Annotated in this window: 44 protein-coding genes, 1 tRNA gene and 2 pseudogenes (1 of these 47 running past the window's edge); 27 read left to right on the forward strand and 20 right to left on the reverse strand. The window is 66.1% G+C overall.

All coding sequences use genetic code 11. From position 1 onward, the window contains the following. The 3 genes and pseudogenes from Q9Q95_RS09615 to Q9Q95_RS09625 all read right to left on the reverse strand — a co-directional run. A pseudogene (locus Q9Q95_RS09615) lies at positions 1-1,172 on the reverse strand (hypothetical protein); the annotation flags it as partial. 169 nt (positions 1,173-1,341) lie between these two features. Continuing rightward, positions 1,342-1,725, reverse strand: a complete 384-nt coding sequence (locus Q9Q95_RS09620) for a response regulator transcription factor (RefSeq protein WP_306096392.1) — start codon at positions 1,723-1,725, stop codon at positions 1,342-1,344. Between the two features lies 1 nt (position 1,726). Next, the gene (locus tag Q9Q95_RS09625) at positions 1,727-2,098 is read right to left on the reverse strand and encodes a response regulator transcription factor (protein WP_306096394.1); all 372 of its coding nucleotides are present in this window, start codon (positions 2,096-2,098) and stop codon (positions 1,727-1,729) included. Between the two features lie 168 nt (positions 2,099-2,266). Here Q9Q95_RS09625 and Q9Q95_RS09630 point away from each other — a divergent pair, with 168 nt between their 5' ends. Continuing rightward, on the forward strand, positions 2,267-4,819 hold the full coding sequence (locus tag Q9Q95_RS09630; protein WP_306096397.1) for an ATP-binding protein: 2,553 nt from the start codon (positions 2,267-2,269) through the stop codon (positions 4,817-4,819). Positions 4,820-5,118: 299 nt separating this feature from the next. On the opposite strand, the gene Q9Q95_RS09635 is transcribed toward Q9Q95_RS09630, so the two are convergent. The 5 genes from Q9Q95_RS09635 to Q9Q95_RS09655 form a co-directional block, all read right to left on the reverse strand. Further along, entirely contained in the window at positions 5,119-6,657 is a 1,539-nt protein-coding gene (locus Q9Q95_RS09635; protein ID WP_306096398.1) for a M6 family metalloprotease domain-containing protein, read from the reverse strand. Positions 6,658-6,686: 29 nt separating this feature from the next. Then, positions 6,687-7,250: a hypothetical protein gene (locus tag Q9Q95_RS09640; protein WP_306096400.1), complete on the reverse strand. Its 564-nt coding sequence runs from the start codon at positions 7,248-7,250 to the stop codon at positions 6,687-6,689. Between the two features lie 22 nt (positions 7,251-7,272). After that, positions 7,273-8,577 carry a hypothetical protein gene (locus tag Q9Q95_RS09645; RefSeq protein WP_306096401.1) on the reverse strand — a complete coding sequence of 435 codons (1,305 nt, stop codon included), beginning with the start codon at positions 8,575-8,577 and terminating at the stop codon, positions 7,273-7,275. Further along, positions 8,574-8,909 (reverse strand): hypothetical protein, encoded by a 336-nt coding sequence (locus Q9Q95_RS09650; protein WP_306096403.1) that lies wholly within the window; start codon positions 8,907-8,909, stop codon positions 8,574-8,576. Before Q9Q95_RS09650 ends, Q9Q95_RS09645 begins: the two co-directional genes overlap by 4 nt. Positions 8,910-9,079: 170 nt before the next feature. Next, positions 9,080-12,850 carry a hypothetical protein gene (locus tag Q9Q95_RS09655; RefSeq protein ID WP_306096405.1) on the reverse strand — a complete coding sequence of 1,257 codons (3,771 nt, stop codon included), beginning with the start codon at positions 12,848-12,850 and terminating at the stop codon, positions 9,080-9,082. A gap of 250 nt (positions 12,851-13,100) precedes the next feature. Here Q9Q95_RS09655 and uvrA point away from each other — a divergent pair, with 250 nt between their 5' ends. The 10 genes from uvrA (at position 13,101) to Q9Q95_RS09705 (ending at position 25,841) form a co-directional block, all read left to right on the forward strand. Beyond that, the gene (gene uvrA, locus Q9Q95_RS09660) at positions 13,101-16,127 is read left to right on the forward strand and encodes an excinuclease ABC subunit UvrA (RefSeq protein WP_306096407.1); all 3,027 of its coding nucleotides are present in this window, start codon (positions 13,101-13,103) and stop codon (positions 16,125-16,127) included. An 84-nt stretch (positions 16,128-16,211) separates the two neighbouring features. After that, positions 16,212-17,825 (forward strand): DUF262 domain-containing protein, encoded by a 1,614-nt coding sequence (locus tag Q9Q95_RS09665; RefSeq protein WP_306096408.1) that lies wholly within the window; start codon positions 16,212-16,214, stop codon positions 17,823-17,825. Between the two features lie 362 nt (positions 17,826-18,187). Further along, positions 18,188-18,358, forward strand: coding sequence for a stability determinant (locus Q9Q95_RS09670; RefSeq protein ID WP_306096410.1), 171 nt, complete (start codon positions 18,188-18,190; stop codon positions 18,356-18,358). Further along, positions 18,355-18,564 carry a type II toxin-antitoxin system RelE/ParE family toxin gene (locus Q9Q95_RS09675; RefSeq protein ID WP_371876729.1) on the forward strand — a complete coding sequence of 70 codons (210 nt, stop codon included), beginning with the start codon at positions 18,355-18,357 and terminating at the stop codon, positions 18,562-18,564. Before Q9Q95_RS09670 ends, Q9Q95_RS09675 begins: the two co-directional genes overlap by 4 nt. A gap of 379 nt (positions 18,565-18,943) precedes the next feature. Continuing rightward, positions 18,944-20,518, forward strand: coding sequence for a DUF3597 domain-containing protein (locus tag Q9Q95_RS21210; RefSeq protein WP_371876730.1), 1,575 nt, complete (start codon positions 18,944-18,946; stop codon positions 20,516-20,518). A gap of 376 nt (positions 20,519-20,894) precedes the next feature. Continuing rightward, positions 20,895-21,047 carry a hypothetical protein gene (locus tag Q9Q95_RS09685; RefSeq protein ID WP_171982484.1) on the forward strand — a complete coding sequence of 51 codons (153 nt, stop codon included), beginning with the start codon at positions 20,895-20,897 and terminating at the stop codon, positions 21,045-21,047. A 311-nt stretch (positions 21,048-21,358) separates the two neighbouring features. After that, positions 21,359-21,529, forward strand: a complete 171-nt coding sequence (locus Q9Q95_RS09690) for a hypothetical protein (RefSeq protein WP_306096411.1) — start codon at positions 21,359-21,361, stop codon at positions 21,527-21,529. 144 nt (positions 21,530-21,673) lie between these two features. Continuing rightward, positions 21,674-23,542 carry a TonB-dependent siderophore receptor gene (locus tag Q9Q95_RS09695; RefSeq protein ID WP_306096414.1) on the forward strand — a complete coding sequence of 623 codons (1,869 nt, stop codon included), beginning with the start codon at positions 21,674-21,676 and terminating at the stop codon, positions 23,540-23,542. After that, complete coding sequence (locus Q9Q95_RS09700; protein WP_306096415.1) at positions 23,542-24,096, forward strand: YfiR family protein; 555 nt, start codon at positions 23,542-23,544, stop codon at positions 24,094-24,096. Before Q9Q95_RS09695 ends, Q9Q95_RS09700 begins: the two co-directional genes overlap by 1 nt. Continuing rightward, positions 24,096-25,841, forward strand: a complete 1,746-nt coding sequence (locus Q9Q95_RS09705; RefSeq protein WP_306096417.1) for a response regulator — start codon at positions 24,096-24,098, stop codon at positions 25,839-25,841. The genes Q9Q95_RS09700 and Q9Q95_RS09705 overlap by 1 nt, the downstream gene beginning before the upstream one ends. Here Q9Q95_RS09705 and Q9Q95_RS09710 read toward each other — a convergent pair. The 3 genes from Q9Q95_RS09710 to cpdR form a co-directional block, all read right to left on the reverse strand. Further along, a complete protein-coding gene (locus tag Q9Q95_RS09710; protein ID WP_306096419.1) occupies positions 25,828-26,763 on the reverse strand; it encodes a class I SAM-dependent methyltransferase in 936 nt (311 codons plus the stop codon). The two genes, Q9Q95_RS09705 and Q9Q95_RS09710, sit on opposite strands and share 14 nt — an antisense overlap. 60 nt (positions 26,764-26,823) lie before the next feature. Continuing rightward, positions 26,824-26,898, reverse strand: a tRNA-Val gene (locus Q9Q95_RS09715). Between the two features lie 59 nt (positions 26,899-26,957). After that, positions 26,958-27,332, reverse strand: a complete 375-nt coding sequence (gene cpdR / locus Q9Q95_RS09720; RefSeq protein WP_077509890.1) for a cell cycle two-component system response regulator CpdR — start codon at positions 27,330-27,332, stop codon at positions 26,958-26,960. A gap of 113 nt (positions 27,333-27,445) precedes the next feature. Between cpdR and Q9Q95_RS09725 the strand changes: the two genes are divergently transcribed. Together Q9Q95_RS09725 and Q9Q95_RS09730 are read left to right on the forward strand one after the other, a co-directional pair. Then, positions 27,446-28,291 carry an N-formylglutamate amidohydrolase gene (locus Q9Q95_RS09725; RefSeq protein WP_306096424.1) on the forward strand — a complete coding sequence of 282 codons (846 nt, stop codon included), beginning with the start codon at positions 27,446-27,448 and terminating at the stop codon, positions 28,289-28,291. A 538-nt stretch (positions 28,292-28,829) separates the two neighbouring features. After that, on the forward strand, positions 28,830-33,713 hold the full coding sequence (locus Q9Q95_RS09730) for an Ig-like domain-containing protein (RefSeq protein ID WP_306096426.1): 4,884 nt from the start codon (positions 28,830-28,832) through the stop codon (positions 33,711-33,713). A 48-nt stretch (positions 33,714-33,761) separates the two neighbouring features. On the opposite strand, the gene hutC is transcribed toward Q9Q95_RS09730, so the two are convergent. Together hutC and Q9Q95_RS09740 are read right to left on the reverse strand one after the other, a co-directional pair. Further along, on the reverse strand, positions 33,762-34,493 hold the full coding sequence (hutC, locus tag Q9Q95_RS09735; RefSeq protein ID WP_306096428.1) for a histidine utilization repressor: 732 nt from the start codon (positions 34,491-34,493) through the stop codon (positions 33,762-33,764). Beyond that, positions 34,490-35,848, reverse strand: coding sequence for a formimidoylglutamate deiminase (locus Q9Q95_RS09740; RefSeq protein ID WP_306096430.1), 1,359 nt, complete (start codon positions 35,846-35,848; stop codon positions 34,490-34,492). Before Q9Q95_RS09740 ends, hutC begins: the two co-directional genes overlap by 4 nt. 94 nt (positions 35,849-35,942) lie before the next feature. Between Q9Q95_RS09740 and hutI the strand changes: the two genes are divergently transcribed. The 5 genes from hutI to Q9Q95_RS09765 are packed head-to-tail and all read left to right on the forward strand — an operon-like array spanning position 35,943 to position 42,072. After that, positions 35,943-37,151 (forward strand): imidazolonepropionase, encoded by a 1,209-nt coding sequence (hutI, locus tag Q9Q95_RS09745; RefSeq protein ID WP_306096432.1) that lies wholly within the window; start codon positions 35,943-35,945, stop codon positions 37,149-37,151. Beyond that, positions 37,148-38,686 carry a histidine ammonia-lyase gene (gene hutH, locus Q9Q95_RS09750; RefSeq protein WP_306096434.1) on the forward strand — a complete coding sequence of 513 codons (1,539 nt, stop codon included), beginning with the start codon at positions 37,148-37,150 and terminating at the stop codon, positions 38,684-38,686. Before hutI ends, hutH begins: the two co-directional genes overlap by 4 nt. Continuing rightward, positions 38,679-39,494, forward strand: a complete 816-nt coding sequence (hutG, locus tag Q9Q95_RS09755) for an N-formylglutamate deformylase (RefSeq protein WP_306096435.1) — start codon at positions 38,679-38,681, stop codon at positions 39,492-39,494. The genes hutH and hutG overlap by 8 nt, the downstream gene beginning before the upstream one ends. After that, on the forward strand, positions 39,491-41,161 hold the full coding sequence (gene hutU / locus Q9Q95_RS09760) for a urocanate hydratase (protein ID WP_306096437.1): 1,671 nt from the start codon (positions 39,491-39,493) through the stop codon (positions 41,159-41,161). Before hutG ends, hutU begins: the two co-directional genes overlap by 4 nt. A gap of 11 nt (positions 41,162-41,172) precedes the next feature. Then, the gene (locus Q9Q95_RS09765) at positions 41,173-42,072 is read left to right on the forward strand and encodes a DUF4253 domain-containing protein (RefSeq protein ID WP_306096439.1); all 900 of its coding nucleotides are present in this window, start codon (positions 41,173-41,175) and stop codon (positions 42,070-42,072) included. Here the strand turns inward: Q9Q95_RS09765 and Q9Q95_RS09770 are convergent. Beyond that, positions 42,043-42,372: pseudogene (locus Q9Q95_RS09770) on the reverse strand (helix-turn-helix domain-containing protein); the annotation flags it as partial. The gene Q9Q95_RS09765 and the pseudogene Q9Q95_RS09770 overlap by 30 nt on opposite strands. 311 nt (positions 42,373-42,683) lie before the next feature. On the opposite strand from Q9Q95_RS09770, the gene Q9Q95_RS09775 reads away from it, so the two are divergent. The 5 genes from Q9Q95_RS09775 (at position 42,684) to Q9Q95_RS09795 (ending at position 49,284) form a co-directional block, all read left to right on the forward strand. Beyond that, the gene (locus Q9Q95_RS09775) at positions 42,684-44,138 is read left to right on the forward strand and encodes an MFS transporter (protein WP_306096441.1); all 1,455 of its coding nucleotides are present in this window, start codon (positions 42,684-42,686) and stop codon (positions 44,136-44,138) included. A 77-nt stretch (positions 44,139-44,215) separates the two neighbouring features. Continuing rightward, positions 44,216-46,447: a hypothetical protein gene (locus Q9Q95_RS09780; RefSeq protein ID WP_306096443.1), complete on the forward strand. Its 2,232-nt coding sequence runs from the start codon at positions 44,216-44,218 to the stop codon at positions 46,445-46,447. A gap of 2 nt (positions 46,448-46,449) precedes the next feature. Further along, positions 46,450-47,166 (forward strand): SDR family oxidoreductase, encoded by a 717-nt coding sequence (locus Q9Q95_RS09785; RefSeq protein WP_306096445.1) that lies wholly within the window; start codon positions 46,450-46,452, stop codon positions 47,164-47,166. Positions 47,167-47,191: 25 nt separating this feature from the next. Continuing rightward, entirely contained in the window at positions 47,192-48,247 is a 1,056-nt protein-coding gene (locus tag Q9Q95_RS09790) for a zinc-binding dehydrogenase (protein ID WP_306096447.1), read from the forward strand. Then, positions 48,244-49,284, forward strand: coding sequence for a lactonase family protein (locus Q9Q95_RS09795; RefSeq protein ID WP_306096449.1), 1,041 nt, complete (start codon positions 48,244-48,246; stop codon positions 49,282-49,284). Before Q9Q95_RS09790 ends, Q9Q95_RS09795 begins: the two co-directional genes overlap by 4 nt. 193 nt (positions 49,285-49,477) lie before the next feature. Here Q9Q95_RS09795 and Q9Q95_RS09800 read toward each other — a convergent pair whose 3' ends face one another. From Q9Q95_RS09800 to Q9Q95_RS09825, 6 genes are all read right to left on the reverse strand, one after another. Next, a complete protein-coding gene (locus Q9Q95_RS09800) occupies positions 49,478-50,386 on the reverse strand; it encodes a manganese catalase family protein (RefSeq protein WP_306096451.1) in 909 nt (302 codons plus the stop codon). 535 nt (positions 50,387-50,921) lie between these two features. Beyond that, a complete protein-coding gene (locus Q9Q95_RS09805) occupies positions 50,922-51,299 on the reverse strand; it encodes a hypothetical protein (RefSeq protein WP_306096454.1) in 378 nt (125 codons plus the stop codon). 27 nt (positions 51,300-51,326) lie between these two features. Next, positions 51,327-52,235, reverse strand: a complete 909-nt coding sequence (locus Q9Q95_RS09810; RefSeq protein WP_306096456.1) for a dimethylarginine dimethylaminohydrolase family protein — start codon at positions 52,233-52,235, stop codon at positions 51,327-51,329. Positions 52,236-52,280: 45 nt separating this feature from the next. Beyond that, positions 52,281-52,478, reverse strand: coding sequence for a hypothetical protein (locus tag Q9Q95_RS09815; protein ID WP_306096458.1), 198 nt, complete (start codon positions 52,476-52,478; stop codon positions 52,281-52,283). After that, on the reverse strand, positions 52,478-52,657 hold the full coding sequence (locus tag Q9Q95_RS09820; protein ID WP_306096460.1) for a DUF3606 domain-containing protein: 180 nt from the start codon (positions 52,655-52,657) through the stop codon (positions 52,478-52,480). The genes Q9Q95_RS09815 and Q9Q95_RS09820 overlap by 1 nt, the downstream gene beginning before the upstream one ends. Positions 52,658-52,777: 120 nt before the next feature. Then, a complete protein-coding gene (locus Q9Q95_RS09825; protein ID WP_306096461.1) occupies positions 52,778-53,098 on the reverse strand; it encodes a helix-turn-helix domain-containing protein in 321 nt (106 codons plus the stop codon). Positions 53,099-53,189: 91 nt separating this feature from the next. On the opposite strand from Q9Q95_RS09825, the gene Q9Q95_RS09830 reads away from it, so the two are divergent. The 4 genes from Q9Q95_RS09830 to Q9Q95_RS09845 all read left to right on the forward strand — a co-directional run. Next, positions 53,190-53,651 (forward strand): hypothetical protein, encoded by a 462-nt coding sequence (locus Q9Q95_RS09830; protein WP_306096463.1) that lies wholly within the window; start codon positions 53,190-53,192, stop codon positions 53,649-53,651. A gap of 747 nt (positions 53,652-54,398) precedes the next feature. Further along, positions 54,399-55,736, forward strand: a complete 1,338-nt coding sequence (locus tag Q9Q95_RS09835; RefSeq protein ID WP_306096466.1) for an integrase family protein — start codon at positions 54,399-54,401, stop codon at positions 55,734-55,736. Positions 55,737-56,155: 419 nt separating this feature from the next. Beyond that, positions 56,156-56,404 carry an AlpA family transcriptional regulator gene (locus Q9Q95_RS09840; RefSeq protein ID WP_306096468.1) on the forward strand — a complete coding sequence of 83 codons (249 nt, stop codon included), beginning with the start codon at positions 56,156-56,158 and terminating at the stop codon, positions 56,402-56,404. A 231-nt stretch (positions 56,405-56,635) separates the two neighbouring features. Beyond that, positions 56,636-57,671, forward strand: partial view of an AAA family ATPase gene (locus Q9Q95_RS09845; protein ID WP_306096470.1) — the 5' portion only. 245 nt of this gene lie beyond the right edge of the window; 1,036 of the gene's 1,281 nt are visible here — the first part of the coding sequence; its start codon is at positions 56,636-56,638; its stop codon lies off the right edge, out of view.

Here is a 57,671-nt window from a genome sequence, read left to right on the forward strand (position 1 = left end):
GCGTCGGGGCGCGGGCGAAACCAGCGGCGCGGCCCGTCCGGGCGCGGCGTGCGCGTGCCTCCGGTCCCGTCGACGACCGGCGCCGATTGCGGCCGACCCAGGCCACCCCTTTCGGCATCGCCCCGTTCCGGACGCGGACGCCCGCCCCAGCCGGGGCGGCGTGGCCCCGCGCCCGGCACGACCGGCAGCGTCGCGGGCGTATCGGGCGTACCGGGCGCGGCATTGGTCGGCGGCGTCGGACGATTCGGTCGTTCGCCGCGGCGCCACGGCCGCGATCCCGGCTGTCCTGCATCGGGCTGGCGCGGGCGCCCCGGTCGGGCGCCGGGGGGCCTGCCGCCCTGACCGGGCTGGCGCGGGCGATCCACGCCGGGCCGGCCTGGACTGTCGGACCGGCCGGGGCGTCCGATCCCCGGTCCTTGCCCCGCACCCGGGCGATGCCAATGCCCCGGCGGCGGCCCCTGGAAGCCGCCTTCGCGCCAGCGGCGGAATTGCTCGGCAAGCGCCTTGCGGCGCAGCCGCTCGGCGGTGATCCGGTGGCGCCACCCGGAATCGCGCACCCGGTCGCGGTGGTGGCCCCAGCCGGGATGGCGCTGCCAGCCATAGTCCCACATCGCGACGCTGCCCCAGATGATCGGGCCGGTATCGATCCACGCCTGGCTGTCGACTTCGCGCCATTGCTTCTGGAGCATCGCCCGCAGCAGCGCCCGCCCGCGTGCGAACAGGGCGGCGCCCTCGCCGAGGTGCGCGGCTCCCGCCGCGCGCGGCAGCGCGCCGCCATCGGGACCGTAGACCACCGCCACGGTCTCGCCTTCGAAGCCGAAGCTCATCCCCGGGCGCACCGCGAGGAACGGCCCGGCGTCGCCGGGGGAGAAATAATAGCTCTGGATGCCGTCGGCGGTTTCCGCGACGACCACGCGCTGGCCGTCCTGAAGCTCCCACGCCCAAGGCTCGGCGCCATCGAAGGAAAAGGCATGATCGGGCGGCGCGTCGCCGATCGCTTCCCACAGCGAATCCGCGCGGTCGATGAACGCATAGAGGTCGGGACTCTCGATATCGCTATAGGCCGGCGGCGGCGCCGGCTCGTACGATCCGCCGTCATAGGGCATCATGCACGCCGACAGCGCCAGCGCGCCGCTCATCGTGCCCAGCCGCGCGACCTTGTGCCAGTTCATCCCCATATCCCTGCCTGTTCTTCGAGCCCGAGTTTTCGCCCGAAGCGCTGAACGAAGGATGACTATGTCCTGCAACGAATTGAAAGTATTCGTGCGAGAAAAAAGGGCTTTGACCATCCCTTTACCCCTCGCCCCCCGAAAAGGGGGAGCGGGGGCTGAGCCCGGACGGTCAGGCCCGCCGGAACAGATTGTTCCTGAGCACCTGCTCGACCCGGCGGACCAGTTCCTCGGGCTCGAACGGCTTGACCAGATAGTCGTTGGCCCCGGCCTCCATCGCTTCGTCGACCGAGGCCTCGCCGCCCTTGGCGGTGAGCATCAGCACCGGGGTGAGGTACAATCCGGGCAGCCGGCGCAGCGCGGTGAGGATGTCGACGCCCTGCATCCCCGGCAGCCCGCGATCGAGGATGACGAGGTCGGGCTTCTTGAACGCGATCGTCTCGTAGGCGAGCGTGCCGTGATTGATCACTCCGACGAGATGGCCGGCTTCGGTGAGCACTTGCTGGACCAGCTCGCCGACCAGTTCGTCGTCCTCGACATAGATGATCCGCGCCATGTCAGCGCTGCGCCGCGAGCAGCTCTTCGACCCGGAAGACGAGCTCGTCGGGATCGAAGGGCTTCTTCATATAGTCGTTGGCGCCGGCGAAGCGCGCCAGTTCCTCGTCGCGCTCGCTGCGCCGGCCGGTGAGCATCATCACCGGCAGATCGGCATATTCGACCGACTTGCGCAGCTCCTGCACCAGCAGCACCCCCGAAAGCTCGGGCATGTTGCAGTCGAGGATCACCAGATCGGGCCGTCGCGCCTTGATGATCTTGAGCGCGTCGGCACCGTTGCTCACCAGCCCGGCGCCGTGCCCCGCCGCGATCAGCGCGTCGCGCGCCATCTCGCCCACCAGTTCGTCGTCGTCCGCGATGATGATCCGCGCCATTCCACACCCTTGATGCCCATGCCGCGCCGCGGCGCCACTCTGCGCTATAACGCCCGGGATCGTTTCGGGTCGCAACTCCGGAGAAATCGCGCATGCCGTCAGTTGTCTTCTGCAACCGGAAGTTGAAGATTCCGCTCTATATGTAAAACAGGAGTTTCAGGGAACTCGATGATGACGAACCCCATTCAGCGCCGGTCGCGAACGATGATCGTGGCGGTGTTTTTTCTGTTGATCTGCTGCGCCGGGTCGGGCCTGTGGCTCGCTTGGCAGAAGCAGGTCGCGGAGAATTGGGTCCGCCACACCTTCGAGCTTGGCGAGCGGCTGTCGAAAGTCCGCATCCTGACGCTCCGCGCCGAAAGCGCGCGCCGCGGTTATCTGCTCACCGGCGAGACTGCCGAGCGCCTGATCGTCGCGCAGGCGCATCGCGAATTGCCGGCGGAGGTCGAGGCGCTGCGCCGCGGCACGGTCGACAATCCCGGCCAGGGGATCCGGGTCGCACGCCTTGCGGCTCTGGTCGAGGAGCGGCTGGCCGGGGCCGAACGCTCGATGCGGCTCCACAGCGACGGCCGCACCGGCGAGGCGCTCGAGCTCCTGCGCAGCACGGCAACGCGCGAGACCCGTGGCAGGCTGTTGCAGGTCGTCGGCGAGATCGAGGCCGAGGAGCGGAACCTCCTCGCCCAGCGCCTCGCGCGCGCCAACGCCTTCGAGCAGCCGGTCCAGATCGCCTTCGTCGGCAGCGCCTTCCTCGTCCTGCTGCTCGCCTTGCTGGTGCTGCGCGACCGCCGCGAGCGGATGCTGTCGCTGCGCGCCGCCAACGATCAGCTCGAACAGGATATCGCCCGCCGCGAGGCTGCCGAGGCGCAGCTCGCGCTGCTCGCCCAGAACGCCACCGACGCGGTGTTCCGCATCGATCTCGACGGCATCATCACCTATGCCTCGCCTTCCACCGATCCGGTGCTCGGCGTCCCGCCCGAGCTCACCATCGGCGCGTCGATGGCGACGCTCGTCCATGAAGAGGACAAGCCGGCTCTGTTCGAATTCTATTCCCGGCTCGGCCGCGGCGAGATCGAGCACGGCGTCACCACCAACCGGATCCGCAAGCGCGCCACCCCCGACATGGACACCTGGATCGAGGCCAATTGCGGCCTCGTCCGCGATCCGGCGACCGGCGCGCCCGTCGAGGTCATCGCCTCGCTGCGCGACGTCACCAAGCGCAAGCATCTCGAATTCGCGCTCGAAATCTCGCGCGCCCGCGCCGAGGCGGCGGCCAACGCCAAATCCTCGTTCCTCGCCAATATGAGCCACGAGATCCGCACCCCGATGAACGGCGTGCTCGGCTTCGCCGATCTCCTGCTCCACAGCAATCTCGACCCGCAGCAGCAGCGCCACGCGCAGCTCATCGTCGATTCGGGCAAGGCGATGATGCGCCTGCTCAACGACATTCTCGACATTTCGAAGATCGAGGCGGGGCAGATGCAGATCGCGCCCGAGCGCGTCGATTTCCGCCACGCGCTCCGCAACTGCGTCAAGCTGATCGAGCCTGCCGCCGCGCAGAAGAATCTGCGCGTGCGGTTCGACGTCGAGCCCGAGCTGCCGATGTTCGTGCTGGTCGATGGCCTGCGCCTCCGCCAGATCGTGCTCAATCTGCTCGGCAACGCGGTCAAGTTCACCGAGACCGGCAGCATCTCGATCGAGGCGCGCCGCGGCTGGCACGATCGCCGCGCCAATATCGAGATCAGCGTCGCCGATACCGGCATCGGCATCCCCAAAGATCGCCAGGCGGCGATCTTCGAGCAATTCGTCCAGGCCGAGCAATCGACCGCGCGGCGCTTCGGCGGCACCGGCCTCGGCCTCGCGATCAGCAGCCACCTCGCCACCTTGATGGGCGGCTCGCTGACGCTGACCAGCGAGCCCGGTGTCGGCACGCGCTTCACCTTGCGCGTGCCCTTGCGGCTCGCCGACCCCGCCGACGCGCATGCCGCGCCGGTCGAGGCGCGCGAGGAGCAGCCCGAGCGCCCCTTGCGGATCCTTCTCGCCGAGGATCACGACGTCAATCAGGCGCTGATGGAGGCGATGCTCGCGCGGCTCGGCCATGACACGGTGACCGTCCCCGACGGCGCCCAGGCCTGCCAGACCGTCGCCGACGCGGCGCGCTCGGGAAAGCCGTTCGATCTGGTGCTGATGGACATGCAGATGCCGGTGATGGACGGGCTCGAGGCGACGCGGCAGATCCGCGATTCCGGCGTCGACGCCGAGGCGCTGCCGATCCTCGCGCTGACGGCCAATGCCTATGCCGACGACGTCGCCGCCTGTCTTGCCGCGGGGATGCAGGCGCACATCGCCAAGCCGGTCCAGCTCGCCGATCTCGGCAAGGTGATCCGCCGCTGGACCCGCGCCGAAACCGCGGACGAGGCTGCGGCAGAGGCTGCGCCGCCGCCGAGGCTCGCCATCTCGCCCGATCTGCGCGCCCGTTACGACGTGCGCAAGGCGGAGCTGCGCGCCTGTGCGGAGCGGATCGCCGCGACCCGGAGCTTCGACGACGATTCGATCGCCGAATTGCGCGGCCTGCTCCACAAGCTCGCCGGCTCGGCAGGCATGTTCAAGGAAGCGAAGCTCGGCTCGCGCGCCGCCGATCTCGAGGATGCGCTCGAGCTCTGCCCGCCGGAGGAACGCCCTGCGCGGGTCCGCGAAGTGACCGAGGCGCTGACCGAAGCGGCATGAGGCGGAGGACGATCCTCCGCCTCAAGCTGACCCATATTCAGCCCCTCCTTCTCACTCCCCCCGCAAGAGGGAGTGGGAGGTCGGATCGCGCCCCGCGCGATCCTCGATCATGCGGGGCATGATCGACCTCACACTGGTTGCGCAGACTTAGGTCCAGCGAAGCTGGGGCCTTGGTCGGAGCTGGGTGACGGGGTGCGGCCGTGCGTGGCTCTACCCCTCACCGCGCTGCGCTAGCCATCAAGCTGGCAAGCTTCGCTATCCTCTCCCCTGTAAAGGGAAGAGGGGTTTCGGGCCGGACCTCACTCCACCTCCACCACGTCGAATTGCATCTGCGGTCCGGCGGCGCTGATATTGAGGATATCCAGCCCCGAGACCGAGCGGTTCCACCAGACGCTCTCGGGTCGCGTCATATGGCCGAAGCTGTCGTTGTGCCCCGCCCGGAAGAGATCGCGATGGTCGCCGTCGTTGATCCGGTTCTCCAGCTCGCGCAGCCCGTCGGCCTGGATCAGCGCGCATTCGTAATGCAGGTTGACGGTGCCCTGCTCGTGGTTGTTGCTGCCCTGTTCGTCGACATGCCACACGGCGAGCCCGTCGGCGTCGAGCGCCGCGTCGCGGCCCGATGCGGCGCGGTTCTCGATCACGAAATATTCGGTGTCGCTCTTGCGGTGGAACGCGAAGTCGTTGCGCCCGGCGTGCAGCGTCACCGAACCCGGCGCGAGCGTCGTCGCGGAGCTGGTCCAGCCCGCGGCGTGCTTGAGATAGGCGCCGACCTGGGTCGGGTTCTTCTCGCGCGCCGCGCCCGAGCCGCCCGAGCACATCAGGCAGAATTTGCCGGCGCCGCTCGATTGATACCCATAGTCGTAGAGATCGGGGAAATCGCAGATCATGTGCCCGTTCTCGTGGCAGAAGGTGCCGAGGCTCAGCTCGGCGGTCATGTCGGTGATCTGATAGTCGTAGAGATTCTTGCCCGGTGCCAGCGCGTAGGGCTCGGCGAGGTGATAGGCGTGCGGCCACAGGCCCTTGGCCCAATTGTTCACCCGCTTGCCGGCATAGAAGACGTTGAGCGCATAGACATGGTCCTGCTCGTCCGCGCTCAGCACCGAGCCGTCGAACCCCGACGCCGCGAGGTGATCGAGCGCCTCGCGGATCAATTCCCACGCGCGGCGCGGCTGTTCGACACTCTCGTTGGTGTAATAGCTGCGTGGCTGGCGCGCGCGGTAATAGGGCGCGACGATATTGCTATATTCCAGCTTGCCGTCCGAGATGTCCCGGAAATAGTCGCGCACCGATCCGACGTTGCCGAACCCCGAATAGCCCTGCTCGTTGCAGAAAGCCTCGACTTCGTCGCGGGCGATCGTCGCCGGCTGGTCCGAAAAGTCGATGAGCAAGGTCAGCCCGACGAACCGGCCGACGGTGTGGCGTTGCGGCGGCGCCGGCAACGCCATTCCCGCCGGCGCGACCATGCTCTGCGTCGCGAACAGGCGCTGCGCGTCGCGCCGCGCGCGCCGGCGCTGTTCCCAGCGCGTATTGCCGGTCGGCAGGTTGCTCGTCGCCTGCGCCTCGGCGCGCATCACGGTTTCGCTCGCCCGCAGCCCCGGCGCGAACCCGACCGCCCCGGGATCCGCGGCGCCGACGGTCACGCCGCTCGCCAGCAGCCCCGCGCCGCTGTCCGCCGGCGCGGCATATTCGTAATATCCGGTCGCGGGATCGCGGACGACGGTGAAACCGTCGAGCGTCTCGAACCGCGCCTGGTGCTGGTTCCCGGTCCCGCGGACCTGCAGCGGGCTGCCGTCGGGCTGGGTGAAGGTGAACTCCGCGTCGATGAAGGGCATGGACATGGCGTTTCTCCTGCGTTGATGGTCGGATCTCAGTTGGACGGAACGGGCGATGGCGTCGGGCTCGGGCTCGGGTTCGGGCTCGGCGCCGGCGGCACCGTGCGGCGCGCCTCGATCCTGGTGATCGTGGTGGTGGTAGTGGTGATCGTCCGTGCCTGGCCCGTCGGTCTGGCCTGGACGGATTGCGTCGATGCCGGTGCGGCCTCGCCGCTCTTCGCGCACTCCGGCTTGCACATCCCCGCGCTCAGCGAGAGCAGCAGGTACCCGCCGATGAACATCGCATACCAGGCGGGCGCCTTCGCCAGCGCCGCGATCAGCTCTCCCAGCGCCTCTGCCAGGGTCGGCAGATCGGCTGGCCCTATCACATTGCGTATTCCGTCGGGCTCCTCGCCCGATTCCTTGTCGGATGAAGACGCGCGCAGCATGGCCCGGCGCTTCGCCTCGGCCTCGGCAAGCTTGGCTTTCGCCTCCGCGCGCATCACCTTCAGCGCCTCATAGGCCGACCACAAGGCGACGATCAGCGCGAACGCCAGAAACGCCACGCCACACCATAGGATGACCGAAGCCATACCCTGCGGAGCCAAGGACCAGGACATCGTTCTTCTCCCTGTCAGATGTTCAGAAGGTGAAGGTGGATTTCAGGAAAGCGCCGAAACGCACCCGGTCATCCTTGCTCGAATAGGTGGCGCTGATCCCGGGCGAGATCGGGCCGGCTCTTCTCGGGATGAAATAGAGCGGGAATTGCGCTGCGAACGCGTTGCCCAGAGTGTCGTAGGTGAACTTGGGCGAGATCGCGATGTCGCCGGCATTCCATCCGGTTTCTATGATCTGCCGATATTCGACTGCGACGTTGACGCGTTCGATGTTCTTCGCCGGAACCGGCCGGCCGGTCACGCAATCCGCATCCGGATCGACCGCCACCGGCTTGCAGACCAGACCTTCCTCGGCGTTCTCGAAGCCGTTCTGATATTGAACGCTTCCGATAAGGGCGCTGGTGCCCGATCCGGGGTAGAGCGCGCCGAACAGTTCGGCACGGAACGGCACCTTGACCGGATCGCGTTCCTCGAGCGTCGCGGCGTCGACATAGGCGAACCGTTTGACGCCGACGCCGCCCCGAACCCCGATCCGCCACATGGGCGAGAAGAGCTTGCCGTTGATCTGTCCGCGCGTGAGAGGGCCGAACCGCCGGACCCATTGCGCATCGACCACGCCCTGAACCGCGGCATCGACCACGCCCTGAACCGCGGCATTGCATCGACCTTGCGCCGCGCTGCGGGCCGCTTGTTCGGCAGCCGCGACGGGATCCTCCCCATTTCGTCTCGCCTCCAGCGCCGCGTCGATCGCGGCCGCGATGACGGGCTTGTCGGGGGCCGGCGCGACCTCCCCTGCCGCTTCGCGCGCCAGCAATTCGAGGAGAGGCGCCGCGGCGCCTTGCGGCGCGTCCTTCACGGAGGTGCCGGCACGCGTTCCCGCTTCGAGCGATCTGGCGGCGCATATCGCATCCGCCTGGGCCATATAGGGCTCGAGCCGGGCCAGATGGTTGGCGGCGCTCGAAAAGCCGAACAGGCTCATCGTGAAGCTCAGCTCGGGCCCATTGGACAAGGCGTCGAGCGTCTCCCGGGCGGTTATGTCGCTATCGCCCCCGATCGGCGCACGCAGCATGACGGTCCAGTTGAAGGTGCGCTGCCTGGCGTCCGGGGTCGCGTACGTCTTCGTGGTGTAGCCGCCGATCTGCACGGAGGTGCTCGCCTCCTCCCCGGCGACCTCGAGGTTGAAGTCGACGTCGCTGGTCACGATGTCGGAGCGCCCCGCCGGGCCCGCTTGCGCGGCACCCCCGGCGAAGGCGGGATGGCTGGTCTGGGCAGCGACGCCGCCGGGCCAGAGCACCAGCGGCACGGCGCCGATGAGGAGGAGCCGTTTCATTCTCCGGCGCCCGTCTGGAAATAGACGATCACGATGTCCTGCCCGTGCGCCGGTCCGCTCATGGTGACCGGCCACGTCGCGTCGTGCGGCCAGAGGATCGGGCAAGCGGGTTCGATGTCGACGTCCACCGAATGCCCGTCGGCGACCGTGCCGGCGAACCGCCACGTATAGCCGTCGGGAAGATCGAGCGTCCCATAGAACACGCCGCCCGCTTCCTGCAGCGGTACGACGATGTTGACCGGGTTGGTGCCGAAGCCTTCCCATTTGCAATATTGGAGAATCCAGCCGGTGGCAGTGCCATCGGCGGAGGTCGCTTTGACGATATATTCCACGTCCGAACTCCCGCTGCTGTATTCACCGGCTGATTAGCCTCGAGCGGGGTCGCGCACGCGTGACCGCCGTCACGCATGCGCAACTATTCGAACCTGCAGTTGAATTGTGCCTGCCCGCGCGTGCCGGCGTGCCGACTCAGGCGGCGCGGGGGGCCCGGCGCCGCTCCGCGCTAGAGCAGGAAGTCGCTCGCCGCGAGCCCGAGCCCGGACGCCGGCATCGTCACCGCGATGCTGAAATCGGCGATGCGGTCGCCGTTCAGATCGCCCTCGACCAGCCAGCTGGTGCCCGATCCGGTCACCCGCAACTGACCCGCCACCCCGCCGAACGCTGCCGATCCGATGAACGCGAACGCCGCATCCCCGGCCGCCGCGCCGTTCGCGTCGATCAGGCTCAGATCGATGCGGTCGCCCGCCGCGAAGTCGCTGATCGTGTCGCGCGCGGACCGTGCGCTGTCGCCGAACACGAAGCGGTCATTGCCGCCGCCTCCGCTCAGCACATTGGCGCCCGCGTCGCCCGCCAGCACGTCCGCGAACCCCGATCCGATCAGATTCTCGATCCCGATCAGCGTGTCGGTCCCCGCGCCGCGGGTCTGCTGCTCCTCGAGCCACGCCAGATCGATCTCGATCCCGGCCGTCGCCGCCGCATAGCTGACGGTATCGATCCCCGCCCCGCCGAACAGCGTGTCGTCGCCCTCGCCGCCGTCGAGCCGGTCGTCGCCGTCGCCGCCCCATACGCTGTCGTTTCCGATGCCGCCGAACAGCAGGTCGCCGCCGCCGCCGCCCTGCAACCAGTCTTCCCCGGCACCGCCGGTCAGTCGGTTTGCCGCGCCGTTGCCGGTCAGCATGTCGGCGAAATTGCCGCCGATCAGATTTTCGATTCCCGAATAGCGGTCGCCCGTCGCGGTTCCGCCCTCGCCCAGCCCGGTCGCGAGATCCGCCGATACCGGGCCGAGATCATCCTCGTAGCTCACCGTGTCGACGCCCGCGCCGCCGTCGAGCAGGTCGGCGCCCCATCCCCCGATCAGCACATCGTCGCCCTCGCGCCCGGAAAGGGTGTCGTTATTGTTCCCGCCGGTGATCCGGTTGCCGACATTGTTGCCGTTGAGCGTCTGCGCGAACACGCTCGTCCCGGTGAGGTTCTCGACCTGGGCGCCCAGCGTATAGGTCTGGAACCCGGTCCGCACGGTGTCGATCCCCTCGCCGGCATTCTCGAAGATCAGATCGGCGAGGTCGTCGACGACATAGATGTCGTCGCCCGCGCCTCCGGTCATCTGGTCGGCGCCCATGCCGCCGTCGAGCAGATCGTTTCCGCCCAGCCCGAACAGCTGGTCATTGCCTTCCATCCCCGACAACCGGTTGGCGCCGCCATTGCCGGTCAGCATATTCGCCTCCCAGCTGCCGGTGCCGTCCGCGGCGCCGGCGAGCAGCACCAGCCGCTCGACGCTCCATCCTATCGTCACGCTGGTCGAGGCATAGACCGTGTCGGTGCCCTCGTTCGCCGACTCGCTGACGAAATCACCGACATTGTCGACATAATAGACGTCGTCGCCGGCGCCGCCGAACAGCATGTCCGCACCGGTGCCGCCGTCCAGCACGTCATTGCCGCCATAGCCGAGCAGCCGGTCGTCGCCGCCCTTGCCCTCCAGCCGATTGACGCCGTCATTGCCGAAAATCCGGTTGGCGACCTCGCTGCCGCCGCCATCCAGCGCCGCAGTGCCCGAAGCGAGGTACAGATCCTCGACATTGGCCGCGAGCACATAGCTGGCCGACGACACGACGAAGTCGGTCCCCTCGCCCGCCAGCTCGGTAATCACGTCGCCGGCGTCGTCGACGCGATATTCGTCGTCGCCGGTGCCGCCGATCATCGTATCGGCCCCGGTGCCGCCGTCCAGCGCATCGTTCTCGCTGCCGCCGATCAGCATGTCGTTGCCGCCCATGCCGCGCAGGATGTCGACGCCCGCGCCGCCGTCCAGCCGGTTGGCGCCGCTATTGCCCTCGATCGAATCGCCCCGCGCGCTGCCGGTGCCGTCGATATTGCCCGAGCCGGTGAGCCACAGATATTCGATGTTGGCGCCGATCGTGTACGAGATGTCGGCATAGACATTGTCCACGCCTCCCCCCTCGAGCTCGATCACCGTGTCGAGCGCATCGACATAATATCGGTCGTTGCCGATCCCGCCGATCAGCGTATCGGCGCCGGCGCCCCCCTCGAGTTCGTCGGCGCCGGCGCCGCCGATCAGCGTGTCGGCACCCGATCGGCCGTCGATCACGTCGTCCCCGTCGCCGCCGTCGAGGACGTTGTTCGCCTCGTTGCCGTCGATGAACTGGCCCAGCTCGTTGCCGGTGAAATTCAGCGGTTCGGTCGGGCCCCAGGGCCAGGTCACCGTCTGCCCTTCGCTCAGCGAGACATGCTCGATCGATTGCCCCGCGGCCAGCGTGTAGCTGGTAGCGAGGATCAGCCAGTCACGCCCTTCTCCGGCAATCTCGAAGACGCGGTCGCCGGCATCGTCGACCACAAAGGTGTCGTCGCCGAGCCCGCCATAGAGCGAATCATTGCCGCCATCGCCGCGCAGCGTGTCGTTGCCGGCGAGGCCGTACAGCGCGTCGTCGCCCCCGCCGCCGCGTAGCGTGTTCCGCCCGGAATTGCCTTCGATCCGGTTGGCGATGTCGTTGCCGGTGAGGTTGAGGTAGTCGATGCCGAACGCGTTGGCCGCGCGCAGCGTCTCGACGTGCGCCCCCAGCGTGTAGCTGATCGAGGTGGCGATGGTGTCGTCGCCCCCGCCCGCCGCTTCGTTGACCACGTCGCCGGCATCGTCGACCTGATAATTGTCGTTGCCGGCCAGCCCGGTCATCGAATCCGCGCCCTCGAAGCCGATGATCGCGTCGTCCCCCGCGGTGCCGGTCAGCGTGTCCGCGCCGGCAGTGCCGAGGATCGCGTCGGCAACCGCCGGATTGTCGACCCGGAGCAATTGGCCATAGGTGAAGATCAGGAAGAAGCGCGCGCCGGGTCCGACGATGATCTCGCTGCCGATCTGGTTGTTGCCCGGCTGGACATTGTCGGGAAGGTCGATGGTCTGCACCAGCGACCAGTTCGACGTCGATATCTGATAAAATACGCCGTTCAGCGAATCGACCGCGTACAGATTGGCGCCGGTCGAATCGAAGGCGAGCCCGCTGATCGTGCGCGGGATCGGGACCAGATCCGAAAGGTCCGCGAGGAAGTTCAGATTGGCGTCGAGCAGGAACGTCCCGTACGAAGTGGCGACGACCGTGCGCCCGGCCTCGGCGCTGAACGCCTGCACTCCCATTCCCGGCCCCATCACCCCGTTCGAATAGCCGGTGCGCGATCCGATCAGCCCGGTCCGCCAGTCGAACATATATTGGTCGGCGGAGGACAGGCTGTCGATGGTGATCAGCAGGCGATCCGGCGAATCGGGATCGGTGGTCAGCGACGGCATGTAGAATTTCTGCCCGCCCAGAATCGCCTCGTACTGGCCGGTCGCGTAATCGAGCGCCCAGATCCGGGTGGCGCCCGAACCGCTGAACATCTGGGTGAAATAGGCGCGTCCGTCGCCGAGGATCGCGACGTCGGAAAAGGCGTGGTCCTGGCCGGTGGCGACGAAGTCGTGATTGGTCACCGCGCCGGTGCGCACGTCGATCCGGTACGACCGGACCACCGTCTCGGTATCCCAGCCGCTGCCGCTGGTCGAGACCGGCTGGCGCTCGACCAGCACGAGGAAATTGCCGTCGGGGGAAAGCGCGAGCCCGCCCGGATTCTGCGCGACCGGCCAGCTGCGGAGCAGCGCCCCGGTCTCGGTATTGTAGACGCGCACGATTCCGTCGAGACCCACCATATAGGCAGTCAGGCCGTCGGCGCTGACCACATAGTCGCGGGCAATTCCATTGAAGATAGTCGTGCTCGCCGCCGGAATGCCGGACATGGTTTTCCCCGTTGCAGATCATCGAAAACCGGAAACAGGAAGACCTCGGTTCAGGTCGTTTCCGGCGTGCGCCCGCGTTGCAGAATATCGGCCTTTCGCGCATTCGCAAGCGATGCGGCAGCGCCGGCCCCGTCCCGGAATCGCGCACCCTTGCGCCCGCGCCATCGCTCCCCACATCGCAGCTCGCGCGTTGACCTGCGGAACGTGCTCCCTATACTCGGAACATAACTGGAACGGTCAGGCCTCCCGTATGCTTACCCATATTTCCGTCCGCGGCGCGCGCGAGCACAACCTCAAGGGCGTCGACATCGACATTCCCCGCGACACGCTGACGGTGATTACCGGCCTGTCGGGTTCGGGCAAATCCTCGCTCGCCTTCGACACCATCTATGCCGAGGGCCAGCGCCGCTACGTCGAATCGCTTTCGGCCTATGCCCGCCAGTTCCTCGAGCTGATGCAGAAGCCCGACGTCGATCATATCGAGGGCCTCTCCCCCGCCATCTCGATCGAGCAGAAGACCACGTCGCGGAACCCGCGCTCGACCGTCGCGACGGTCACCGAGATCTACGATTATATGCGCCTGCTCTGGGCGCGCGTCGGCATTCCCTATTCGCCCGAGACGGGCCTGCCGATCGCCGCGCAGACCGTCAGTCAGATGGTCGACCGCGTCCTCGCGCTTCCCGAAGGCACCCGCCTGCTTCTCCTCGCCCCCGTCGTCCGCGGCCGCAAGGGCGAGTACCGCAAGGAGCTCGCCGAGTGGCAGAAAGCCGGCTTCCAGCGCGTCCGCATCGACGGCGAGACCTATCTGATCGAGGACGCCCCCGCGCTCGACAAGAAGTACAAGCACGACATCGAGGTGGTGGTCGACCGCCTGGTGGTGGGTGGCGAGATCGCCACGCGGCTCGCCGAAAGCTTCGAAACCGCGCTCAAGCTCGCCGAAGGGCTGGCTTATGTCGATCTCGTCGACACGACGGTGGCAGAGGTCAATGCGAGCGGCTCCATCGCTCCCCTCCCGCTTGCGGGAGGGTCCGTACGGGAAGCACAATCCACCTTCGCTGCGGAAGGCCGGGACTCACCCTCCCCTGCCCCCTCCTCCAAGCGGGAGGGAAACCTCAAAGGCGCCGGCATCCCCGCCAACCGCATCGTCTTCTCCGAAAAATTCGCCTGCCCCGTCTCCGGCTTCACCATCGCCGAGATCGAGCCGCGCCTGTTCTCGTTCAACGCCCCGCAGGGCGCCTGCCCGGCGTGCGACGGCCTCGGCGAGAAGCTCGAGTTCGACGAGGACCTCGTCGTCCCCAATCACGACCTGACGATCAAGAAGGGCGCGATCGTCCCCTGGGCCAAGTCCAACCCGCCCAGCCCCTATTACATGCAGGTGCTCGGCAGCCTCGCCCGCGAATTCGGCTTCAGCCTCGACACCGCCTGGGCCGACCTGCCCGAGCAGCATCGCGACGCGATCCTCTACGGCACCAGGGGCAAGCCGGTCACCCTCACCTTCGTCGACGGCAAGAAGTCGTACGACGTTCGGAAACCGTTCGAAGGCGTGATCGGCAATCTCAACCGCCGCATGCTCCAGACCGAGTCCGCCTGGATGCGCGAGGAGCTCAGCAAATACCAGGCGAGCCACCCCTGCGAGGTCTGCCACGGCGCCCGCCTCAAGCCCGAGGCGCTCGCGGTCAAGGTGGCGATGCGCGACATCTCGAGCGTCACCCGCCTGTCGGTGGTCGACGCGCTCGCTTTCTTCGCCACCCTCCCCGACCAGCTCACCCCGCAGAGCAGGGAGATCGCCCGCGCGATCCTCAAGGAGATCGACGAGCGCCTCGGCTTCCTCAACAATGTCGGCCTCGATTATCTCAACCTCGATCGCACCAGCGGCACCCTCTCGGGCGGCGAGAGCCAGCGCATCCGCCTCGCCAGCCAGATCGGCTCGGGCCTGTCGGGCGTGCTCTACGTCCTCGACGAGCCGAGCATCGGCCTCCACCAGCGCGACAACGACATGCTGCTCGCCACCCTCCGCCGGCTGCGCGATCTCGGCAACACCGTGCTCGTCGTCGAGCATGACGAGGACGCGATCCGCACCGCCGATTACGTCATCGACATGGGTCCCGGCGCCGGCGTCCATGGCGGCGAGGTGGTCGCGCATGGCAGCCTCGACGACGTCCTCGCCAACCAGAACAGCATCACCGCCGACTATCTCACCGGCCGTCGCGAGGTCCCGCTTCCCGCCAAGCGCCGCAAGGGCAACGGCAAGAAGCTCACGGTCCACAACGCCACCGCCAACAACCTCACCGGCGTCACCGCCAGCCTCCCGCTCGGTACCTTCACCTGCATCACCGGCGTCTCGGGCTCGGGCAAGTCGAGCTTCACCATCGACACGCTCTACGCCGCCGCCGCGCGCACCCTCAACGGCGCCCGCGTCCTCGCCGGCAAGCACGACAGGATCACCGGGCTCGAGCATCTCGACAAGGTGATCGACATCGATCAGTCGCCGATCGGCCGCACCCCGCGCTCGAACCCGGCCACCTATACCGGCGCCTTCACCCAGATCCGCGACTGGTTCGCCGGTCTCCCCGAGGCGCAGGCGCGCGGCTACAAGCCCGGCCGCTTCAGCTTCAACGTCAAGGGCGGCCGCTGCGAGGCGTGCACCGGCGACGGGCTGCTCAAGATCGAGATGCACTTCCTCCCCGACGTCTACGTCACCTGCGACGTCTGCCACGGCCAGCGCTACAATCGCGAGACCCTCGAAGTGAAGTTCAAAGGCAAGAGCATCGCCGACGTGCTCGACATGACCGTCGAGGACGCCCACGAATTCTTCAAGGCGGTCCCCCCGATCCGCGACCGCATGGCGATGCTCGCCGAAGTCGGCCTCGGCTATGTCAAGGTCGGCCAGCAGGCGACCACGCTCAGCGGCGGCGAGGCCCAGCGCGTCAAGCTCGCCAAGGAACTGGCGCGCAGAGCCACCGGCCAGACTTTGTATATTTTGGACGAGCCCACCACCGGCCTGCATTTCGAGGACGTACGCAAGCTGCTCGAAGTGCTCCACGCCTTGGTCGAGCAGGGCAACACCGTGGTGGTGATCGAGCACAATCTCGACGTCATCAAGACCGCCGACTGGATCCTCGATCTGGGCCCCGAGGGCGGCGTCAAGGGCGGCGAGATCGTCGCAGAGGGCACCCCCGAGAAGGTCGCCAAGGAGCCGCGAAGCTTCACGGGGAAGTACCTCGCGCCGTTGCTGGAGCGGGGCAAGGGCGCGAAGCAGGCGGTGGCGGCGGAGTAGGCCGCGACCATTTAGTTATTGCTGATGGAACTTGCACTTTCCGCCCACTCCTGCATTCTTATATCGGTGGAGGGGTGACAATCTATGACTGATACGGCCGTTAGCGGTTCCAAGGCTCCTAAGCCCGAAGTTGAACGGGTTGAAGAGTTGGCCCGGCGCGTGCTTTCGGCAGACATTTTGCTTCCGAAGTTTCAACGAGATTTCGTTTGGACAAAGAAGCAAGTTCTCGATCTTTGGGACTCGATAGCAAGTGATTATCCCATTGGCAGCATCCTCCTTTGGAGAAGTCGCGAGGAGCTCCGTGCCGAACGGCACATAGCCGATCTGGCCATTGCGGAGCCTAAAGACGAGTACCCCGTTAATTATCTCCTAGATGGGCAGCAGCGCCTTTCATCGGTATGTGGCGCATTGTATTGGAACGGCTCTGACCCTGAGAGCCAGTGGAATATCGCATATGATCTAAGATCGAAGCGCTTCCTACATCTTTCAAACTTGGATGCTCCCCCCAATCACCAAGTACGGCTAAACTGGCTTCCAGACCCCGCCACCTACTTCACTCAGCTTAATAGAGTTTCATCCGAGAAGGATGAAACAGATCTCAGACTGGCGGGAAACGCTCTTTTTACGAGATTGAAAGACTACAAGATTGCCGCGGTAACGCTCTTTGGGGGATCTTTAAACGATATTGCTCCGATTTTTGAGCGAATCAATAGCAGGGGAACGCCTCTTACCATTGTCGATCTTATGAGAGCAGCAACTTGGAGTGAGGATTTCGACCTCTTTGACGCCATAGATAATCTACGAAGCTCCATCTCGATCAAGGGATTCAATGACATTGATAGAAAGGTCATCCTTAGGAGTTTTTCCGCATCCGCGGGAGGCGGCTTCTCTGAAGGTAGTATAGATGATCTACGTAAGCATAAAGCTGATGATTTAAATGCGGCATCCAAGTCGACGGAAGCAGCCTATAAGCTTGCAATCGATTTCCTATCGACTGACTTAGGAATTCCGTCGGATAAGCACATTCCTTACATAAATCAGCTTGTTGTCATTGCAGAAATATTTAGACTACTGCCCAAACCCGATGCAACTCAACGATTAGCGATGAAACGTTGGTTTTGGAGAACATCTGCTTCTGGTTATTTTGGCGGATGGAACACCGGCAACATGGCAGCAGACCAGCAAGCCGCCAAGGATTTTGCTTTGGGCAAAACTGCCGAAATTGCCACTTCCGCAGCTACACCGAACGCCGAGGTTTGGAAGAATCAGCAGTTTAGGCTGAACACCGCTCATGCAAAGATATTGTCACAGATATTGGCTTTCAATAATCCGATTGATTTTTTGACAGGCCAGCTGATCGATATTGATAAGGCGCTACATTATCAAAATACTAAGGAGTACCACCACTTTTTCCCGAGAGATTACTTAATAAACAAGGGAGTACCCGCTCGAAGAGCTAACGCGCTAGCCAATTTCGTGATGCTTACGGCTGATAGCAACAAAAAGATAACCAACCGCGCGCCCAGCGATTATCTGCAAGAGTGTCAGCAGAAATTGGGAAGTGATTTCAAGAAGGCGATGGAAACCAATTTGATATCTGACGCAGCATTGTCTGCTGCGATGTCCGACGACTTCGATGAGTTCATCGTGCAGCGAGCGAACACCATCCAGAGTAGGGTGAATGAATTGATATCTTGAGGTGTCGCGTGCTCTCCCTCCCTCACCCATGATACTCCCGATACAGCGCCCGCAGCGTCGCCTCGCGCTTGCCGCATCTTCGGCAGCCGCTTCTCGGCGTCTCTCAGGCTCAGCAGCGGCGAGAACATCCGGTTGACGCTGTCGGGCGACACGATCACGTGCCAGCCGCACGCGCGGCAGCGTATGTCCGCATGCTGGCGCTTGCTCTTGAAGTCGAGGATGCAGCGAACGGTCCGATCGGCCATCCGCACACAAGAACATAAAGAGAACGATGCGAAAACCCGCGCCGCCCCGCCGTCCACGGGATTCACACGCGCCCGGCCCTCCTTCCCGCCGCCAGCCACCCGCGCTATATTCCCCGCATGACCAAGCTCTCGCCCATCGAGTCCGAGTTCGCCTCCACCGAAGAGGCCGAGGCACATGACGCATGGGTTCGCGCCAAGGTCGAAGCCGCACTCGCCTCCACCGGCCCCAGCATCCCGCATGACGAGGTGATGGCGAAAGCGCAGGCGATCCTCGACAAGTACGAATGACCCTGCCGGTCGTCTGGCGTGACAAGGCCGAGGCGGACCTGCTCGAAATCCTCGATTATATCGGTACGCGCAACAAGCCGGCCGCCACCCGCCTCAACGCAGCCGTCCGCCACACCGCCGACCGCCTGCCCGACCATCCGGCTCTCTACCGCCCCGGCCGCGTTCCTGGCACCCGCGAGGCGGTGGTCCATCCCAACACATCCTGATCTACCGCGTCACGCCCGACGCGATCGAAATACTCACGCTGGCCCACGCCCGCCAACTTTATCCCTGACCACTTCCCCCTCCGCGCCTCCGCACCTCTGCGCGAACCAATCTCTTGGCGCCTCCGCGCCTCCGCGCGAACTCTTCCTCGTCACCCCGGACCTGTTCCGGGGTCCACCGCGCCGCCAGCGAAACCCCATCGCCTCCAGCCCCTCCCCCAGCCGCAAAACGGATCCCGGCCCAAGCCGGAATGACGCCTGTTGCCCGCACGCCACGCCGCCGAACAAAAAGAACAAACCAGAAACAAATTGCTTTCCTACAGCCCCCGATCCGGCATATCTGGTCGGTCCTCCGAGTCGCACGCACCCGAGGGGACCCAAGATGAACGCCCAGACCCAGATCCAGCCTTGCGATCCCGCCCGCGGCCCCGCCGCCTGTCCCGCCTTCGCCCCACCCCCCGGCGCCACCCGCCACGAAGGCTGGACCCCCGACAGGCAGCGCCGCTTCCTCGAAGCCCTGTCCGAAGGCCACCCGGTCAAGGATGCCTGCGCGATCGTCGGCCTCTCCCGGCAATCGGCCTATGCGCTGCGCCAGAGCCCACGCGGACAAAGCTTCGCGCTCGGCTGGGACGGTGCGGTGCTGCTCGCGCGCAATGCGCTCGCCGATACGCTGTTCGAGCGCGCCTTTGCCGGCAATCGCGACACCGTCACTGCCGCCGATGGCCGCATCACCACCCGCCACCGCCAGGACAACCGCCTCGGCATGGCGGTGCTCAACCGGCTCGATCGCATGGCCGATGCCGCCAAAGGGCCCGCCATCGCCGCCGCCGCGCGGCTGGTCGCCCAGGATTTCGCCCAATATCTCGAGCTGATCGGCCGCGACGCCGGCCCGGCCCGCGCCGGCATGTTCCTCGGCGCACGCATCGAGCCGGCCGGCGAGGATGCGCTCGCGCCGCTCCGCGCGCTCGCCCGCGCCGATCGCTGGCTGCGCACCCATACCGACATTGCCGAGCCGCTCGCCACCCGGGATCTCGATCCCGCCGCGCGCGCCGGCTGGAGCGCCGCGCAATGGGTCCGCGCCGAGGCCGCCGGGCTGGTCGCGCTCGCGCCTGACAAATGCGAATCGTGTCAAGCGTGTCAACCGGACGCCGAGGACGAGGAAGAGGACGAGCGGGTCTGGTGGGACCGCTGGCGCGACGAATGGCGCACCTCCTTCCCCCCGCCCGCCGATTATGCCGGCGCGGAGGACGGCGCCTATGGCGACCCGGACTATTCGCGCACCCTGAGCGCGGCGGAGCGAGCGGCCTATGAAGGCGAAGACGAGTCCGATCTTGCCGCGCGCGCCGCCGCCGATGCCCGCGAACGCGACTTGTTCTTCGGTTTCGCCGCCGAGGCCCCGGAAGCGCCGGCCGCCGACGAACCGGCCGCGCCGTCCGATGCGCCGCACGAACAATCGGATGCCCCGTCGCATACCGGGGCGGCTTCGCGCGTTGACACCCGGACCCGCGCGGCTTCCCGGCGCGGCAGAGGAGTATCTCCGATGAGCATCTTCGGCAGCATCAAGGACGCCATTTTCGGCCACAAGGCCGCGGCGCCCGCCCAGAGCCAGGCCCAGGCGCCCGCCCAGACCCCGGCCCAAACTCCAGCAATGCCCCAGATCCAGCAGCCCGCCGCCCAACCCGCGGCTGCCGCCGGGCCGGTCGATGTCGAGAACGTGCTGATGGTCTTCGAGACCGAGCGTGGCAGCGCCGATCTCAACTGGCGGACGTCGATCGTCGATCTGATGAAGCTGCTCGGGCTCGATTCGAGCCTCGACAACCGCAAGGCGCTCGCCACCGAGCTCGGCTATACCGGCGCGACCGACGGCTCGGCGGAGATGAACATCTGGCTCCACAAGGCCGTGATGCAGCAGCTCGAGAAAAGCGGCGGCAAGATCCCGGCCAGCCTCAAGGATTGAGGTAGGCGGTTCGCGCAGAGGCGCAGAGGACGCGGAGAAAGAAGAAAGGTGTCATTCTCGCGCAGCGCCCGATGCTCCGGTGCCAGCTTCCTGCCGCTGACGCGGCGGGGCAACGATGGCGCCGGGCCAATCCCCTCTGCGCCCTCTGCGCCTCTGCGCGAACCTCTTCGAAAAACACCCCCGCCCCTTGTTACCGCACAACCCGCCTCCTATATTAACCAAAGGCGCCTGCCGCACCGCGGCTGTTCCAGGATGGAACCCCGGCGCCCTTCGTCCTTTTTCGCGAGCGAGGGATGCACGGGGCCTTTGGCCTCGCACCCCGCTGCACCCGGCATCCGCCGGAAGGACGATTTCGAAAACCCAAACAGGAAACAGAATGAACTTTTTCACGAATATCGAAGATACCCAGATTACCCGCGGCGCGCGCAAGGCGTTCGACGCGTTCATCCCCGTTCACCGCCGCCTCTTCCCGATCGAGCCGTGCCCGCGCGAAGTCGCCCGCGCCGCCGTTCGCGAAGTGCTCGGCTGAGCGTATCCGGGGCGCGGCCTGACCGCCGTGCCCTGCCTGCCCGGCGCGCCACGCGCCGCTTGCAAAATAGGATTTGCGCTGCTGCGATCGCGTTTCCGGCTCCAATAGGGCCGCGCTCTTTGACAGCAGTGCCTCCCGCCGAAAAGGCGCGCCAGTCGCGCCGGCGAAATCGCCAAGATCCCGTCCAATCGATTCGGCAAGCCAATTGCGTTGTGCTAAGTAGCGACTCATCACCGGCAGGCGTTTTTCGTAAGCGCCGGTGGCTGAGAGACCGGATCGTGCTCCCGCTTACTGACGTTCAGGAGCTTGCCATGGACCTCGAATATCTGAGTCGCCGCCACGCCGACGAAGTCGCCCGTGCCGCCGCCGCCGATTGCGCCCCCGCGCGGATCGCGCATCAGCGGATGGCGCGCGGCTATGCCGATCGCATCGCCGCCCGCAAGCGCGCCGACTCAGCCGAAGAATCCGCCAACCCGCGCTGATCCGGCGCTATTCCGCAAAGGCCCGTACTCGTCTGTCGGCCGGCTCGACGCTAGGCCCCGATTCGATGGGAGCTTGACCCCCGCCCCGCCCGGACCGACAAAGCCGGGGCGCCGGGGGGCAGCGACAAGCGAGTGCCGGACTTGATGCAAAGCCGATGGTGGGCGCCCCTTTTCCTCCTGACGCCCCTTCCCGCCGCCGCGGCGGACGATTCGCCCCAGGATCTCTCCACGCTGTCGATCGAGGAGCTGGCCCAGCTGCCGGTGCGCTCGGCGTCGAAGCGCGAGGAGCCGCTGAGCCGCGTTCCCAACGCCGCCTGGGTGATCACCAACGACGACATCGTCCGTTCGCCGGCCACCTCGATCCCCGAATTGCTCCGCGAGGCGCCCGGAGTCCAGGTCCAGCGGCTCAACGCCACCCAATATGCGGTCAGCGCGCGCGGCTTCGGCGGCTATGAGCCGTCGAACAAATTGCTCCTGCTGGTCGATGGCCGCAGCGGCTATTCGACGCTCCATTCGGGGGTGTTCTGGGACCTGCGCTCGCCGCTGCTCGAGGACATCGCCCAGATCGAGGTGATCAACGGCCCCGGCGGCACGCTCTACGGGCCGAACGCGGTCAACGGCGTGATCAACATCTTGTCGAAGGACGCGTTCGACGCGCAGGGCGGATTGATCCGCGGCACCGCCGGCGCCCGCGAACGGACGCTCGGCGCGCGCTACGGCTTCGCATTGGGCAGCGACGCCGCGGTGCGGGTCTACGGCAATTATTACGATCGCGAGGACATGCCCGATCGCGCCGCCGCCGGAATCGCCGACGATGCGATCCGCGGCTGGCAGGCCGGCTTCCGCGCCGACGTGCATGGCGCGGCGGACAGCTTCACCCTGCAGGGCGATCTGTTCGACAGCGACCGCTTCTTTGCCCCGGGCGACGGCAATCACGGGCACAACATCCTCGGCCGCTGGAATCACGAGCTGACCGGCAGCTCGTCGCTGCGCTTCCAGGCCTATTACGACTATTTCCAGCGCCGCGAGCTGCTGACCGTCAACAGCCTCGAGACGGTCGATGCCGAACTGCAATATAATCTCGCCAGCGGCGGTCACGAACTCGTCGCCGGGGTCGGCGGCCGGACGACGCGCGATTCGTTCGTCAACCGGTTCAACGCCTTCCGCCTCGATCCGGAAAGCGCGCGGCTGTGGATCGGCAATGCCTTCGTCCAGGACCGCCTCGCTTTGTCGCGCACCTTGTCGCTGACCGCCGGGGTCAAGCTCGAAAGCTCGTCCTATACCGGCGTCCAGTTGCTCCCCAATCTGCGGCTGGCATGGCAAGCGGGGGAGCGCGCCTTGCTCTGGGCCTCGGTCGCCCGCGCGGTCCGCACGCCGTCGCGGATCGATCGCGACCTCACCGAACCGGCGACCGTCGCAAGGGCCAGCCAGTTCGCTTCGGAGAAATTGACTGCGTTCGAGGCCGGCTATCGCGGCCAGCCGAGCGCGTCGACCTCGCTGTCGGTATCGTTGTTCTACAATCTCTATCACGATCTGCGCAGCCTCACCTTCATCGGCAATCCCTTCCCGCTCCAGCTCGGCAACGATCTGCGCGGGACGACCTATGGCGTCGAGGCCGCGGTGACCCGGCAGCTCACGCCGTGGTGGCGCGTGACCGGCACCGCCGCCTGGCTGGGCAAGGATTTCGAGCTTCGCCCGGGGACGATCGATCTCAGCGCGGGCGCGTCGCTCGGCCAGGATCCGGACTATCAGTTCGGACTCCGCTCGCGGATGACCCTGCCGCAGGGCGTGCTCTTCGATGCCGGGCTGCGCGCGGTGGACGGGCTCGATAGCCCGGCGATCGACGGCTATGTCGAGGCCGACGCCCGGCTGAGCCTGCGGCTGAGCGACGCGGTCGAGCTCTATGTCGCAGGCGAGAATCTGCTCCACGCCCGGCATCTCGAGAGCAACGACGTCGCCCGCGCCCAGTGGATCCAGCGCAGCGTCTATGCCGGGACCCGGCTGCGTTTCTGATGCGCGCCGGCCGGCTCCTGTTCGCGCTCTGCGCATTCGCGGCGATGTCGCCGCCCGCCGCGGCGTCGTCCGGGCCGCAGGCGAGCGAGGACGCGGTCAAGGCCGCGTTTCTTCCCAAGTTCGTGCGCTATATCGAGCTGCCGGCAGGGGTGCAGCCCGAGGCCGGCCAGCCTTTCTACCTCTGCGTGATCGGTCGCGACCCGTTCGGGCCGGGACTCGATCGTGCGGCGGCGAGCGAGATCGTCGACGGGCGGCCGATCGCGGTGCGACGCTTCGCCAACGCCGATGCGCCGGCGGTGGCGGGCTGCCACGCCGCCTATGTCGCCGGAGCCAATGACCAGCAGACCGTCCAGATCCTCTCGGTGCTTCGCCGCCAGCCGACCCTGACCATCACCGACAGCCGCTGGGGCAAGCCGCGCGGGATGATCCATTTCACGGTGGAGGGCGCGCGGGTGCGCTTCCACATCGACGACGAGGCGGCGGCTGCGCGCGGGATCGGTATCAGTTCGCGATTGCTTGCATTGGCGGTCGAAGTGAAGCAGCGCACCTCCTGATGCGGATCGAGGACATCAGCGGCCGCTGGCGCAGCTTTCCGGTCGCGATCACCGTGGTGCTGGTCGCGCTGCTGCTGCTCGGCGGCATCCTCACCGTGGTCCAGGGCGAAACGGGCTATCTGAGCCAGAAGCAGCGCGAGACCCAGGCCCAGACCGACATTCTCGCCGCCAGCGTGGTCGCCGCGCTCGACTTCGGCGACGCCGCCGCTGCGCGCGAGTCGGTCGACGCCCTCCGCGCCGACCGGCAGGTCCGGATGGCGGCGATCTATGACCGCGCCGGCAGGCTGGTCGCCGGCTATGCCCGCCGGGGACAGGTCATTCCCGCCCGGCTGGCCGACGCGAACGCCGGCGTCGACGTGATCGCGGCGCGCGTCGCCGTCACGCGCTCGGGCGAGCAGATCGGCACGGCCTATATCGCAGTCGATTCCCAGCCTTTTTCGACCCGCGTCCGTCGCTATCTGCTCATCGGCCTGCTCATCGTCATGGCGGCCCTGGTCGCGGCGGTGCTCGGGATCGCCCAGATCGCGCTGGGCCGCGCCAATCGCGAGCTCGAGGCCCGGGCGGCTGCGCTCGCCGACGCCAATGCCGAGCTCACCCACCAGATCGCCGAGCGCACCAAGGCCGAGGAGCAGCTTCGCCAGGCGCAGAAGATGCAGGCGCTCGGCCAGCTCACCGGCGGCATCGCGCACGATTTCAACAATCTGCTCACCGTGATCCAGGGTTCGGCCGACATGCTGCTGCGGCCCGGCCTCACCGAGGAACGCCGCAAGCGCTTCGCCGACGCCATCGTCCAGGCCGCGGCGCGCGCCGCCGCGCTGACCAGCCAGCTGCTCGCCTTCGCGCGGCGCCAGCCGCTCAAGCCCGAAGTGATCGACGTCAACACGATGATCGCGGGGATGACCGAATTGCTCGACCGCGCGCTGGGCGAGCGGGTGATCGTCGAGACCGATCTCGCCGACGGCGTGGGCACGGTCGAGGCCGACCGCGCGCAGCTCGTCTCGGCGGTGCTCAACATCGCGGTCAACGGCCGCGATGCGATGCCCGACGGCGGCACACTCCACATCTCCACCGTCCGCGAGGAGGGCGAGCAGGGCCCGGTGATCGCTCTGTCGATCGCGGATACCGGCGCGGGCATGGATGCCCCGACGATCGAACGCGCGATGGAGCCCTTCTTCACCACCAAGGCCGCCGGCAAGGGCACCGGGCTCGGGCTCAGCCAGGTGTATGGCTTCGCCACCCAATCGGGCGGCGATCTCCGCATCGAGAGCAGCCCCGGCAACGGCACGCGCGTCACCATCCTGCTGCCGTGCAGCGACCTCGAACAGGCCGCGTCGCCAGAGGCGCCGTCGATGCTGTCCGCCGGCGGCCGCACCGGATCGGTGCTGCTCGTCGAGGATAATGAGGAAGTCGGCGAGTTCGCCGAGGCGCTGTTGCGCGAGCTCGGCCACCGGGTCGTCCGCACCCGCTCGGGCAATGAAGCGCTCGAGGTCGCCCGGGCGGCGCGGTTCGATGTGGTGCTGAGCGACGTGGTGATGCCGGGGATGAGCGGGCTCGAACTGGCCGAGGCGCTCGGCGCCGCGCAGCCGGAGCTGCCGGTGATCCTCACCACCGGCTATAGCGACGAGATCTCGCGCTCGGGCGCGGGCGGACGGCCGGTGCTGCTCAAACCCTATCGGCTCGATACGCTGGCGTCGGTAATCGACGAGATGCTGCGCGCGCCGGCCGAGCGGACTAAAGCTTCGTGAAGATTGCCGCGACCACCGCGATCCGATCGACCTCGGCATAAGCCGGCCGCTCGAGTTCCTCACCGAAGACGTCGGGATCGAGCGCGCGATAGCGAAGGCCGCAATCCTCCGCGGCGGCGAGCGCCACCAAAGCCTCCCCCAGAAGGTCGCTCCCCCGAACGATCGCGCTCCCGGTATAGAGGATCAGCCTGCCCCCCGGCGCCAGTCTGCGTACCGCCATGCGCGCCATGTCCACCGACACCTGGCCGCCGAACATGCCGCCGCCGTCGCGATAGGTGCGCGCGCCCTCGTCGATGATGTAGGGCGGATTGGCGAGCGCGAGATCGATCGGCGCCTCGACCGGATCGAGATTTTCGCTCTCCACTCCGAGGATCGCGACGCCTGCCGCGTGCGCATTGATCGCGGCGAGCCGCAGCGCGGCAGGGTTCACGTCGGTCATCCAGACCTTGGCGTCGGCGCACAGCCTCGCGGCGACCATCGCACCCACCCCGGCGCCGGTGCCGATATCGACGATCGTCGCGGCGTGGGGCACGCCTTGCCTCGCCAGCTCGGCTTCGATCAGATCGGCGAAGCGATAGCTGTCCGGCCCGAAGAACACCGAATCCTCGGCCTCGGTCGGCCAGGCGGAGTGCAGATAGAGCGCATCCTTCAGCGACGATACCCGAAGCCGGCTCCGCCACAGTCCGTCGCCCATGGCCTCCAGCGCACCGCCGGCATCCAGCAATGCGAGAAGCTCGGCGTCGATGCGCGCGCGCTCGAACGGCAGGCTCCAGCCCAATATGTCGAAAAGATCCCGCGCCACGCGGCGATCGGCACGCGCGACGACCCGGGCATGCGTCGCCGGCGTGGGCGTGACGAAGCGATAGCCGCGTTGCCCCAGAGTTTCGAGAAGGCGCAACAGCGCCGCATCCGATTCGGTCATGAGACTTCAGGACACAAAAAAGCCCGCGGAGCCAAGGGGCTCAACGCGGGCTTCCTTTGATGGTGGGCGTGGCAAGGATTGAACTTGCGACCCCTGCGATGTCAACACAGTGCTCTACCACTGAGCTACACGCCCCCAAGGAGGGCGCGCTTTAGCGGGGCTTTTTCCGCCGCGCAAGCGCCCTCATCGCTAAATCAGTTGAAGCCCGCATTCTCCGACTGGAACATGCGATCGACCTCGAGCACGAGGTCGCGCAGGTGGAACGGCTTGGAGAGCACGCGCGCCTGCGGAACCTGCTTGCCGGCCTTGAGCGTCACCGCCGCGAAGCCGGTGATGAACATCACCCGCATCTCCGGCGCCATCTCGCTGGCGCGCTGGGCAAGCTCGATCCCGTCCATTTCGGGCATGACGATGTCGGTAAGGAGCAGATCGAATCGCTCGGCCTCGAGCAGCGGAATCGCCTCGGTGCCGCGATCGACCGCGCTGACCGCATAGCCCGAGCGTTCGAGCGCCCGGGTGAGGTATTCCCGCATCACGCGGTCATCCTCGGCCAGCAGAATCCGGATCATCACTACCCCAACCAATCTAGGTCGCCATCCTATGCGCAAAGCCTTTAAAAATTTCCAGCACGTTTACCGGGCGGCGATTGCTGACGGGGCGTGCCGTGCCTAGTCAGGGACCAGTGACGACAATCGCCTCCTTCGTGCGCCACGGGCCGCTCGAGCCGGTCACGCCGGTGATATTGTCCGTGCCGCATGCCGGCCGCGACTATCCGCCGGCGCTGCGCGCGGCGCTCCGCGTGCCGCTGGCGGCGCTCAAGGGCCTCGAGGATCGCTATGCCGACGCGCTCGGCCTCGACGCGCGCCGAGCCGAGACCTTGTTCGTCGCGCAGCGCGCCCGCGCATGGATCGATCTCAATCGCGGCGAGCATGAGCGCGACCCGCGACTCGATGACGGCGCGGCGCGGATCGGCCATCCGCAATCGGCCAAATTGCGCAGCGGGCTCGGGCTGGTGCCGCGCCGCGTCGGCAATTCGGGGGACATCTGGCAGCGCCGGCTTTCGGCCGACGAGGTCGACCAGCGGATCGCGGCCGATCACCGGCCCTATCATGCCGCGCTCGCCGCCGCGCTCGCCTCGGCGCGGGCGCGTTTCGGAGTCGCGGTGCTGGTCGACATACATTCGATGCCGTCGCTGGGGCCCGCGGAAAGCGCGCCGCGCCTCGTGCTCGGCGATCGCTTCGGCAAATCGGCGGCGGGGCGGTTCACCGGCCGGATCGAAGGAGTCGCGCGCGCGCACGGCATCGCCACTGCAGCGAACGCGCCTTATTCGGGCGGGCACATCCTCGAGCGCCATGGCGAACCACGGCGCGGCGTGCACGCCGTCCAGCTGGAATTCGACCGCGGGCTCTATCTCGACCAGGCGCTGGACGGGCCCGGCGAAGGCCTCCCCGCCACCAGCCGCCTGCTTCGGGCGATCGTCGACGCAGTCACCGACGAAGCCCTGCCGAGCGCGCTCGCCGCCGAATAAAAAACCACCTCGTGCACGGGGCACGAGGTGGCCAAGGTTCAGGGAGGAGACACGCCCGAGGGCGTGTCGCACGGCTTCGTGAAAGGGGGGACACGACGCCGTACAGTGCAAATATAGTTGAGACGCCAGGGAGTTCAAGGCCCTGCGAGGAACCGTGCAGTCGCAGGGACAAACGGTCCGGCGCGGCTCGATCGACGCATAGAGGGCATCGCTGCCGAACCCGTTCGGCGAGGCCGGCGCGCCGTCCGACCTGCCCAAACGGCAGACGTTTCACCTTCCGATCGCATCGAGATCATTTGCTATGGACTCGAAGTCGCGGGCGAGTAACCTTGCGCCGGTCTGATCTGAATCAAAATCGAGTCGCGCGGGGCAAAGCTCCACCCTGAGGTTGTCGGGTGGCGCAATGCGATCGGGGATTGAGGCAATATTGGCAATTCTGGGGACACGCGCGACACCGTCGTGGCGTGCCGCAGTCGTGTTTTCATGCTCTTGCGGGCAGCTACTGCCCGTGCGCTGCGAACGATAAGAGGAGACGGACGTGCCCACTTATACCGGCAATAATGGTAACAACACCATCAACGGTTCCAACGGCAACGATACGATCTATGGCCTTGGCGGGAACGACCATCTCTACGGCCGCGGCGGCATGGACACCATCTATGGCGGCACCGGCAACGACCATATCGAGGGCAATGACGGCAACGACACCCTGAATGGCGACGACGGCAATGACGATATTTTCGGCGGGACCGGCAACGACACGATCAATGGGGGATCAGGCGCCGACGACCTTTACGGCGACGCCAATGACGACACGCTGACCGGCGGCACCGGCGACGACGAACTGCACGGCGGCACCGGCAACGACACGCTTTCGGGCGATGCCAATAACGACATGCTCTGGGGCGACGACGGCACCGATGTGCTGAACGGCGGCGCAGGCTTCGACACGCTTTACGGGGGCAGCGGCAACGATACGCTCGACGGTGGCGGCGATGACGACGAATTGTCGGGCGGTACCGGCAACGACGTGCTGAACGGCGGCGACGGCAACGATCAACTCGCCGGCGACGACAATGACGACACGCTCTATGGCGGCAACGGCAACGATTCGCTCTATGGCGGCAACGGCAACGACACGCTGACCGGCGGCGCCGGGATCGATTATATCGACGGCGGCGCGGGGACCGACACTGCGGTCTATTCGGGCGCGCTCGCCGATTACACGCTCTATCGCCTCGGCCCGATCACCGGCGTGGTCCATAACGGCCCCGGAGGACCCGGCTCGGGCGCGGACGGCGCCGATCTGCTGGTCTCGGTCGAGCGGCTGCAATTTGCCGACGTCACCATCGACCTCACCGGCAACAATGCGCCGATCGCCGCCAACGACGCCGTCGCGCTGACCGAGGATGCCGGCAGCTACAATAGTGGCACCGCGAGCGTGCTCGACAACGACTTCGACTTCGAAGGCGACACGCTGACCGCGACGCCCGGCGTGTTCAACGGCACCTATGGCACGCTGACGCTCAATGCCAACGGCACCTATAATTACGTGCTCAACGCCAATGCCCAGACGCTGGCGCAGGGCCAGGTGGTGCAGGACAGCTTCACCTACACCGCCTCCGACGGCAGCGCTTCGGACACTGCCAATCTGGTCTTCACGATCACCGGCCTCAACGACGCGCCCGTCGCCAATCCCGACGCGGCGACGACGAGCGAGAATGCCAGCGTGCTGATCAACGTTCGTGCCAACGACACCGATGTCGACAATGGCGCGGTATTGACCGTCACCTCCGCTTCGGCACCCGCCGGACAGGGCAGCGCCTCCGTGGTTGCCAACCAGGTCCAGTTCAACCCCGGCAGCGACTTCGACCACCTCGCGGTCGGCGACACCGCGAGCGTTACGGTCAATTACACGATCCAGGACCAGTTCGGCGCCGCCTCGGCGTCGACCGTGACGGTCACCGTCACCGGCACCAATGACGGTCCCGTCGCCAATCCCGATACCGCCGCGACGAGCGAGAATGCCGGCGTCGTGGTCGACGTGCTCGCCAACGATACCGACGCCGATGACGGCGCAGTGCTCACCGTCACCTCCGCGTCGGCGCCGGCCGGTCAGGGCAGCGCCTCGGTGGTCGCCAATCAGGTCCAGTTCGCCCCCGGCAGCGATTTCGACTATCTCGCGGTCGGCGAGAGCACCGTCGTCACCGTCAATTATTCGATCACCGACGATCAGGGCGCGACCTCGGCCTCGACGATCGACATCACCGTCACCGGCACCAACGACGCGCCGACCATCGATGCCGGCGGCACCGATGCCAGCGGCGCGGTCACCGAACTGCCCAACAACGATCCCAACGAAAACGCGTTCACCCATCAGGACAGCGGTACGATAGCGTTCGACGATGTGGATCTCAGCGATACCCATAGCGCCAGCTTCGCGCCGCAGGGCGGCGGCTATCTCGGCACGTTCAGCCTCGATTCCGTAAACCAGGCCGGCGACAGCGTCGGCTGGGACTTCCAGGTCGACGACAGCGCGATCGACTTCCTCGAAGAAGGCGAGACGCTGACCCAGACCTACACCGTCACCGTCGATGACGGCCATGGCGGCACCACCACGCAGGACGTCACCGTCACGATCACCGGCGAGGGCGACAATCTGCCGCCCGACGCGGTCGACGACGCCTATACCGTTCCCGGCAACGTCACCCTCACCGTCGACGCGAGCGAAGGCGTGCTCGCCAACGACAGCGACGACGGCGGGGTCGGCACCGATCCGGGCGAAGCCTCGGTCACTGCGTTCGATGCGACCTCGGCCAATGGCGGCACGGTCACGGTCAATCCCGACGGCTCGTTCAGCTACGAGCCCCCGGCCGGGTTCAGCGGCGCCGACAGCTTCACCTACACGCTGACCGACGCCGACGGTGAAACCGACGTGGCGACGGTGACGGTCAATGTCGGCGCCGACGCGGTCTGGTTCATCGACAATGCCGCGGTGGGCAGCCTTAATCTCGGCACGCAGGCCGATCCGTTCACCTCGCTCGCCGCGTTCAACGCCGCGCAGGGCACCCCCGACGGCCCCGCCGCCGGCGACACCATCTACCTGCGCGAAGGCACCGGCACCTATTCCGAAGCCGACGGCATCAATCTGCTCGACGGCCAGACCTTGGTCGGCGGCGGGCAGGATCTGGTGATCGGCGGCGAGACCTTCGAGCAGGGCACCGGCCGCCCGACCATCGTCACCACCGGCGGCGCCAATAACGGCGTCGACCTCGCCCAGAACAACGAGATATCCGGCTTCGACATCGGCGACACTACCGGCGCTGGGCTCGCCGACAGCGGAGGCAGCGTCGGCAGCCTGAGCGTCAGCGACGTCGGCAAATCGGGCGCGGGCCAGATCGTCGACATCGACCAGGGCGGCACGCTCGACGTCACGCTCAACAGCGCGGCATCGACCGCGTCGACCGGCGGCGCGATCGACCTTGCCGGAGTCGGCGGCAGTTTCACCGTCACCGGCGCGACCGTGATCACCGGCGCGCATGGCGGCGGCGGCGTGGACATCACCGGTTCGTCGGTCACCGCGACGTTCTCGGGCGGCGGCACCGTCTCGACCGGGACGGCCACCGCAGTGAACTTCGTCGGCAACAGCGGCGCGCTCGCGCTCGGCGGTGGGTTCGACATCGCCACCACCACCGGCACCGGGCTCAACGCCAGCGGCGGCGGCACCGTCACCGCCACCGGCGCGGGCAACGACGTCAGCGCGGCGGGCGGCGTGGCCGTAAGCGTGGTCGGCACCGCGATCGGCGCCGCGGACCTAACCTTCGAAAGCGTCTCGGCCAATGGCGGATCCTATGCCATCCGGCTCAACGGCACCGGTTCGGACGGCGGGCTCCACGTCACCGGCACCGGCACGACGGACGGCTCGGGCGGCACGATCCAGAATATCGGCATCCGCGGGATCGAGGCGATCGACACCGCCGAATTGTCGCTCGGCAACATGAATCTGGTCAACGCCAACACGATCAGCGGTACCTCGACCGACCTCGACGTCAGCGCATCCAACGCTGCGGTCTATCTGAGCGACGTCGCCGGCGTGTCGCTCGACAACGTCCATATCAACGGCGTCGCCGACACCGGCATCGTCGGCATCGACGTGTCCGATTTCGTGATGGACAACAGCTCGATCACCGAGGCCGGCGACGCCATCCACGAAAGCGGCATCGAGTTCGTCAACCTCTCGGGGGATTCCTCGATCTCGAACACCGAGATCGCCTTTGCCGAGACCAACGGCGTCGACATCGTCAACACCGATGTCGACCTCGATCTCGTCCTCGACAACGTCACGTTCCGCGACAGCCAGACGACCAATTCGGGCGGCCCCGCCAACACCAACGGCGATGGCGGGCTGCAATTCCGCAGCTTCAGCACCGGGGCCGGCGCGCCGGTCACCAATATCGACATCATCGACAGCGATTTCGTGCGGCTGCGGACCCAGGCGATCCAGGTGATCAGCGACGATGACAGCGTGGTCAGCGTCGACATCACCAACAATAACATCGACAGCGAAGCCGATATCGGCAGCGGCATCGACCTCAACGCCAACGACGCCGCGCAACTGGCTTTCAACGTGATCGGCAACACGGTGCAGAGCCGCGGCGGCGCCGCGATCAACGTCACCTCCTTCGGCGGCGCCGACATCGAGGGCCGGATCAACGACAATGCGATCACCGCCAACGGCTCGGGATCGGGAATCCGGGTCCTGACCCAGGACAGCGGCGCCACTGCGATCGTCGAGGCCCGCGACAACAATATCGTCATGGGGACCGGCAATGGCAGCTCCGCGATCGACGCGCAGGCGCGCTTCGGCGATGCGCGGCTCGATCTCACGCTCGACAACAATACGATCGATTCGAACCCGAGCGCGCTCGCCGACATCAATATCACCGCAGGATCTTCGAGCGCGGGCGAAACCGCGCAAGTCTATGCCAACATCATCAACAACGACGTCGTCGCCGGCGGGCCGACCAATTTGCTGCGGCTGCGCACCTCCGATCTCGACGGCACGTCCGATCCGCGCATTTTCCTTCAGGGCTTTGTCGAGGGCGGGGCCGGGCTCGACGACGATGCGGTCGCGACGTGGAACGCCAATGGCAACACTCCGGTGGCGACGCCTGCAAACATCAATGTGACCCAGACGGGAGGCGCGACGGCGCCGAGCGCTGGCACCGCATTGGTGCCCGGCAATCCGGCGCCGATGATGGGGTTCGCGGCATTCGGCGCCGGCGACGACCTGTTCCTCTTCGACCAGAGCGCGCGCCAGCCGGTCGCCGATGCGTTCGCCGGCGATGCCGCCACGTCGTCCGACTGGAGCGATCCCGGCCATTACGCCATTTCGCTGCACTATACCGATCTGATGCTTTGACCCGGCACTGGCCGTCTCCCTTCGGAGAGACGGCCAGACGCGGGACGCTCAGCCGCTAAAGGCCTGCCTCATCGTTCCCTGCGACGCGAAACGGGCTGTGAGATCGAAGCTGTCGCCGTCGAATGTGGTGCGGACATAGGTGATCGTCTCGGCCTCGCGCCACGTCCAGCGCTCGAGCACGAGGCAGGGCTTGTCGGCGTCGAGTGCGAGCAAGGCCGCCGCCGCGCCGGCGGGCGCGGCAGTGATGCGATGCTCGGCCTCGGTCCACGGGACATGGCTGAGCAGCCAGCTTCCGGGCGGGTCGATCGCAAAATCGGCATCCACCGCCTCGGGGACCGCGGCGAGATTGATCAGCCGTTCCTCGACGGCATAGGGCCGCGCATCGGCGAGGTGCACGCAGCGCAGCGACAGCAGCTTGCCATGCGAAAGGCGCAGCAAGGCGACACTCGCGCTGTCGGCGCCCAGCACGCTGCGCGCCACCAGCTGCAGGCCATAAGCATGGCCGCGCTTCTCGATCTCCTCGCGGATATCGGGAATATGCAGCGCCGCCATGTGGATCCGCGGCCGGGTCACGAACGAGCCGCGCCGCCGCTGGCGCGCGATCAGCCCCGCGCTCGCCAACGCCGACAGCGCCTTGTTCACCGTCATCCGCGAGCAGTCATATTCGGCCATCAGTTCGTGCTCGAAGGGAATGCGGTCGCCGGGACGCAGCGCGCCCGACATGATCCGGCCCTCGATTGCGCTGCGGATGACCTGATAGAGCGGGCGCGCGTCGCTCATGCGATTCCCAGTCCGGCGAGCGCCGCCGCATAGCGCCGAACCACCGCCGCGCGCGCGACATGGCGTCCGCCCTGCACCCATTGCCGCCCGCCGCACCACACACCGTCGATCATGCCGCCGCCATTGGCGAACACAAAGGCATCGAGCAATGCATCTCCGGACCGGCCCGCGAGCGTCGGATGCGCACGGTCGAGCGTCACGAAATCGGCGCGCGCGCCCGGCGCGAGATCGTGATCCGCCGCCAGCGCCTGCGCCCCGCCGCGTCGCGCGGCGTCGAACAGCGTCCGCCCGGTCGACGGACACTCCGCGCTCGACAACAGGTTGCGCGCCCGATGCGTCAGCCGCTGCGAATATTCGAGGCTGCGCAACTCCTGCGCAAGATCGATCAGCACATTCGAATCCGATCCCACCCCGAAACGACCTCCGACAGCGTGCAGCTCGGCGGCGGGAAACACCCCGTCGCCCAGATTGGCCTCGGTGATCGGACACAGCCCGACCACCGCGCCGCTCCGCGCGATCCCGGACAGCTCGGCTTCCGTCACGTGGGTCGCGTGCACGAGGCACCAGCGCGCATCGACCGGTGCGTTGGCGAGCAGCCATTCGACCGGGCGCGCGCCGCTATGCCGAAGGCAATCCTCCACCTCGCCGGTCTGCTCGGCGATATGGATGTGCACCCGCCCCTCCCCGCCGGCCGCCAGTGCGGCGTAAAGCCCCTCGGGCGTCACGGCGCGCAAGCTGTGCGGCGCGACCCCGACCCGCGCGTCGGCGAGCCCCGCCACCGCCGCGCGCGATGCCTCGATCAGCCGCGCATAGCCGTCGGCATCCTGGACGAAGCGCCTTTGTTCGGGCTTCGGCGCGACTCCGCCAAAGCCCGAGGTCATGTAGAGCACCGGCAGCAAGGTGAGCCCGATCCCGGTCTCCGCCGCGGCGGCAGCGAGCCGCGCGCCCATCTCCGCCGGATCGGCGAACGGCGTGCCGTCGCGATCGTGATGGACATAGTGAAACTCGCCGACCCGCACGAACCCGGCTTCGAGCATCTCGACAAAGGCGAGCGCCGCGATCGCCTCGAGTTCTTCGGGTCCGATCGCATTGGCGAAGCGGTACATCAGGTCGCGCCACGTCCAGAAACTGTCCGCGCCCGGCCCGCGCCGCTCGGCCATGCCCGCCATGCCGCGCTGAAACGCGTGGCTGTGCAAATTCGCGATGCCGGGCAGCGCGACTCCGTACCGCACGTCTCCGGCTTCGGGCGCGGCATGGGTCGTCACTGCAAGGATTCGGCCGTCCTGCGCGGTCATCCGGACGCGCTCCGCCCACCCGTCCGCCAGCAACGCCGCCTCGAACCACCAGGATTGCATCGCCACCCTCCCACATCTCGCTGCCGATTAATGTATAGACATTTGGCCCGGCATCCTAGAGGATCGCTCCAGATCGCATCGAGGAGGTGGAGGCGTGCGCGTCGAGCAGCTGTGGAGCAACGCCAGACTGGCCACGCTGCGCGGTGACCTGCCCGGCCTCGGCACGGTGGCGGACGGACTGATTGCCGCCAGCGGCGACCGCATCGTCTATGCCGGCCCGCGCGCCGAAGCGCCTGCGTTCGAGGCCCGGACCACGCATGATTGCGCCGGCCGTTGGATCACTCCCGGCCTGATCGACTGCCACACCCATCTCGTCTACGCCGGCAATCGCGCGCGCGAATTCGAGCGGCGGCTCAAGGGTGCGAGCTACGAGGAAATCGCCCGCGCCGGTGGCGGCATCGTCTCGACGATGCAGGCGACTCGCGCCGCCAGCCGCGCGGAACTGGTGGCTCAGGCGCGGCCCCGGCTCGACGCGATGCTGGCCGAGGGCGTCACGACGATCGAGATCAAGTCGGGCTACGGCCTGTCGCTGGCCGACGAGATCAAGATGCTCGAAGCCGCCCGCGCGCTCGGCGACGTCCGTCGCGTCGGGATCGCCACCAGCTTCCTCGGCGCGCATGCACTGCCGCCCGAATTCGCCGGCGATCCGGACGGCTATGTCGATGCGATATGCGAGCAGATGCTCCCGGCAGTCGCCGCCGCCGGGCTCGCCGATGCAGTCGACGCCTTTTGCGAGGGGATCGGATTCAGTCCCGCACAGGTCCGCCGGGTGTTCGAGGCCGCCGCCGCGCACGGCCTGCGAGTCAAGCTCCACGCCGAGCAACTGTCCAACCTCCACGGCGCGGCGCTCGCCGCCGAGTTCGGGGCACTTTCGGCCGATCATCTCGAACATCTCGACCAATCCGGGGTGGATGCGATGGCAAAGGCGGGGACCGTTGCGGTGCTGCTTCCCGGCGCTTTCTATTTCACCCGCGAGACCCGCCTCCCGCCGATCGAGGCGCTGCGCCGTGCGAACGTGCCGATCGCAGTCGCCACCGATTGCAACCCCGGCACCTCGCCGCTCACTTCGCCGCTGCTGGCGATGAACATGGCGGCGACCTTGTTCCGGCTCACGGTAGACGAGTGCATCCTCGGCATGACCCGCAAGGCGGCGCGCGCTCTCGGCCGGCTCGACACCATCGGGACGCTGGAGTCCGGCAAGCGCTGCGATCTCGCGATCTGGGACATCGAGGAGCCGGCCGAACTGGTTTACCGCATGGGGTTTAATCCGCTCCATGCCCGCATCTTTGGAGGACAGGCATGATCACGCTCGAACCCGGCGCAGTGCCGCTCGAGCAATGGCGCGCGATCTATCGCGGCGCCGATGCGCGGCTGAGCCCCGCCTGCCGTCCGGCGGTGCAACGCGCCGCCGATACGATCGCGCGGATCGCTGCGGGCGACGCCGCGGTCTATGGCGTCAATACCGGCTTCGGGCTGCTCGCCAGCATCCGCATCGAGCCCGGCGATCTCGACACGCTCCAGCGCAATCTCGTCCTGTCGCACGCCGCCGGCGTCGGCGATCCGATGCCGCGCCCGGTGCTGCGGCTGATGATGGCGCTCAAGCTGGCCAGCCTCGGGCGCGGCGCCTCGGGAGTGCGGCTCGAGACGATCGACCTGCTCGAAGCGATGCTCGCGCGCGACTTGCTGCCGGTGGTGCCCGCACAGGGTTCCGTCGGCGCGTCGGGCGATCTCGCGCCGCTCGCGCATTTGACCGCGACGATGATCGGCACCGGCGAAATCGACACGCCCGCCGGCCGCCTCCCTGCCGAACAGGCATTGCGCGAAGCCGGCCTCTCCCCGCTCGCGCTCGGTCCCAAAGAGGGCCTCGCGCTGCTCAACGGCACGCAGTTCTCAACGGCCTATGCGCTCGCCGGGCTGTTCGAGGCCGAAGCGCTGTTCGCTGCCGCGCTCGTCGCCGGTGCGCTCTCCACCGAAGCGGCCAAGGGTTCGGACACCCCGTTCGACCCGCGCATCCACGAACTGCGCGGCCATCGCGGCCAGATCGAGGTCGCCGCGATGCTGCGCGCGATGATGCACGAATCGCCGCTCCGCGCCTCGCACCGCGAAGACGACAAGCGCGTCCAGGACCCCTATTGCCTGCGCTGCCAGCCGCAGGTGATGGGCGCCGCGCTCGACCTGCTCCGTCAGGCCGCGGCGACGCTCGACACCGAAGCCAACAGCGTCTCGGACAATCCCTTGGTCTTCCCCGACACCGGCGAAGTCCTGTCGGGCGGCAATTTCCACGCCGAGCCCGTCGCCTTCGCCGCCGACATGATCGCGATGGCGCTGTGCGAGATCGGCTCGCTCTCCGAGCGCCGGCTGGCAATGCTGGTCGATCCGGCACTGTCCGGACTGCCCGCCTTCCTCACTCCACGTCCCGGGCTCAATTCTGGCTTCATGATCCCCCAGGTCACCGCCGCCGCGCTCGTCTCCGAGAACAAGCAGCGTGCGTATCCGGCCAGCGTCGATTCGATCCCGACTTCGGCCAATCAGGAGGACCATGTCTCGATGGCCGCGCACGGCGCCCGCCGCCTGATGGCGATGGCCGACAATAGCGGCCACGTCATCGCGATCGAATTGCTCGCCGCGGCGCAGGGCTATGATTTCCATATCCCCCTCACCAGCAGCGAAGCGATCCACGCCGTTCTTAGCGAAGTCCGCGCTTCGGTCGCCCATCTGGAAGATGACCGCTACTTCCACCCCGACATCGCCGCCGCCGCGCAGATCGTCCGCTCGGGCCGGCTGCGCGAGCTCGCCGAGGCCCATGCCGTCCCGGTTCCATCGGTGGTCCATGGCTGACGATTGGCTCCACCTCCGTCGCGGGGAGGCGCCGTTGGTGCTCGGCATGCCGCACACCGGCACCCACATCCCCGAGGATCTGCTACCCCGCTTCGTCTCCCCGTGGCGCGCCCGCAAGGACGCCGACTGGTGGATCGACCGGCTCTATGCCTTCGCCGAGGATATGGATGTCACGATCGTCCGCACCGCGGTGTCGCGCAGCGTCATCGACGTGAACCGCGATCCCTCCGGCGCGTCGCTCTATCCGGGCCAGACCACGACCGAGCTCTGCCCCACCACCACCTTCGACGGCGAGCCGCTCTACCTTCCCGGCGCGGAGCCCGACGAAGCCGAGATCGCCGAACGCCGCGACCGCTGGCTCACGCCCTATCACGACGCACTGACTGCTGAACTCGCCCGGCTGCGCGACCGGCACGGTCATGTCGTGCTCTACGACTGCCATTCGATCCGCAGCCACGTGCCCCGCCTGTTCGACGGCGAGCTGCCGCAATTCAACATCGGCACCAATAACGGCACGACCTGCGACCCCGCGCTCGAACGCGCCGTCGAGCACGCCTGTGCCGATACCGGGCTCTCGCTGGTCGTCAACGGCCGCTTCCGCGGCGGTTACACCACCCGCCACCATGGCCGCCCGGACATCGGAATCCACGCGATCCAGATGGAGCTCGCCTGCCGCGGCTATGTGGACGAGCCCGCCGCCCCCGACGAGGCCAGTTGGCCGACGCCATGGGACCCCGCCCGCGCCGCGCCGCTCGCCGCGCATCTCCGGCGCATCCTCGCTGCCTGCCTCGACTGGAAGACACCATGACCCTTCGCCGCGACAACAGCCGCAACATCCGCGCCGCGCACGGCACCGAGATCAGCGCCAAGAGCTGGCTCACCGAGGCGCCGCTGCGCATGCTGATGAACAATCTCGACGCGCAGGTCGCCGAGAAACCCGAGGAACTGATCGTCTATGGCGGGATCGGCCGCGCCGCGCGCGACTGGGAGAGCTACGACGCGATCGTCGCCAGCCTGCGCCGGCTCGACGACGACCAGACTCTGCTGATCCAGTCGGGCAAGCCCGTCGGCATCTTCCGCACCCATGCCGACGCGCCGCGCGTGCTGCTCGCCAATTCGAACCTCGTGCCGCACTGGGCGAATTGGGAGCATTTCAACGAACTGGATCGCAAGGGCCTGATGATGTACGGCCAGATGACCGCCGGCAGCTGGATCTATATCGGCAGCCAGGGCATCGTACAGGGCACCTACGAGACCTTCGCCGAGATGGGCCGCCAGCATTTCGGCGGCAGCCTGAAGAGCCGCTGGATCCTCACCGCCGGACTGGGCGGCATGGGCGGCGCCCAGCCGCTCGCCGCGACCATGGCCGGAGCATCGTGCATCGCCGTCGAATGCCAGCCCTCGCGGATCGAGATGCGGCTGCGCACCGGCTATGTCGATGCCCAGGCGAACACCATCGACGAAGCGCTGGCGATCGTCGAGCAGGCACATGGCGAAGGCCGCGCCGTCTCGGTCGGCCTGCTCGGCAACGCCGCCGAAATCTATCCCGAAATGGTCCGCCGCGGCGTCCGCCCCGACGCCGTGACAGACCAGACCTCGGCGCACGATCCGCGTAACGGCTATCTGCCGCTCGGCTGGACCCTCGATCGATGGGAGCGCGCCCGCAGCGACGATCCCGAAGGCCTCGACAAGGCCGCTCGCGCCTCGATGGCGATTCATGTCCGCGCGATGCTCGACTTCCACGCGCAGGGCATCCCCACCGTCGATTACGGCAACAACATCCGCCAGATGGCCTTCGAGGAAGGCGTGACCGACGCATTCGATTTCCCCGGCTTCGTCCCCGCTTATATCCGCCCGCTCTTCTGCCGTGGTATTGGGCCGTTCCGCTGGGTGGCGCTGTCGGGCGATCCCGAGGACATCCGGAAGACCGATGCCAAGGTCAAGGAACTGCTTCCCGACAATAGACATCTCCACAACTGGCTCGACATGGCGGCCGAGCGCATCCACTTCCAGGGCCTGCCCGCGCGGATCTGCTGGGTCGGACTCGGCGACCGCCACCGTCTCGGCCTCGCCTTCAACGAGATGGTCGCCAGCGGCGAACTCAAGGCCCCGATCGTCATCGGCCGCGACCATCTCGATTCGGGCTCGGTCGCTTCGCCCAATCGCGAGACCGAGAAGATGCAGGACGGCTCCGACGCGGTTTCGGACTGGCCCCTGCTCAACGCCCTGCTCAATACCGCCAGCGGCGCGACCTGGGTGTCGCTCCACCACGGCGGCGGCGTCGGCATGGGTTTCTCGCAGCATTCGGGGATGGTCGTGGTCTGCGACGGCACCCCGGAGGCCGCCCGCCGGATCGAACGCGTATTGTGGAACGATCCCGCCACCGGCGTGATGCGCCACGCCGATGCCGGCTATGCCATCGCCCGCGACTGCGCGCGCGAGCAGGGGCTCGATCTGCCGGGGATTCTCGACTGAGCAGTCGTTGATTGCGGACCTTCCGGAAGCCGGCCATGTCCGTGAGCATGAAACCGACAAGACGATCGATACTCGGCGGGCTGGCGGCAACCGGTCTGGTTTGCGCGACCCGACCGGGCCTCGCGCAATCGGTGCCGGCGAGTACCGATCCGCTGATTCCGGAGCGGCGCGCGGAACAGGAAGCGATGCGCGCGCGGATGATGGCGGCGCTGAAATACGAACGCATTACCGTCCCCGGCGGACGGGCGCTCGCCGAGTGGGAGCGCTTGAAGCGTATCGGGCGCGGCTGGCCCGTGATCATCGGCGGCGACGAAGATCTGGCCCGAATCGCCGACCAGTTCACGATGGACGACCCTGCCGTCTCCGGCGTCCGCCTGCCCGACACGAAGCTGCGTTCGCCCGCAGAGATCCTCGCGACGGCAAAGCAACTGCGTTTCCCGACTGACCTGCGGAAGTGGCCCGGCACCTACCAGCCGAACGATCTTGGGGCGCCGATCGGCGAATGGCCGTCAGAGGTTGGGCAAGTCCTTCCGGGGCCGAGCATCGCGACCGACATTCTTTCGGGCAAGGTCCTTGATCGGGTTCACATCCTCCTGATCCCCGCCAGGTTCGGCTGGGAAGTCCCGGCTTATCTGCGATGGGGTGACTGGAATGCGTGCCCACCCCCCGAATATCATGTCGCGGCGCTCCGCACCTGGCATGCCGCATTCGGCGCCGAGCTCGTCGCGATCAACGGGGACACGATGAATCTGCGCGCCGCGAACCGGCCAAAGACCCGCGACGCCGCGATGGCATTGGCGCGCGACCAATATGGCTATTGTCCGGATATCGTCGATCAAGGAGCGGCGTCGGTCGCCGCGCTCGCGGCAATCTTGATGGCATCAGAATGGTGGTTTTTCTGGTGGGATTGAGGTTGCCGCAGACGCATGGCCACCGCTTCGGAACTGAGGCTCCAGCGTAACCCCCTTCATGCCAGGGTTCGCGCCTAAGACGGGCAATGCCTGTTGTTGGCGATACCCACGCGGATCGCTGCCACAGATCGCACGGAAGCTGCGCGAAAAATGGCTGCGGCTGGAAAAGCCGATGCTCGCGGCTATCGTCTTGATGGGGGTGCGGCTGGATCGCAGCATGCTGGCCGCGTAGTGCAGGCGCGTCTTCGCAACGAAGTCCATCGGCGAGGATCCGAGGAGCCGGCTGAACTGCCGCGCGAAGGTCGATCGGCTCGGCGATCAGGGATATTGCCCTTGGCCGGTCAGGAGGCCGCCGCATGTACGGCTGGTTCCACGCCAGTCGAGTCCTCCGCGCAAACCGGATCTGCGATTAAGGTATCCGCTTCGGACGCCCAGCGCTGCGGAGGGCGATTGCACGATCCGACTTCCCCGGGAGAATTGCCGGAGCGCGATCCGCAAAAATTGAAAGGGACGGACTCCCGGCGAAACGGACAAAGCGAAGCTGGCGTTAGAGAGACATGCTCAGCCTACGCCCGCAAACTGTCCTCACGCCTGCCGATCGGGAGCGCGGCTTGACGTTGCTGATCCGCGAGGCTGCCTATTCCGGCGGCACTTCAGCGTTGACCACTGGCGTGATCCTCACCGCTTTCGCACTTCACCTCGGCGCCTCGAACCTGATGGTCGGGATCCTGGCGAGTGCGCCCTTCCTCACGCAGCTTCTCCAGCTGCCGGCGATCGTCCTGATCGAGCGATGGCGGACACGCAAGCGCATTGCAGTGATCACGAGTCTGATCGGTCGTGCGATGCTGGCGGTAATGGCGGCGCTTGCCTTCTTTTCGGGAACCGTGCCGCTCCTCGTCTTCCTTGCCGCGCAATTCGTGCTGTGCGGCTTCGGGGCGATCGGCACCTGCGCGTGGAACGCATGGATGCGGGATCTGGCGCCGGACGAGCGGATGGGCCAGGTCTTCGCCAGGCGCACGCTCTGGCTCACGGCGATTAGTTTGTTGCTTGGGCTGATCGCGGCGCTGGCGCTCGATTGGACGCCGGCGGCTTCGCTCGCGCGCGATCTGGTCTTCTCAGGCATGTTCGCGGCAGGGTGCCTCACTGGCCTGCTCAGCGCGCGCATCGTCGCGGCAATGCCCGAACCGGAAATGCCGGAAGCGACCGGGCCGATCCAGCTCGGCGCACTGCTGCGCCAACCGTTGCGGGATGCGAATTTCAGCCGGCTGCTGCTGTTCATTGGAAGCTGGCAGTTCGCGGTCAATTTCGCGACGCCCTTCTTCACGGTTTTCATTGTCCGTCAGTTGCACTTCGACATCAGCTTCGTGATGCTGTTGAGCGTGGTCAGCCAGGTCGCCAACCTCCTCGCGCTCAGGATGTGGGGCACGCTGAGCGATCGCTTCGCCAACAAGTCGGTACTCGCGATCTGCGCTCCCACCTACATCCTCGCGATCGTCGCGATGGTCGGGGCTTCGCAACTATCCGACCGCGAATTCGTCAAAGTCTGGCTGGCGCTACTTCACATAATGATGGGCGCTTCGATCGCCGGCGTGACGCTCACCAGCACCAATGTCGCTCTCAAGCTCTCGCCGAAGGGCTCGGCCACCGCCTATGTCGCCGCCAGCGCGATGGTGACCGCATTGGCGGCGGGGCTGGCGCCGATCATCGGCGGGCTTCTTGCCGATTTCTTCGCCGTGCGTCAGTTCGAGCTCGTGGCACGCTGGACCGGGCCGACGGGTATATTTGCCTTGCCGTTCGTGCTGCAGCGCTGGGACTTCTATTTCCTGATTGCGGGTGCGATCGGGCTTTACGCGTTGCACCGCCTGTCACTCGTCGAGGAACATGGCGAGATCGATCGACGCGAGATGGTCAACCAGGTGATCGGGGAGACGAGGCGGACGATCCGCAACATCTCGAGCGTGGCCGGACTGCGGGCGGCCACCGACCTGCCTGGCGCGCTGATCCGCGACGCGCGGCTGCGCATGCGGCTACGGCGCGCGCAGCATAGGCGGGCAAACATAAGTTAGAATGTTGGGCTAGAACGTTTTTTTCGGGAACATCCCGCCTTCCACGCGGTTGCTCCGGCGGACATTGCGAGGGATCCATGACCGCCAATATCGGCCTGAAAGCTCAGGAAACGACCAGCCCCTATGTGCTCGCGCTGCGCGAAGAACTCGCCGCCGGCACGATGCGGCGGATCGGCCAGGCCGGGCTCGGCGACCTTGATGCCGAAATCTGCGAGGGAACCGACTCGCTATGGGTGATCGTGCGGCGCGGCGGCACCGGCGGGCTGGCGATCCGCGCGGCCTATCTGGCGGCCGCGGACTTCGAATGCCGCGCGGCCAGCACCGCTGCGGGCGAACCGTTGCGTTTCGAGATCCGCAGCGCGCTCGGCCGCCACGAGGTCGCCATCGGCACGAGCCAGGCCGATCTCAATCGGCTGTGCGTGCGCACCACCTTCCGCCCCGCAGAGGCGATGCGGGTGCCGTTCCTGCCGCGTGACCTCTACCCGCTCGGCCCAGATGACGAGCCGCTGGCCGCCAAAGGCAATGTCGAGGCGGCGCAGCGGGGGGTGAACAGCGGTCTGATCTATTTCCGCTTCGAAGAGCCTCAATTCGGCAGTGTTCTCTATTTCCAGGATCTGACGCGGCTGAATCCGTATTTCCGCGCGACCGGCACAGTGCCGTCCGGTGTCGTCGGCGGCGAGTGGCCCGAACTCGGATATCTGCCTCCCGTCACCACGCCGGACGGGGACGAGGCCGGGCCGTTGCCAGCCGGCGAGGAAATCGTCCTGTCCGACGCGGTACTCGTCTTCCGCGACCAGGCTGGCGACAACGAGCTGGAAATGGCGCGCCAGTTTCTGCAGATGCTGGGCACCGCATACAAGACGCTCGAGCTGCCCGAGGCGGGCTATCGCGACTGGCTGTGGCGTGCCGAGCGCACGCTCGACGACCTGGAGAGTTCTGCCGAGGCGACCGTGCGCCATTACGGCAACCGATACGTCATGCCCTACACCAAGGGTGAAGTGCCCGATGCGATGGTGCAGATGACCGTGATCGCGGCCTTGCACGATTTCGGGCGGTGGCGCGGCGAGCCGCTGCCGATCGAGGCGGAATTGAAGCGCGGTCTCGGCAAATTCTACGATCCGGAAGTCAAAACCCTTCGGCGCTATCTCCCCAACATCGGCAAGTTCGCCGAGGACAAGGATCCCGATGCGGTCGATTCCTGGTACCTCTATCATCCGATGATCAACCTTGCGCGGCTGGCGCTCGATGGCGACGATCAGGCCAGGAACCTGCTGCTGAAGTCGATCGATTACGGCATCCGCGCGGCGCGGCACTTCAAGTATAAATGGCCGATCCTGTACAATATCCACGATTTCTCGGTGATCACGAAAGCGCGCGGCGACCACCGCTTCGGCGAGACCGATACCAACGGCATCTATGCCTATTTGATGATGCAGCTCTATCAGCTGACCAGCGACGAGACGTATCTGGAGGAAGCCAAGGCGGCGATCGACGCTGCCCGGGGTTTGCGCTTCGATCTGATGTATCAGGCCAATTTGACGATGTGGGGCGCCGTCGCCTGCATGCGGCTGTGGCGGATTACCGAGGACCGCGACTATTTCGATCAGAGCTATGTCTATCTCGCGGGCCTGCTGCACAATTGCGAGATCTGGAAATCGGAGATCGGTGCCGCCGAGCATTACTCGAACTTCCTCGGCGCCACCTGCCTTCATGACGCACCCTACATGGCACTCTACGAGTGCTTCGAATGTTTTGCGGGGATCGAGGAATATCTGCTCAACAGCGGGCCCGATCTGGAGCCCGCGGCGCGGATGCTGCTCAGCGAATTCTGCCGGTACGCGCTCGACCGCGCCTGGCATTATTTCCCCGATACGCTGCCGGCGGACATCCTGCACAAAGGCGAGCAGCAAAGCGGCGTGATCGATCGCAAGCTCTCCTTCCCGCTGGAGGATTTGTACGGCGATGGCCAGGCGCCGGGGCAGATCGGGCAGGAGATCTATGGTTGCGGCGCGGCGTTCGTGTTCGCGACACGCGCCCTGCACGTGGTCGAGGACGCGCCTTTCCGTCTGTTCTGCAATCATTTCATCCGGGCGATGGAGCGTACCGGAAACCGCACGCTCTCGATCCGGCTCGATGGTGGCGAGACCTGCGTTGCGCTGATCAGCCTCGTGCGTCTTCCCCGGCGCAAACTCGCCCGGGCCTCGATGATGACCGCCGACGGCGACGCGCTGGTGCCGCATCACCATGCCGACGATCGTATCGATTTTCACGTTCCTGCCGACGGTCGGGTGATTCTCAGTTGGGAATGACGATGCTTGCGGGAAAGCGTGTCCTCGTCACCGGCGGCACCACCGGGATCGGCCGCGCGACGGTCCACCAATTGTCCCGCGAAGGCGCGTGCGCGCTGACCTTTGGCCGCCATCAGCCCGAGCTCGACGACGCGATCATGGCTGCCCCGGGCCCGGGTCCGGTATACGGCCTGACTGCCGATATAGCGACGCGGGAGGGCGTGGCCGCGGTCTTCGAGGCAGTCGACACGCAACTCGGCGGGCTCGATATGCTCATCGCCTGCGCTGCGCTCGGCGCGCGGCCGTTGCAAGAAATGGAAGAGGAGGCCTGGCGCTACGTCGTCGAGACCAATCTGGTCGGCTACCTCGCTTGCGCGCGCGCGGCGATGCGGCGCATGGAGAATGGTGGGCACCTGTTGTTCGTCAGCTCGATCAGTCCCGAGATCAAGGCGCCGGGCGAAAGCGTCTATGCGGCAACCAAGGCCGGAGTGAACGCATTCGCCGAGACTCTGCGCAAGGAAGTCGCCGAAAGGAACATCAAGGTCACCGTCATCGAGCCGGGCTCGGTCGCGACGGACATGCAGGAATGCAGCACGCAGGAAAAACGCGAGGCGGTTGCACGGCACGAGATGCTCCACGCCGAAGAGGTCGCCGAGGCGATCCTCTTCGCGCTCACGCGCTCGGAACGCTGCGATCTGGTCTCGCTGCGTATCGAACCGCGGCTCCAGAAGAACGCCTGATCAATTCATCCAGGAAGACTGCACGATGAAGGCAGCACTCAAGAATCTCGATGGCACGTTCCAGATCGCCGAAGTCGATCGCCCCATTCTGCCCGGCACCGACTGGGTGATCATGCGGGTCCGCGTAGCCGGCATTTGCGGCACCGATCTCAGGCACTGGAAGGTCGAGGACCCTTCGCTCGAATGCCATATCATGGGCCATGAGCTGGCCGGCGAAATCGTCGAGGTGGGCGCGGACGTGTTCAACGTGCAGCCCGGCGACCGGGTGGTGATCGAGACGGTGATGGGCGACGGCGTCTGCCCCTGGTGCCACATCCAGCGCTACAATATCTGCGAGCACCTGTACGATGTGCGGACGAAATATGTATCGCGCGCTTATGCGGAATATGTCGCGGCGCCTGCGACCAAGGTCTACAAGCTGCCCGATCATATGAGCTTCGAGGAAGCGGCACTGGTCGACACGCTTTCGGTGTGCCTGCACGGCCAGCATCTTTCAGGGCTCGCCATCAACGACAAGGTCGCGGTGATCGGCGCCGGCTGTATCGGGCTCGGCCAGACGATACTCGCCAAGGCATCGGGCGCCGACGTGATGGTCACCGACATCGTCGACAGTGCGCTCGACCTCGCCCGATCGCTGGGTGCAGACGCGATCGTCAACACCCAGCGCGAAGATCCCGTCGAGCGTGTGATGACGTGGACCGACGGCCGCGGCGCCGACATCGTCTTCGAATGCGCGGGCGGCGCGGCGATGCCGATCACGCTTCCTCAGGCCACCAGGATGGTCCGGCGCGGCGGCAAGGTCGTCGTCATCGGCGGGTTCGACGAGGGCGAATCCACGATTCCCCTCGAATGGCAGCGCATGCAGATGTCGGAGATCCAGCTGATCCTGAGCGCCAGCTTCGCCTTTCACGACATCTATTCGGAGCAGGGCCAGATCGTCGAGCTGATCGCAAAGGGCAAGCTCGACGTCGGCAAGCTGATCACGCATCGATTCAAACTCGATCAGATCAACGAGGCGTTCGCCACCGCACGCGACAAGGAGCGGACGGGCGCCGTCTTCGTGCCGATCACGATCGAATGACGCCGCGGACCTTATGGGTCGGCACCTATGCCGAGGCGGGCGGGCGCGGGCTGGTTCGGCTCGAATATGATCCCGATACGGGCTTCACGGCGGGACAGGCGGTCGAGGACGCCGCCAACGCTTCTTTCGGCGCCTGGTCGAAACGCAACGGCGTCCACTATCTCGTCGACGAGCAAGGCGCGGGCGCGGTGGGCGCCTGGCGTCGCGCCGGCGGCGAATGGCAGAAGATCGGCGCGGTGCCGAGCGGAGGCCGCGAACCTTGCTATGTCACGCTCGACCCGGCCGAGCAGCGCATTGCCGTCGCAAATTATGGCAGCGGCAGCGTAGCGCTATTCGAACCGGGAGGTGATGGTGCGCCTCGCGACGGCGGCACCCTGTGGGCGAACAATGGCCATGGCCCGAACGCCGAACGCCAGGAGGGGCCGCACATGCACTGCGTGTGCTTCAGTCCCGATAGCCGCTGGCTCTATGCCGTGGATCTCGGCACCGACCAGATTCTCCGCTTCGCGCTCGACGCGCCGACACTGCTTCGCGAGCCGCAATGCGTGTATCACGCGCCGCCGGGATCCGGTCCGCGGCATCTGCTTTTCCATCCAACATTGCCAATCGCATTGCTGGTCAGCGAGTTGGCGAATACGCTCACCCTCTTCGACGTGAGGCCCGACGGCCTTTCCTCGCGCTCTCGATGCTCGACCCTGCCGGCCGGCTTTACCGGCGACAGCCTCGGCGGACACCTCGCGCTGAATGCTGCGGGAACCAATGGCTATGTGACCAATCGGGGGCACGACAGCGTCGCGGTCTTCCGCATCGACGGCGCAGAACCCGGCATCGAATTGCTCCAGCACGTCGCGAGCGGAGGCGCGTCGCCCCGGTTCATCCTTTTGATGGAAGATGTTGCGCGTCTGATCGCGATCAATGAAGAAAGCGGCTCGGTCGTCGCGATGGCGCTCCGCTCCGACGGGACGTTGGAGCCCACCGGACATAGCGTGTCGGTGGCGGGCGCCGCTTATGTTTTCCGGCAGGAGACGTTTCTGTAACGAGCCCCGGCCGGAGCCTAAGCGGGCAAAATGCGGGAACGGCAGGGCACTGCCGTTCCCGCAATGCGGGCGCCGAGATCGCCCGCCGGGAGAGCTATCCAGCGACCTGGTGGCTCGCGGCGAGCGCATGCGCGTCTTCAGACCGGTGACGAAAATGTCGTGCACCGCGTTCAAGCCTCGCCATGCGCGCTCCTTACAGTGCTTCTTCGGGAACCGGCTTGGTCTTGCCCGCGCCCGGACCTGCGCCGAGGTCGGCTCCAGTCGTCGGGTCCTTGCCGGTGGACGATTTGCCGCGGATCATCAGCTGGCGTAGCGCCGCCTGATCCTCCTCGCCGAGCGCCACCGTTGCGCTGCCGTCGCCGCCGTCGATCGGCATGGTCTGCTCGAGGTCGTCGATCCGCTCCCATTGCTCGCCCGAGTTCCACGGACCGGTCTCGTCGCCCTCGCCCTGCGAAGCGTTTACATAGACATTCGCGAACTGCTCGATCCCCGGCAGCTTGCCCGGCGGGAAATTGTTCTCGATCGCATAGAGCGCTTTCTCGAACGACTTCTGATGCGCGACCTCGCGCGTCATCAAAAAGCCGAGCGCCTCCTTGATGCCGGGGTCGTCGGTGATGTTGATCAGCCGCTCGTAGACGATCTTGGCCCGCGATTCCGCCGCGATATTCGAGCGCAGATCGACCGTCGGCTCCGACCGCGAGTCAACATAGGCGGCAGTCCATGGAACCCCCGCGGAATCGATCAGGGCGGGGCCACCGCCGAACAGGATCGATTCCTTGGCGCTGGTCCCGGTCTGACCGACCATCGCGTACAATTCGGCCTCGGATTGCTGTGCTTCGGACAACTGCGCCTTGGCGCCCTTGTTGAGCATCGCCACGATCGATCCGATCACTTCGAGATGGCTCAGTTCCTCGGTGGCGATGTCGAGCAGCATGTCCTTGCGGCCGGGATCCTCCTCGCCCAGGCCCTGCGTGAAGTAGCGCATCGCTGCCGCGAGTTCGCCATCGGCACCGCCAAACTGCTCGAGCAGCATGCATGCCAGTTTCGGGTTCGGCTCCGAGACCCGGACGGTATATTGCAGTCGCTTGTTGTGCATGAACATCGCGCCACCTCCTGATACTGCAAAACCGGAAAAGAGGCCTGGAGGTTGCCCCGGCGACAAAACAAAGAATATTTTTAATCTTATACCAGATTATAAATCCGCGGCATGGCACGAACAATTGCGCCTTGTTCTAGCATGACAACGTTATTACCAAATCGTGATTGATCGATATTTTCGATTATTACCTTAATGTAGATAAGTACATCTGACTAGTCACAACGATGCGACGTGGGTTCGACGCGTCGAGGGGTGCTCGCCGCGAGCGACAGAGCCAGCGGTCAGCTCAGGTCTTCGGCAGCGCGAAGACGAAGGTGAGGCCGCGTTCTTGTCGTAACCTTGAGCGCCGCGGTCATATTGCCCCAGCCCCTGGCGGCGGTTGGATCGCGCGGTTATGCCGCGATGGGGATGATGCCATTCGGGCTGACGCCCAGGGAGAACCAGCAGTTCGCCGCTCATCATGTGGGCCCGGGCGATCTGGTGCATGCGGGCACCCGCGTTGCTGCTGCTCGCCCGTTACCTGCCAACGGCGCCGCGCCTAGCCACGTAACGGCAGCGTCTTCCCCGTCTCGCGATCGAGGCCGAGCGCAGTGACCATGTCGAGCGCGGTTGCCGCGACGACGAACGCCAACGCTCCCCAGATCACCTTGTTCGCCGGCGCCTTTCGTGCCGCGACACCGAGCGCGCCCAGATCCATGACGTCGCCGCCGACCCGGTTCCACACCGCAGTGGCATGCGCCGGTGCAGCGAGCAGCGTTGCGCCCGCGGCGATCTCGCGCACGCCGAATGCCTGGACGACGTCGCGTCGGGCGCCCGGGCCCAGCGCTTTCGCGATCCGCCGCGACGCGATCAGCTCGACGGCACCGAGCGCGATCGAGAACAGCCCCAGTCCGAGACCCAGCTTCTTGTAATCCATGCGGCGATCCTCTCGGGCGAAAAGAAGTCAGTCGGCAATGCGGGCGAGCGGCATGGTCAGGCAATGGATGCCGCCGCCACAGGCAGTGAATTCGGAAATGTCGACCGCGACCGGATCGAAGCCCGCATCGGCGATCGACCGCGTCACCCGGTCATGGCCGGCCGCCATTACGATCGTGCTGCCGTCGATCGAGAGGATGTTGCAGCCGAGCCCGCGCGCTTCCTTGTAGCTGACCGGCAATAGCCGAATGCCGTACGCCGCCATTGCGTCCGCGAACCCGTCGTCGAGCACGTCGACGCATGCGAGCGCGGTGCGTTCGTCGAGCATGCAGAAGACGGTGTCGAGGTGCAGGAAATGCGGGTCGAACGGGACCAGCAATGCTTCCCAGCCGAAATTCGCGAACAGCCCCGCGAGCGCCGCTGCGCCCGCGGCGTCGGTACGCTCGCCCGAACAGCCGATCACGACGAGGCCCGGCCGGACGACCGCGACATCGCCGCCTTCGATCACGCCCGCCGCGATGCGCAGGACCGGATGCGCGCCGAGATCGCCGGCGGCCGCGACGAGGCAATCGACTTCGTCGCGCCGATGCGGCAGCGCGGGATTGAGCGCGACAAGGCCCCACGGCGTCGTCACCGCGACATCCCGGGTAAAAGAGAGATCGGGCGCGGCTTCGATCGCAGGCACGAAATGGCAGCGCACGCCGTGCATTTCGAGGACGCGCTGCAATGCGCGATGCTGGCCGAGCGCCCGCAAACGATCGGTTTCGAAGCCGTCGCGCAGGCTCTCGCGGGTGACCGAGCAGCAGGGAACCGGTGCGAGAAAGTCGGGGCGCGACAGCATCACATCGGTCAGCCGGCGCGTCTCGCCGGTGACTTGCCAAGGTCGCAGTTCGACGAGCGCGGCGCTGCCGCCCTGTTCCGGAAATTCGAGCTTCATGGGACCTCTTGATGGGAACGGCGATCCGCGGTGTCGCGAGGATCGCTAGCGCTGGAGCATGAACGGAGGCACGGGTTCCTCGGACCCAGCCTGACCGCCGAACTCGGCCGCCAGCGCGCGGGCATATTGATCGGCAAAGTTGCGATAGACGCGGGCCAAACCGGGATCGTCGGTCTCGACTGCCTTTTCGCGACAGAGCTCGAGCCGTCTCTCGAGATAGGCGCGGTCGACCCGTTCGAACATCACCGGCTCTTGAGCCACTCGCGGACATCGTCGGCACGATCGCCGACAGCCTCCACGGCCTCCTGCAGCCGCTCGCGCGACACGCCGAGCGAACTCGTCCAGTCGCGCACCTCATAATCTTCGTTCAGGTTGATCCGGGCGCGATCCTGGCCCCCGGCCTGCGTCTTGTCGTCAGCCACGCAAAGCCTCTCCGAAATTGTGTTCAACCATAACGGGCAAGACGCGACGGATTTCCCTCCATCACGGAGCAAATCGTCCTAACACACGTTAATTACAGCTTTTCCTTGAGCTTGCGGCCGTCAGCGTGACGTTACGCGTGTCGGCCGGCAATCCACCGATATCGCCAGCCGTTCGGGGTCGCTGAGCACCACATTGCCCGAGCGCGGGGTGACGGCGCCGTCGCGGCGCATCGCCTGAAGCGTGCGGTTGATGTACACGCTGGTGAGGCCAAGCGCGTCGGCGAGCCCGGCGCCGGATCGGTCCTCCCGCGGTTCGGGTGCCCGGCATGCGCTTGCTGGCGAACCCCTACGCGTTCGATCAAAGGCGCCAAAAGCAGCAGGGCATCGCCTGTGAAGCGCACCATGAGGCAGGCAGGGCTGTCGGAGGACAGCTGCGACCATGGCCGAGGCGCCGTGTTGAGCGGAGTTCGTTGGAAGGACGACGATCTATTATATAGTCATCCAGAACATTTCACGTCTCGGATGGAATTTGATGCGAAATACCAGATATGTCATTGCCGCAATATTCTATTGCCTGTCGGTCGTCGCTTGCAAGCAATCCGAGGGCCCGACCGCGTCGATCGATCTGGTACGGGACGGCGCAGAATCTTTTCGCCTGGTGATCAACAACAAAACTAGCGAAACGATCTGCGTTCCTGCGCTTTATGCCGACTCCAGCTATGGAAATTTGTATCTGCGCAAAGCCGGCAAGATGCTCCCTTCCAAGATACATAGTGAACAATCGCAAAGTTGGAACACCGCTGGGCCGTACTTTGTCATCAAGCCAAATGTGGAAGCAAAATTATTCTATAATATGACGGCTTACGACGTAAAAGCTGGAGAACGCTACCAATATCTTCTGACTACGTCGTATATAAAATGCGCCGACGTCTCGACATCAAAGCAAGCCGTACAGGATCTATTTGTGGAGCTGGAGACGTCGGGCGCCCTATGAGGGTGTGGAGTTTGGCCTGCCGCCAACCCTGCCCCGGCACCAAATCGCTCGCCGCTTGTCGCGTTCATTGTCCGGGGGGCGGCATGGCCTTTTACCACAGCCGATGCGGCCTGGTCGCCGCAAGCGGCGTGTCGCTTGCTGCTTTCGCTGGTTCCGGCAGTTTTCCGATAGCGACAGTGGCGGCTCGATGCTTTGCTAGGGACATGGGCAATCGACATGGCGGTCACCACGGCAGTCGCGGTGAGCTTCATAGCCCCGGTCGGACCGCCTCAGCGTTCGACGCATGCCGAATGGCATAGATCAGGGCGCGAAGCCGGCGCTTCAGCAGCCTTCCATTTCCTCTGCGACATGATCGCGACAGCCGACCCGCCCCCTTCCCAGCTCGCTTGATGGAGGTAATCGAGGAGGAGCGGTCTGCAGGAAGCAACTTTGAACAGCGATCCTCGCTGATTCGCCCCGGACAACACGGCAAATCGCCCGTAGAGCGCGTGATTGCCAGCGCGGAAATGGCGTTCTCAGGAGCGCCGCACATCCCGCCAAGTCTATGATTTAAATGGTCGGGGCGACAGGATTCGAACCTGCGACCCCCACACCCCCAGTGTTCAGGAGCCTTACTTTACGTCGCTTGTCGCAGCTTTGCACCGCTGTAAAACTGTTCAAAAACAACACGTTGAATGTCGTTGCAGACTTTCCGGTGATTGCCGTAGCTTTACGCTAGTTGCTTATGACTGGCTTACGAGGCTCGAAATGACCACTGCTCCGAAGCGCGCCAAGTTCACGAAGGGTTATGTCGATAAGGTCCGTCCGGAAGCGAAGGACGCCTTTCACTGGGACACCGACGTGAAGGGGTTCGGGCTGCGCATCACGCCAACCGGCAAGATCACCTTCGTAGTGCAGGGGCGCGTCGAGGGAACCGGCAAGGAAGCTCGCATCACCATCGGTGCGTATGGCGTGTTTACCGTCGATCAGGCGCGGGACGTTGCGCGCGAACACCTGCGCACGATGCGCAAGGGCGGCGATCCCCGCGCCAACAAGAAGCAGGACGAGGCGATGAAGGTGACGCTGCGCCAGGTCGCAGACGCTTACTTCGACCGCCCCGGTCAGCCGCTCCGTGACAGCACGAAGGCCGAGATGAACCGGCATATCGACAAGGTGTTCGCCAAGTGGGCGGACAAGCCCATCGCGTCGATCACGATTGAGGATTGCCGCCAGCGCCACCGCGAGATGTGCGAGAGCGGCATCGACGGTCGCCCAGCGCCGGGACAGGCGCAAATCTCGCTCGTCACCCTCCGCACGCTCATCAACTTTGCCAACCGCCGCTACCCGCGTGCGGACGGGTCGCCGCTCATCGCGGTCAATCCGGTCAAGGCGATGGCGCAGGACGATTGGAAGACCTTCGAGCCGCGCACCCGCCATATCGAACTGCACCATGTCGGGCAGGCTTGGTACGCGCTGGATGAAATGCGGCTCGCGCCGAAGAACGGCGATGCGCTCGCCGCTATCGATGTGGTGCGCTTCCTCCTGCTCACCGGCGCACGCCGCACGGAAGCGTCCGCGCTCACATGGGATCGGGTTCACTTCGGGAAGGACGCTGCCGATTGCTGGTGGCATCTGGGCGAGGAGGATAACAAGACCGGCAACGCGGTGTGGCTACCCCTGTCGTCCCAGGCGGTCGCGCTGCTCAAGGAACGCAAGAAGCTGGCCGACGAGGCGAAGAAGCTGGGGAAGCCGGTCAGCAAGTACGTCTTCCCGACCCGGAGCAAGGCCGGGCACGTCTCGGATACCCGCGCGCCGTTCGAGCGCCTGTGCAAGGCGCTGGGCATGAGCGGCCTGTCCGCCCACGACCTGCGCCGCACCCATGTCACGGTCGGCTTCTCCGCGTGCAATGTCGAGTTGTTCAAGATGGAGCTGCTAACGAACCACGTTCCCGAGGGTGTGACCGCTCGCCACTACCTCCAGACGCAGCGCCTTCAGTACCTGCACCCGGAGACGCAGCGCATCAGTGACCACATCGAGCGCGAGGGCGCGATTGTCCGCGCGAAGGCCACCGGGGCGAACGTGGTGGCGCTGCCGCTGCGAGCGTGACACACGCGGTGGGCCGCGCAGCCGCCGCTACAGCGGTGATCGCGCCGCGCCGCCGGGTAAGGGGCGGCCTCGCACCGATCGCGCCCCACGCCGCCTTACAGCGAGATTCGGTTTCGGTCGGTCCAATCGAACTATTCGGGCAAAAGCGCGCGAGGCCGGCGACTCCGTCGAGATCGCCCCCACCTCGGCTTAGAGAGAGAAAAAATCTCGGCTGACTCTGCCGATCAACGTGCGGACCCGGATCGGGACGAGCGCCCCGGCAAATGTCGCTTGCGGACCCATAAGCGAGCAGCATAAAACACAGCTTGTCCCCGCCAAGCGGGCACAATTTCAACGGGCCTCAAGCCAAATCTTGAGGTGGTCCACCCCGATACCGCACTGGGTTCCCCGCGGCGTTTGACGTTCGTTGGAGGCCCATCATGGCCACAGTTGAATTGGACGATCTGCTCAGCAACGAGCAGACCGCCGCGCTTCTCGGCATCAAGAAGAACACCCTCGAAATCTGGCGCTGCAAGGGCAAGGGGCCAGCCTTCATCAAGCTGGGCCAGCATCCCTCGTCGCCGATCCGCTACCAGCGGTCCCGCGTCATGGCGTGGCTCGCAGAAAACACCTTCGCCAGCACCAGCGCCTACTCGGCGGCGAACGCACCGTGGAATGCGTCGGCGTGACGGTCGTCACGAAAAGCGGCCGGATGCACGCCAACACCCGACCGCCTCATCCGAGCGCCCCTCATCCTCGTCCAAGGACCAGCGACATGCTTACCGTGCGACGGGCCGCCATCGGTCCGCAATCCCCGAACGTTTTTGCGAAACTTGTTGCGCCGCGTAAAAATTCGCCGAGTGCGGACGGCTTTGGCGACAGATTGACTGGTAGCCCGACCCTCGGCGGGAGGTGCCGTCATGGTTGATCTGAGAGGGGCGTTTCCTGACTTTGGCTTCGGCACTCCAGAGGAGCGTGCAGCTAAGGCGGAATACACGGCCAAGCTGGTAGCGGACCATGCGCGCATCGAAGAAGCAAAGACCAAGCGCGAGCGACTTAGGCGAGGCCTCGACGGTTCAGATGCGCCGCGTGAGCTGGTCTTCCGCAGCTTGGGCGGGGTGCAGATGCACGCCATCGAATGGCTTTGGCTCGGATGGCTGCCGAAGGGATACATTACGATCTTCGCCGGTGAGACTGGCGCGGGCAAATCGACTATTCTCAGCGATGTGACCTCCCGCATCACAACCGGGAAGCCTTGGCCCGGTGAATATGACTGTCCGAACGCATGGCGGAAGCCCGAACGGGTACTGTGGCTGGGCAGCGAGGACAGTATCGAGGAAATGACGGTGCCGAGGCTTGTCGCCTGCGGGGCTAACCTTGCAAACGTGGTTGAGATTCAAGGCGTCATGCAGGAGGGCAAGCGCAACACCTTCTCCATGCAGGATGACTTGGAGGCGGTGAGTAAGGGGTTGGCGGAGGCGCGTGACATGGGCGACCCGTTCGCCATGCTCGTCATTGACCCTGTCACCAGCTATTTGCCGGGGCAGAAGCTGCGGAAGGTGGACCTCAATGACGCCGGGCAGCTTCGCACGGTATTGGAGCCGTGGCTGAACGTCGCCCAGGCATTTAACATCGCGATTGTCTGCGTGACGCATTTCGCCAAGGACACCAACCGATCCATGCTGCATCGGGTCCTTGGATCCAGTGCATTCGTTCAGACGTGTCGAAGCCTGTGCGCTGTCATGGACCAGCCCCGGATTGAAGATGAAGAACCGGACCCGCATGCCAAGATGTTCATGCAGGTGAAGATGAACCTGCCGGAGTATCCGGGCGGAGCTTGGAAGTTTCGCACAGAGCGGGTCGAGGTTGGTGTTGACCACAGGAATGGCAAGCCGATCTATGCCACCCGACCGGCATGGGACGAACTCGACCCGGCGCTCACCCCGAACAGCACTG

The sequence above is a fragment of the Sphingomonas sp. DG1-23 genome, from assembly GCF_030730875.1.
In the GTDB taxonomy this organism is placed as follows: Bacteria; Pseudomonadota; Alphaproteobacteria; order Sphingomonadales; family Sphingomonadaceae; genus Sphingomonas.

Excerpts from the sequence above, each read along its gene's own strand:
- Q9Q95_RS09670 (WP_306096410.1), top strand. The coding sequence starts at position 18,188 with ATGACCAAGCTCTCGCCCATCGAGTCCGAGTTCGCCTCCACCGAAGAG.
- Q9Q95_RS09810 (WP_306096456.1), bottom strand. The coding sequence starts at position 52,235 with ATGAAGCTCGAATTTCCGGAACAGGGCGGCAGCGCCGCGCTCGTCGAA.
- Q9Q95_RS09795 (WP_306096449.1), top strand. The coding sequence starts at position 48,244 with ATGACGCCGCGGACCTTATGGGTCGGCACCTATGCCGAGGCGGGCGGG.
- Q9Q95_RS09630 (WP_306096397.1), top strand. The coding sequence starts at position 2,267 with ATGATGACGAACCCCATTCAGCGCCGGTCGCGAACGATGATCGTGGCG.
- Q9Q95_RS09700 (WP_306096415.1), top strand. The coding sequence starts at position 23,542 with ATGCGCGCCGGCCGGCTCCTGTTCGCGCTCTGCGCATTCGCGGCGATG.
- Q9Q95_RS09835 (WP_306096466.1), top strand. The coding sequence starts at position 54,399 with ATGACCACTGCTCCGAAGCGCGCCAAGTTCACGAAGGGTTATGTCGAT.
- Q9Q95_RS09840 (WP_306096468.1), top strand. The coding sequence starts at position 56,156 with ATGGCCACAGTTGAATTGGACGATCTGCTCAGCAACGAGCAGACCGCC.
- hutC (WP_306096428.1), bottom strand. The coding sequence starts at position 34,493 with ATGAGCGACGCGCGCCCGCTCTATCAGGTCATCCGCAGCGCAATCGAG.
- hutG (WP_306096435.1), top strand. The coding sequence starts at position 38,679 with ATGGCTGACGATTGGCTCCACCTCCGTCGCGGGGAGGCGCCGTTGGTG.
- Q9Q95_RS09625 (WP_306096394.1), bottom strand. The coding sequence starts at position 2,098 with ATGGCGCGGATCATCATCGCGGACGACGACGAACTGGTGGGCGAGATG.
- Q9Q95_RS09690 (WP_306096411.1), top strand. The coding sequence starts at position 21,359 with ATGGACCTCGAATATCTGAGTCGCCGCCACGCCGACGAAGTCGCCCGT.
- Q9Q95_RS09825 (WP_306096461.1), bottom strand. The coding sequence starts at position 53,098 with ATGGTCGCAGCTGTCCTCCGACAGCCCTGCCTGCCTCATGGTGCGCTT.
- Q9Q95_RS09830 (WP_306096463.1), top strand. The coding sequence starts at position 53,190 with ATGCGAAATACCAGATATGTCATTGCCGCAATATTCTATTGCCTGTCG.
- Q9Q95_RS09695 (WP_306096414.1), top strand. The coding sequence starts at position 21,674 with ATGCAAAGCCGATGGTGGGCGCCCCTTTTCCTCCTGACGCCCCTTCCC.
- Q9Q95_RS09785 (WP_306096445.1), top strand. The coding sequence starts at position 46,450 with ATGCTTGCGGGAAAGCGTGTCCTCGTCACCGGCGGCACCACCGGGATC.
- Q9Q95_RS09800 (WP_306096451.1), bottom strand. The coding sequence starts at position 50,386 with ATGTTCATGCACAACAAGCGACTGCAATATACCGTCCGGGTCTCGGAG.
- Q9Q95_RS21210 (WP_371876730.1), top strand. The coding sequence starts at position 18,944 with ATGAACGCCCAGACCCAGATCCAGCCTTGCGATCCCGCCCGCGGCCCC.
- Q9Q95_RS09635 (WP_306096398.1), bottom strand. The coding sequence starts at position 6,657 with ATGTCCATGCCCTTCATCGACGCGGAGTTCACCTTCACCCAGCCCGAC.
- Q9Q95_RS09685 (WP_171982484.1), top strand. The coding sequence starts at position 20,895 with ATGAACTTTTTCACGAATATCGAAGATACCCAGATTACCCGCGGCGCG.
- Q9Q95_RS09620 (WP_306096392.1), bottom strand. The coding sequence starts at position 1,725 with ATGGCGCGGATCATCTATGTCGAGGACGACGAACTGGTCGGCGAGCTG.
- Q9Q95_RS09640 (WP_306096400.1), bottom strand. The coding sequence starts at position 7,250 with ATGTCCTGGTCCTTGGCTCCGCAGGGTATGGCTTCGGTCATCCTATGG.
- uvrA (WP_306096407.1), top strand. The coding sequence starts at position 13,101 with ATGCTTACCCATATTTCCGTCCGCGGCGCGCGCGAGCACAACCTCAAG.
- hutU (WP_306096437.1), top strand. The coding sequence starts at position 39,491 with ATGACCCTTCGCCGCGACAACAGCCGCAACATCCGCGCCGCGCACGGC.
- Q9Q95_RS09815 (WP_306096458.1), bottom strand. The coding sequence starts at position 52,478 with ATGTTCGAACGGGTCGACCGCGCCTATCTCGAGAGACGGCTCGAGCTC.
- Q9Q95_RS09665 (WP_306096408.1), top strand. The coding sequence starts at position 16,212 with ATGACTGATACGGCCGTTAGCGGTTCCAAGGCTCCTAAGCCCGAAGTT.
- Q9Q95_RS09710 (WP_306096419.1), bottom strand. The coding sequence starts at position 26,763 with ATGACCGAATCGGATGCGGCGCTGTTGCGCCTTCTCGAAACTCTGGGG.
- cpdR (WP_077509890.1), bottom strand. The coding sequence starts at position 27,332 with ATGATCCGGATTCTGCTGGCCGAGGATGACCGCGTGATGCGGGAATAC.
- Q9Q95_RS09675 (WP_371876729.1), top strand. The coding sequence starts at position 18,355 with ATGACCCTGCCGGTCGTCTGGCGTGACAAGGCCGAGGCGGACCTGCTC.
- hutH (WP_306096434.1), top strand. The coding sequence starts at position 37,148 with ATGATCACGCTCGAACCCGGCGCAGTGCCGCTCGAGCAATGGCGCGCG.
- Q9Q95_RS09645 (WP_306096401.1), bottom strand. The coding sequence starts at position 8,577 with ATGAAACGGCTCCTCCTCATCGGCGCCGTGCCGCTGGTGCTCTGGCCC.
- Q9Q95_RS09740 (WP_306096430.1), bottom strand. The coding sequence starts at position 35,848 with ATGCAATCCTGGTGGTTCGAGGCGGCGTTGCTGGCGGACGGGTGGGCG.
- Q9Q95_RS09805 (WP_306096454.1), bottom strand. The coding sequence starts at position 51,299 with ATGGATTACAAGAAGCTGGGTCTCGGACTGGGGCTGTTCTCGATCGCG.
- Q9Q95_RS09780 (WP_306096443.1), top strand. The coding sequence starts at position 44,216 with ATGACCGCCAATATCGGCCTGAAAGCTCAGGAAACGACCAGCCCCTAT.
- Q9Q95_RS09705 (WP_306096417.1), top strand. The coding sequence starts at position 24,096 with ATGCGGATCGAGGACATCAGCGGCCGCTGGCGCAGCTTTCCGGTCGCG.
- Q9Q95_RS09655 (WP_306096405.1), bottom strand. The coding sequence starts at position 12,850 with ATGTCCGGCATTCCGGCGGCGAGCACGACTATCTTCAATGGAATTGCC.
- Q9Q95_RS09790 (WP_306096447.1), top strand. The coding sequence starts at position 47,192 with ATGAAGGCAGCACTCAAGAATCTCGATGGCACGTTCCAGATCGCCGAA.